Origin of the sequence: Roseovarius sp. BRH_c41 (assembly GCF_000961715.1) — a bacterium.
Taxonomy (GTDB): Bacteria; Pseudomonadota; Alphaproteobacteria; order Rhodobacterales; family Rhodobacteraceae; genus Roseovarius.
This window is the reverse complement of the sequence record NZ_LADY01000066.1, coordinates 1-55,212: the sequence shown is the minus strand read 5'-3', so window position 1 is coordinate 55,212 and position 55,212 is coordinate 1. Positions and strand designations below refer to the sequence as shown.

The 55,212-nt window shown below is 61.2% G+C and carries 59 protein-coding genes (1 of these 59 only partly in view); 14 read left to right on the top strand and 45 right to left on the bottom strand.

The window, feature by feature from the left end; genetic code table 11:
* Positions 1–1,389: the 5' portion of a type II secretion system secretin GspD gene (gspD, locus tag VR71_RS22890; protein ID WP_009816124.1), read on the bottom strand. The gene continues 558 nt to the left of window position 1, outside the view; only the first 1,389 of its 1,947 coding nucleotides appear in the window; it begins with the start codon at positions 1,387–1,389; its stop codon lies beyond the left edge, outside the window.
* Positions 1,390–1,644: 255 nt separating this feature from the next.
* Between gspD and VR71_RS25415 the strand changes: the two genes are divergently transcribed.
* Positions 1,645–2,169, top strand: coding sequence for a tetratricopeptide repeat protein (locus VR71_RS25415; RefSeq protein ID WP_157046521.1), 525 nt, complete (start codon positions 1,645–1,647; stop codon positions 2,167–2,169).
* On the opposite strand, the gene VR71_RS22880 is transcribed toward VR71_RS25415, so the two are convergent.
* The 8 genes from VR71_RS22880 to gspG are packed head-to-tail and all read right to left on the bottom strand — an operon-like array spanning position 2,166 to position 7,489.
* A complete protein-coding gene (locus VR71_RS22880) occupies positions 2,166–2,930 on the bottom strand; it encodes a hypothetical protein (protein WP_045686641.1) in 765 nt (254 codons plus the stop codon). The two genes, VR71_RS25415 and VR71_RS22880, sit on opposite strands and share 4 nt — an antisense overlap.
* Positions 2,927–3,442 (bottom strand): type II secretion system protein GspM, encoded by a 516-nt coding sequence (gene gspM / locus VR71_RS22875; RefSeq protein ID WP_045686640.1) that lies wholly within the window; start codon positions 3,440–3,442, stop codon positions 2,927–2,929. Before gspM ends, VR71_RS22880 begins: the two co-directional genes overlap by 4 nt.
* Positions 3,439–4,641, bottom strand: coding sequence for a type II secretion system protein GspL (gene gspL / locus VR71_RS22870; protein WP_045686639.1), 1,203 nt, complete (start codon positions 4,639–4,641; stop codon positions 3,439–3,441). The genes gspM and gspL overlap by 4 nt, the downstream gene beginning before the upstream one ends.
* Entirely contained in the window at positions 4,638–5,573 is a 936-nt protein-coding gene (gene gspK / locus VR71_RS22865; RefSeq protein ID WP_045686638.1) for a type II secretion system minor pseudopilin GspK, read from the bottom strand. Before gspK ends, gspL begins: the two co-directional genes overlap by 4 nt.
* Positions 5,570–6,187, bottom strand: a complete 618-nt coding sequence (locus VR71_RS22860) for a type II secretion system protein GspJ (protein WP_045686637.1) — start codon at positions 6,185–6,187, stop codon at positions 5,570–5,572. Before VR71_RS22860 ends, gspK begins: the two co-directional genes overlap by 4 nt.
* Entirely contained in the window at positions 6,184–6,558 is a 375-nt protein-coding gene (locus tag VR71_RS22855; protein ID WP_045686636.1) for a prepilin-type N-terminal cleavage/methylation domain-containing protein, read from the bottom strand. Before VR71_RS22855 ends, VR71_RS22860 begins: the two co-directional genes overlap by 4 nt.
* Positions 6,555–7,046: a GspH/FimT family pseudopilin gene (locus tag VR71_RS22850; RefSeq protein ID WP_045686635.1), complete on the bottom strand. Its 492-nt coding sequence runs from the start codon at positions 7,044–7,046 to the stop codon at positions 6,555–6,557. Before VR71_RS22850 ends, VR71_RS22855 begins: the two co-directional genes overlap by 4 nt.
* Entirely contained in the window at positions 7,034–7,489 is a 456-nt protein-coding gene (gene gspG, locus VR71_RS22845; RefSeq protein ID WP_045686634.1) for a type II secretion system major pseudopilin GspG, read from the bottom strand. The genes VR71_RS22850 and gspG overlap by 13 nt, the downstream gene beginning before the upstream one ends.
* Positions 7,490–7,604: 115 nt before the next feature.
* Between gspG and VR71_RS22840 the strand changes: the two genes are divergently transcribed.
* The gene (locus VR71_RS22840) at positions 7,605–8,357 is read left to right on the top strand and encodes an A24 family peptidase (protein WP_045686633.1); all 753 of its coding nucleotides are present in this window, start codon (positions 7,605–7,607) and stop codon (positions 8,355–8,357) included.
* 63 nt (positions 8,358–8,420) lie between these two features.
* On the opposite strand, the gene VR71_RS22835 is transcribed toward VR71_RS22840, so the two are convergent.
* The 7 genes from VR71_RS22835 to VR71_RS22805 all read right to left on the bottom strand — a co-directional run bounded on the left by VR71_RS22835 (position 8,421) and on the right by VR71_RS22805 (position 18,177).
* Positions 8,421–10,109, bottom strand: a complete 1,689-nt coding sequence (locus tag VR71_RS22835; protein WP_045686632.1) for a cytochrome c — start codon at positions 10,107–10,109, stop codon at positions 8,421–8,423.
* Positions 10,109–10,957 (bottom strand): SCO family protein, encoded by an 849-nt coding sequence (locus VR71_RS22830; RefSeq protein WP_296430787.1) that lies wholly within the window; start codon positions 10,955–10,957, stop codon positions 10,109–10,111. The genes VR71_RS22835 and VR71_RS22830 overlap by 1 nt, the downstream gene beginning before the upstream one ends.
* Before the next feature lie 89 nt (positions 10,958–11,046).
* Complete coding sequence (locus tag VR71_RS22825) at positions 11,047–12,966, bottom strand: hypothetical protein (RefSeq protein ID WP_296430785.1); 1,920 nt, start codon at positions 12,964–12,966, stop codon at positions 11,047–11,049.
* A 58-nt stretch (positions 12,967–13,024) separates the two neighbouring features.
* Positions 13,025–13,813: an SCO family protein gene (locus VR71_RS25410; protein WP_157046523.1), complete on the bottom strand. Its 789-nt coding sequence runs from the start codon at positions 13,811–13,813 to the stop codon at positions 13,025–13,027.
* A 45-nt stretch (positions 13,814–13,858) separates the two neighbouring features.
* Positions 13,859–15,754 carry a multicopper oxidase domain-containing protein gene (locus VR71_RS22815; protein WP_296430784.1) on the bottom strand — a complete coding sequence of 632 codons (1,896 nt, stop codon included), beginning with the start codon at positions 15,752–15,754 and terminating at the stop codon, positions 13,859–13,861.
* 558 nt (positions 15,755–16,312) lie between these two features.
* Positions 16,313–17,092 carry a hypothetical protein gene (locus tag VR71_RS22810; RefSeq protein WP_296430781.1) on the bottom strand — a complete coding sequence of 260 codons (780 nt, stop codon included), beginning with the start codon at positions 17,090–17,092 and terminating at the stop codon, positions 16,313–16,315.
* A gap of 185 nt (positions 17,093–17,277) precedes the next feature.
* Positions 17,278–18,177 (bottom strand): hypothetical protein, encoded by a 900-nt coding sequence (locus VR71_RS22805; protein ID WP_045686629.1) that lies wholly within the window; start codon positions 18,175–18,177, stop codon positions 17,278–17,280.
* A gap of 256 nt (positions 18,178–18,433) precedes the next feature.
* On the opposite strand from VR71_RS22805, the gene VR71_RS22800 reads away from it, so the two are divergent.
* Entirely contained in the window at positions 18,434–19,480 is a 1,047-nt protein-coding gene (locus VR71_RS22800) for a DMT family transporter (protein WP_045686628.1), read from the top strand.
* Positions 19,481–19,557: 77 nt separating this feature from the next.
* Here the strand turns inward: VR71_RS22800 and VR71_RS22795 are convergent, their stop codons facing one another.
* The 10 genes from VR71_RS22795 to glpD all read right to left on the bottom strand — a co-directional run bounded on the left by VR71_RS22795 (position 19,558) and on the right by glpD (position 30,345).
* Complete coding sequence (locus VR71_RS22795) at positions 19,558–20,787, bottom strand: glycosyltransferase (RefSeq protein ID WP_045686627.1); 1,230 nt, start codon at positions 20,785–20,787, stop codon at positions 19,558–19,560.
* Between the two features lie 139 nt (positions 20,788–20,926).
* Positions 20,927–22,414 (bottom strand): glycerol kinase GlpK, encoded by a 1,488-nt coding sequence (glpK, locus tag VR71_RS22790; RefSeq protein WP_045686626.1) that lies wholly within the window; start codon positions 22,412–22,414, stop codon positions 20,927–20,929.
* 132 nt (positions 22,415–22,546) lie between these two features.
* Positions 22,547–24,265 (bottom strand): ABC transporter substrate-binding protein, encoded by a 1,719-nt coding sequence (locus tag VR71_RS22785; RefSeq protein ID WP_296430779.1) that lies wholly within the window; start codon positions 24,263–24,265, stop codon positions 22,547–22,549.
* A 43-nt stretch (positions 24,266–24,308) separates the two neighbouring features.
* Entirely contained in the window at positions 24,309–24,581 is a 273-nt protein-coding gene (locus VR71_RS22780; protein ID WP_045686673.1) for a DUF2160 domain-containing protein, read from the bottom strand.
* A gap of 8 nt (positions 24,582–24,589) precedes the next feature.
* Positions 24,590–24,760 (bottom strand): hypothetical protein, encoded by a 171-nt coding sequence (locus VR71_RS25405; protein WP_296430777.1) that lies wholly within the window; start codon positions 24,758–24,760, stop codon positions 24,590–24,592.
* Positions 24,760–25,602, bottom strand: coding sequence for a carbohydrate ABC transporter permease (locus VR71_RS22775; protein WP_045686624.1), 843 nt, complete (start codon positions 25,600–25,602; stop codon positions 24,760–24,762). The genes VR71_RS25405 and VR71_RS22775 overlap by 1 nt, the downstream gene beginning before the upstream one ends.
* Positions 25,602–26,474 carry a carbohydrate ABC transporter permease gene (locus tag VR71_RS22770; RefSeq protein WP_045686623.1) on the bottom strand — a complete coding sequence of 291 codons (873 nt, stop codon included), beginning with the start codon at positions 26,472–26,474 and terminating at the stop codon, positions 25,602–25,604. Before VR71_RS22770 ends, VR71_RS22775 begins: the two co-directional genes overlap by 1 nt.
* Entirely contained in the window at positions 26,474–27,568 is a 1,095-nt protein-coding gene (locus VR71_RS22765) for an ABC transporter ATP-binding protein (protein ID WP_045686622.1), read from the bottom strand. Before VR71_RS22765 ends, VR71_RS22770 begins: the two co-directional genes overlap by 1 nt.
* Before the next feature lie 10 nt (positions 27,569–27,578).
* The gene (locus VR71_RS22760; protein ID WP_045686621.1) at positions 27,579–28,667 is read right to left on the bottom strand and encodes an ABC transporter ATP-binding protein; all 1,089 of its coding nucleotides are present in this window, start codon (positions 28,665–28,667) and stop codon (positions 27,579–27,581) included.
* A gap of 16 nt (positions 28,668–28,683) precedes the next feature.
* The gene (gene glpD / locus VR71_RS22755; RefSeq protein ID WP_296430774.1) at positions 28,684–30,345 is read right to left on the bottom strand and encodes a glycerol-3-phosphate dehydrogenase; all 1,662 of its coding nucleotides are present in this window, start codon (positions 30,343–30,345) and stop codon (positions 28,684–28,686) included.
* 238 nt (positions 30,346–30,583) lie between these two features.
* Between glpD and VR71_RS22750 the strand changes: the two genes are divergently transcribed.
* Entirely contained in the window at positions 30,584–31,369 is a 786-nt protein-coding gene (locus tag VR71_RS22750) for a DeoR/GlpR family DNA-binding transcription regulator (RefSeq protein WP_009816385.1), read from the top strand.
* Here VR71_RS22750 and VR71_RS22745 read toward each other — a convergent pair.
* Positions 31,357–31,611, bottom strand: coding sequence for a DUF167 domain-containing protein (locus VR71_RS22745; RefSeq protein ID WP_009816384.1), 255 nt, complete (start codon positions 31,609–31,611; stop codon positions 31,357–31,359). The genes VR71_RS22750 and VR71_RS22745 overlap by 13 nt on opposite strands.
* Before the next feature lie 113 nt (positions 31,612–31,724).
* Between VR71_RS22745 and VR71_RS22740 the strand changes: the two genes are divergently transcribed.
* Both VR71_RS22740 and VR71_RS22735 read left to right on the top strand, forming a co-directional pair.
* Positions 31,725–32,303, top strand: coding sequence for a nitroreductase family protein (locus tag VR71_RS22740; protein WP_045686619.1), 579 nt, complete (start codon positions 31,725–31,727; stop codon positions 32,301–32,303).
* Positions 32,300–33,004, top strand: a complete 705-nt coding sequence (locus tag VR71_RS22735; RefSeq protein WP_045686618.1) for an EI24 domain-containing protein — start codon at positions 32,300–32,302, stop codon at positions 33,002–33,004. Before VR71_RS22740 ends, VR71_RS22735 begins: the two co-directional genes overlap by 4 nt.
* On the opposite strand, the gene VR71_RS22730 is transcribed toward VR71_RS22735, so the two are convergent.
* Both VR71_RS22730 and mce read right to left on the bottom strand, forming a co-directional pair.
* A complete protein-coding gene (locus VR71_RS22730; RefSeq protein WP_009816381.1) occupies positions 32,973–33,254 on the bottom strand; it encodes a DUF1467 family protein in 282 nt (93 codons plus the stop codon). The genes VR71_RS22735 and VR71_RS22730 overlap by 32 nt on opposite strands.
* A complete protein-coding gene (gene mce / locus VR71_RS22725; RefSeq protein ID WP_045686617.1) occupies positions 33,254–33,658 on the bottom strand; it encodes a methylmalonyl-CoA epimerase in 405 nt (134 codons plus the stop codon). Before mce ends, VR71_RS22730 begins: the two co-directional genes overlap by 1 nt.
* Positions 33,659–33,808: 150 nt before the next feature.
* On the opposite strand from mce, the gene VR71_RS22720 reads away from it, so the two are divergent.
* The 3 genes from VR71_RS22720 to pdeM are packed head-to-tail and all read left to right on the top strand — an operon-like array spanning position 33,809 to position 37,727.
* On the top strand, positions 33,809–34,510 hold the full coding sequence (locus VR71_RS22720; RefSeq protein ID WP_045686672.1) for a response regulator: 702 nt from the start codon (positions 33,809–33,811) through the stop codon (positions 34,508–34,510).
* A gap of 51 nt (positions 34,511–34,561) precedes the next feature.
* Complete coding sequence (locus tag VR71_RS22715) at positions 34,562–36,988, top strand: ligase-associated DNA damage response DEXH box helicase (RefSeq protein WP_045686616.1); 2,427 nt, start codon at positions 34,562–34,564, stop codon at positions 36,986–36,988.
* A gap of 52 nt (positions 36,989–37,040) precedes the next feature.
* Positions 37,041–37,727, top strand: a complete 687-nt coding sequence (gene pdeM, locus VR71_RS22710) for a ligase-associated DNA damage response endonuclease PdeM (protein ID WP_045686615.1) — start codon at positions 37,041–37,043, stop codon at positions 37,725–37,727.
* Here pdeM and VR71_RS22705 read toward each other — a convergent pair.
* Entirely contained in the window at positions 37,715–38,530 is an 816-nt protein-coding gene (locus VR71_RS22705) for a LytTR family DNA-binding domain-containing protein (protein WP_254656371.1), read from the bottom strand. The two genes, pdeM and VR71_RS22705, sit on opposite strands and share 13 nt — an antisense overlap.
* Positions 38,531–38,665: 135 nt before the next feature.
* Here VR71_RS22705 and VR71_RS22700 point away from each other — a divergent pair, with 135 nt between their 5' ends.
* The gene (locus VR71_RS22700) at positions 38,666–39,079 is read left to right on the top strand and encodes a PaaI family thioesterase (RefSeq protein WP_009816375.1); all 414 of its coding nucleotides are present in this window, start codon (positions 38,666–38,668) and stop codon (positions 39,077–39,079) included.
* A gap of 27 nt (positions 39,080–39,106) precedes the next feature.
* Here VR71_RS22700 and VR71_RS22695 read toward each other — a convergent pair whose 3' ends face one another.
* A complete protein-coding gene (locus VR71_RS22695) occupies positions 39,107–39,793 on the bottom strand; it encodes a class I SAM-dependent methyltransferase (RefSeq protein ID WP_045686614.1) in 687 nt (228 codons plus the stop codon).
* A gap of 94 nt (positions 39,794–39,887) precedes the next feature.
* On the opposite strand from VR71_RS22695, the gene aat reads away from it, so the two are divergent.
* A complete protein-coding gene (gene aat, locus VR71_RS22690) occupies positions 39,888–40,529 on the top strand; it encodes a leucyl/phenylalanyl-tRNA--protein transferase (RefSeq protein WP_045686613.1) in 642 nt (213 codons plus the stop codon).
* Here aat and VR71_RS22685 read toward each other — a convergent pair.
* From VR71_RS22685 to VR71_RS22665, 5 genes are all read right to left on the bottom strand, one after another.
* Complete coding sequence (locus tag VR71_RS22685; protein ID WP_045686612.1) at positions 40,496–40,855, bottom strand: DUF2155 domain-containing protein; 360 nt, start codon at positions 40,853–40,855, stop codon at positions 40,496–40,498. The two genes, aat and VR71_RS22685, sit on opposite strands and share 34 nt — an antisense overlap.
* Positions 40,852–41,313, bottom strand: coding sequence for an outer membrane lipid asymmetry maintenance protein MlaD (gene mlaD / locus VR71_RS22680; RefSeq protein WP_045686611.1), 462 nt, complete (start codon positions 41,311–41,313; stop codon positions 40,852–40,854). Before mlaD ends, VR71_RS22685 begins: the two co-directional genes overlap by 4 nt.
* A 10-nt stretch (positions 41,314–41,323) precedes the next feature.
* Positions 41,324–41,707 (bottom strand): NADH:ubiquinone oxidoreductase subunit NDUFA12, encoded by a 384-nt coding sequence (locus VR71_RS22675; RefSeq protein ID WP_009816370.1) that lies wholly within the window; start codon positions 41,705–41,707, stop codon positions 41,324–41,326.
* Between the two features lie 169 nt (positions 41,708–41,876).
* A complete protein-coding gene (clpX, locus tag VR71_RS22670; protein WP_045686610.1) occupies positions 41,877–43,145 on the bottom strand; it encodes an ATP-dependent Clp protease ATP-binding subunit ClpX in 1,269 nt (422 codons plus the stop codon).
* A gap of 146 nt (positions 43,146–43,291) precedes the next feature.
* Positions 43,292–43,924, bottom strand: coding sequence for an ATP-dependent Clp protease proteolytic subunit (locus tag VR71_RS22665; RefSeq protein ID WP_009816368.1), 633 nt, complete (start codon positions 43,922–43,924; stop codon positions 43,292–43,294).
* Between the two features lie 263 nt (positions 43,925–44,187).
* Between VR71_RS22665 and VR71_RS22660 the strand changes: the two genes are divergently transcribed.
* Positions 44,188–44,526, top strand: a complete 339-nt coding sequence (locus VR71_RS22660) for a helix-turn-helix transcriptional regulator (RefSeq protein ID WP_009816367.1) — start codon at positions 44,188–44,190, stop codon at positions 44,524–44,526.
* A gap of 19 nt (positions 44,527–44,545) precedes the next feature.
* Here VR71_RS22660 and VR71_RS22655 read toward each other — a convergent pair whose 3' ends face one another.
* The 8 genes from VR71_RS22655 to VR71_RS22620 all read right to left on the bottom strand — a co-directional run bounded on the left by VR71_RS22655 (position 44,546) and on the right by VR71_RS22620 (position 52,353).
* Complete coding sequence (locus VR71_RS22655; protein ID WP_045686609.1) at positions 44,546–45,130, bottom strand: carboxymuconolactone decarboxylase family protein; 585 nt, start codon at positions 45,128–45,130, stop codon at positions 44,546–44,548.
* A 128-nt stretch (positions 45,131–45,258) separates the two neighbouring features.
* Positions 45,259–46,494 (bottom strand): acyl-CoA dehydrogenase family protein, encoded by a 1,236-nt coding sequence (locus tag VR71_RS22650; RefSeq protein WP_045686608.1) that lies wholly within the window; start codon positions 46,492–46,494, stop codon positions 45,259–45,261.
* Between the two features lie 71 nt (positions 46,495–46,565).
* Positions 46,566–47,594: a GlxA family transcriptional regulator gene (locus VR71_RS22645; RefSeq protein WP_009816364.1), complete on the bottom strand. Its 1,029-nt coding sequence runs from the start codon at positions 47,592–47,594 to the stop codon at positions 46,566–46,568.
* Positions 47,575–48,681, bottom strand: a complete 1,107-nt coding sequence (locus tag VR71_RS22640; protein WP_045686607.1) for an ABC transporter ATP-binding protein — start codon at positions 48,679–48,681, stop codon at positions 47,575–47,577. Before VR71_RS22640 ends, VR71_RS22645 begins: the two co-directional genes overlap by 20 nt.
* Positions 48,678–49,478, bottom strand: a complete 801-nt coding sequence (locus VR71_RS22635; RefSeq protein ID WP_009816362.1) for an ABC transporter permease — start codon at positions 49,476–49,478, stop codon at positions 48,678–48,680. Before VR71_RS22635 ends, VR71_RS22640 begins: the two co-directional genes overlap by 4 nt.
* A complete protein-coding gene (locus VR71_RS22630; protein WP_045686606.1) occupies positions 49,475–50,317 on the bottom strand; it encodes an ABC transporter permease in 843 nt (280 codons plus the stop codon). Before VR71_RS22630 ends, VR71_RS22635 begins: the two co-directional genes overlap by 4 nt.
* Positions 50,318–50,393: 76 nt before the next feature.
* Positions 50,394–51,506: a spermidine/putrescine ABC transporter substrate-binding protein gene (locus VR71_RS22625; RefSeq protein ID WP_296430772.1), complete on the bottom strand. Its 1,113-nt coding sequence runs from the start codon at positions 51,504–51,506 to the stop codon at positions 50,394–50,396.
* A gap of 46 nt (positions 51,507–51,552) precedes the next feature.
* Positions 51,553–52,353, bottom strand: a complete 801-nt coding sequence (locus tag VR71_RS22620) for a creatininase (protein ID WP_040651071.1) — start codon at positions 52,351–52,353, stop codon at positions 51,553–51,555.
* Positions 52,354–52,447: 94 nt separating this feature from the next.
* On the opposite strand from VR71_RS22620, the gene VR71_RS22615 reads away from it, so the two are divergent.
* On the top strand, positions 52,448–53,338 hold the full coding sequence (locus VR71_RS22615; RefSeq protein ID WP_009816358.1) for a LysR substrate-binding domain-containing protein: 891 nt from the start codon (positions 52,448–52,450) through the stop codon (positions 53,336–53,338).
* 102 nt (positions 53,339–53,440) lie between these two features.
* Complete coding sequence (locus tag VR71_RS22610) at positions 53,441–54,658, top strand: M24 family metallopeptidase (RefSeq protein ID WP_045686604.1); 1,218 nt, start codon at positions 53,441–53,443, stop codon at positions 54,656–54,658.
* 128 nt (positions 54,659–54,786) lie between these two features.
* On the opposite strand, the gene VR71_RS22605 is transcribed toward VR71_RS22610, so the two are convergent.
* On the bottom strand, positions 54,787–55,212 hold a 426-nt coding region (locus VR71_RS22605; RefSeq protein WP_045686603.1), incomplete at its 5' end, for a pyridoxal-phosphate dependent enzyme.

Below are 55,212 nucleotides of genomic sequence, written 5' to 3'. Positions count from 1 at the left end.
ATCCTGACGTTGGATGGTCTGAAAGGGTTGGTTGGGCACGGCGCTGTCGCCGACGGTGGAAAAGCTGCCGGTCACAAAGGGCACGTTCTGCGCCACGACGATCTCCGCCTCACGGTTGTTGAGGGTGAGGATCGAGGGAGTCGAAAGCAATTTGGTCGAGCTTTTGGAGGCGAGCGCCGCAAGAAACCCGCCGATGCCGCTTTTGTCGAAAGCCGCAATGGAGCCGCCCGTGCCGCCGCCGGTGGGCGCATTACCCGCCAAAACCGTGCTGACAAGGCTGGTGAGGGTGGGACGCCCCTGAAGCGCGAATTCGACACCGCCCACGGTCGCCCCATCAATCACGCCGCCGAATTGAAAGGAGAGATCGGAGAAACTCTCGACCGACAGTTCAAAGATCACCGCCTCGATCAGCACTTGGTCGGGGCGTTGGTCGAGACCGCGCACAGCCCCGGTGATAGAGGCAATCCGGTCAGTCGGCGCGGTGATGATAAGCGCGTTCTGCTGCTCTTCGGCAACGATGGTGATGCCGCCGGGGACAGCCGTGGGCGCGGCCCCCTCGGTCGACGCTTCGGGCGCACCAAAACTCTGGCGAATGACATCGGCAAGATCGGTGGCATTGGCGTAGTTGAGATGCACAACCTCGGTGGCAATGCTGCGTTGCGGTCTGTCAAGCTCGGACACCACGTCGCGGACGCGATCGCGAAATTCCGGCGTTCCGGACACGATGAGCGCATTTGAACGCGGATCGGCGGAGAGGCTGGAGCCTTGTGGCGTTATGGCAAGAGCCGTGATCACGCTCAGCATCTCGGCGGCTTTGCCGTTGCGGAGGGGGATCGTTTCGATGGAGTTGCGGCTGGGCGTGTCGAGCCGGTCGACAAGCTGCACGATGCGCTGGAAATTCTCGCGCCGGTCGGACAGGATCATCAGGCCGGATTCCGGGACGGTCGAAAGCACCGCCTCGGCGGGCAAAAGCGGGCGAATGACCTCTGCGATCTCATCGACCGAGCTGTTGCGGACGGGAAAGACGCGGGTTTCAAAATCGCCCCCCAGACGCGCGCGGGCGTCACCCGGCGCCAGTTCGCGCGCGAGATCAATGGGAACGATGCGGTCGGTCTCAGCGCCTTCGACGATGGTCAGACGATTGAGTTCAAGGACGTTGAGGAAAATTTCATAGATGGCTGAGGGGGACACCTGATTGGGGGCGACCACGGTCACGCTGCCCTGAACGCGCTCGTCCAGGATGAAATTGCGCCCGGTCGATTGCGCCACGATCTGGACGAAATCCCGCAGGCTTGCGTCGCGCAGATCAAGCGAGACCTGTGCAGCCAGAAGGCCGGGCCATGCCAACCAGAGCATCACCAGAAGGGCAAGACGTTTATGAAAATGCATGTGTATAATTCAGGAACATCATTTGGTGATATCTCCTGCCTCTTCAGGACTGCCTCGGGCCACGCGCTGCTCTGACTGGCGGCTTGGACCTACCCTTAAATACTACCCGATATGATGCGGCGATTCCATTGGAAAGACGGGTTGACGCAGGAATGTCCCAAAGCGTGTTTTTTTAGGCAATTTGTGGAATTTTCATGGTTCGGTCATGGCTGGGCATGGTAGGTTCCCTTCAAAGGGGCAGGAGCATATAACAACATGCCGAATTTAATTAAACCATTGCTTTCTATAATAGTTATCACGGCACTTGCTGCCTGTGAGCCGGGTACGATCAGCAGTGGTGCGGATTTTCAACGCAATTACAGCTCAGCGCGCAAGGCGCTAGAGCAGGGTAACTACGACAGTGCCATTCGCAGCTATGCGGTTCTCATTCAAAACGCCGGACCGTTGGAGCCGCGACTGCGGCTGGAATACGCGCATGCGTTATTGCGGGCGGGACGCTATGACGAGGCGGCGCAGATTGCCAACGGTCTAGCGGCGAGCACCAAGGGCAGGGACCGCGCGGCGGCCCTTGCCGTGAGTGGCACGGCGCAGCATGAAAGCGCGCTGGCGGATATCAGCGCGGGACGCGGTGGGGCGGGCGCGATTGCCAAACTGCGCTCTGCCGATGCCGCGCTCAAAGAGATGCTGGCGCTTGATGATGGCCTTGATCCGCTGGGCGCGATGGCGAGCCGTCGTGCCGATATTGCCCGTGATTTGAAGCGTTTGGGCGCGGGGGGTTAAAACAGCGGCCAGCCTGCGGCAAGGTCAATGTCGCGGGAAATCTGCCAGCCTTCATCTGTCGGCACTGCGGTCTGATCCAAGGCGCGCTGCCACGCCTCGGGCACCTCGCCCACAGGGTCGATGCGTAGGTCAAGCTGCGCCAAGGGATCGCCGAACCGCCCTGAGAGCGTGCCGGTGGCACGGATCACATCGCCGGTGAGTGCGAAGGGCGCGCGCCATGTGCCCGCATCCGAGGTCAGGACCGCCTCGGCATGGCCGATGTCCACGCCTGCGAGCCGCGCACCGGACCAGTCGAGCGCGGCATCGACGCTCTGAACGGCACGTCCCGGCAGGGTCAGATCGGCGCTGAGACTCTGGGCCATCACCAACCCACCGAGCGGCCAGCCGTCGATCAACGCGGGCCAATCCCCCACCAGAATTTCCAGACGGGCCGCGCGCAGGTCGGCGCGGTCGCGCGCCAATGGAAGGCCCAGAGTGCCCTGCCCCGACAGCCCCGGACCTGAGAGGGTGACAGACCAGCGCGCACCGGGGCCGTCAATCTGGTCAAAGCGCCATGTTAGATCGGCGGGGACCGGCAACAGGGTCGGTTGCAGCCCGCGCATCTGGCCGCGCCAGAGCGAGGATTGATCCTCGGCTCCGGTCAGCCAACCCGGCACGAGGCCGGGTGCCAGCGCGCGCAGGTGGGCAAGACGCCCCTCGCTCATGACCGCCAAAGTCAGTCCCATCAAAAGGCCAACAAGGATCAGGGCTGCGCGCCTCATTGCACCGCCACCAGACGCAGGTCGGCGGCCACAACATCGGTGCGCGCGCCGCGTTCAAAGGTGAAGCCCGCCAAATCATAGCCCCAGATGTCATTCTGGGCTGTCAGCCATTCGGCCAGTTGGGTGAAGCGCACGGCGTCAAAGCGCAGGGTGATGCCGCCGTCGGCGGCATTCGCCAATTCGCTAGCCGCCTCGCGCAAACCTGCTTCGCGCAAGCTCGCCTCGATGCCGCTGATGCCGATGGGGGTGGTCGCGCGCGCCACCTTGGGGCCATTTCCCGCGTCACGGGCCAAGGTGGCGAATTGCACAGCCTGATCGGCCACCCAAAGCTCGGTTGCGCGAGCCTCGGCCACGGCGGCGCGGGCGGTTTCACGGGAGTCCGCCAGTGGAAGGGCGATGCCGTAGACCGCCGCAAGCGGCAGGGCAATGAGGCCCAGAAGTGCCACGAGCCAGCGCTCGCGACGGCTGAGCCCCAGGAGAAAGCCGGTCAAACGGTCCATAAGCGCGCTCATCGATCGGCTCCGTTTTCGGTCACGGCCATGGCCAGCACCGCGTCGACGCCGGTATTCTCGCGGGTGATGGATTGGGCGACGCGGGCCTCTGTGCCCGCCATGCGCAGATCAGCCACGAGCGCGTCGAGCGCTGCGAAATCGGTGATTTGCAAGTCGATGACCAGTCCCGCGCCGGGTTGATAGCTGACGCGGGTGATGGTGGTTTCGTGATTGCCCAGCACCGCCCCGGCGCGGCGCAGGACATCGAGCGGTCGCGCCTCGTTTTCAACCTCGGATCTGGCGGTGCGGGCGCGATCCATGGTTTGCGCAACCTGGCTGCGGATATCGAGAATGGGGCCGGTTGGGATCATCACCTGACGCAAGATGCGTTCGGCATTCTGGCGATAGGCGAGCCCCTGAGCGGTGAGCGTGCCGGTTTCGATCATTGCTGCGGCAATCCAGCCGGCGAGGCCAAGCACCGCAAGGGCAAAAGGCAGACCCAAGCGGCTGAGGATGCCGCGCATCTCGGCCCGCTCGGCGCCGGGGTCTCGGGCGAGATCGAGCGAAAGCTCGTTATAGGCAAAGCGGGCGGGCGCAGTCACGCCATGCGTGGTCAAATCGGCCGGATCGCTACAGATCGGCAGGTTTTGCGCCGTGAGAAAGGTGTCGATTTCCGCCCGCGCGGGTCCATTGCGCAGGATGGCGCGCGGCATGCCGGTGCGCGCGGCCTCTTGCAGAAGGGCAAGCGCCAGATCCGGCTCGGCGGCAAAGCCATCCTCGGGGCCAAGGCGGGCGATGACGCCGGTGGCGGTGGTCTCGATCACCCAGAGGTCCGGGGCGGCTGGCAGACAGAGGAAATCAGGCAGCACGGCGCGGCACTGCGGGGCAAAGACCCCAAGCGCGCGCAACCAGTCCCGCCGGTCGCCCGCATCTGTGATGAGGAGGCGCGTCCAGAGATCAGGAGCTGAGCCAAGACGCGCGGGACGAATATCCAGCCCCGCCTCGGTGCCGCCGTAGGCATCGCGCAACTGGCGCCGGGCGACCCGGTCGCGGGCCTGTCCCATGAGCGCGGCCGGCAGATTGAGCGGCACCAACGGGGCCGCTGCCCCCGGCACTGAGGCGACAAAGGGGGCGCGCGGCGGCGGCGCATCGCCGGTCAGATCATGGACCGGCAAGGGTGCTGATTGGCCGCGCGATTTTCGGGTGAGAGTCAGGCTCATGGGGTGACAGTCCGGCGATGTCTGATGGTGACGGCCCCGGTAAGGGTGGAGCGTTCCACGGTGAGGATGCGGCTTTGGATGCGACCGTCCAGCGTTACGTCAAACCGCGCCTCGAACCAATCCGTTGCGGTGACAAAGCCGCCTTCGGGGGCGAGGGCCTGCGTGATGACGCGCGGATGCAGCAGAGCTTCGGCGCGCGTGGTGAAATCATCGGCGTCCGCAAAGGGATTGCGGCCCCGGTCGGCGATCAGCTGCGCCACGCCCGCCGGGTTGGTGGCGGGCAGCATCGCGCCCAGAACTTCGGGCGAGGCCGTGTTGACATTGAGGCCGCCACCGGGCGGCAGCGCCGCCACAAAGGGCAGCAGGCGGGCATAGGTCTCGGCGGTCATGCCGTTGACGAGGCGTAAGTCCTCGATCCGGTCGAGCGGCGCGCCAGCGGGGAACAGAGGCAACGGACGGTTGGCATAATCGGAGGTTTGAGCAGGACCGCGCGCCTGCACAAAGCCAGCAATGTCGCGGCCAAGGGTCAAAGGCAGGCCAAGGGTCGCGAGCAGCCGGTCAAAGGACTGCACCGCATTGAGGTCGGCGGAATCGCTGAGGGCGTTGACGTTGTAACGGCCTTGCAAGTCGGTGATGGTGCCGGTCATCTGGGCCCGGTCGATATCGGCCTGAAACCCGGCCAGAGACCAGCCTTCAAGCAGATGGTCGAGACTCTGATCCCGTTCCCAATCGGCGCGCAGCACCGGGTCGATCAGCCATTCAGCGGCATCGAGATGCAACGCCGCCTGCTGGCTGATTTGCAGGTGTTCAACGCGACTGCGGCTGGTTTCGGCGCGCAGCATGAGGCCGGTGGCAATGGCGGAAATCGCCGCCACCATGATGAGCGCGTTCAAAAGGGCGATGCCGCGATCGGGGTGCAGAGCCTGAGTCATGGATAGGCCACCACAACGCGGAGGGGGCCATAAGCGATTGATTCAATTTCCACTTCTATCGCTTTGGGCAGAGCCGGGCGGGGAATGAGATCGGGCACGCCCCAATCGGTAACCCAGCCTTCTTCGGTCCCGGCATAGGCGCGCAGGCGCAGGCCCGCAACACGCTCGAACACGGTGGTTTCCGGGGCAAGGGCGAGATCAGAGGCAGGGCGCAGCACGGGCCACATCTGGCGCGTCAGGCGGTCGGCCTCGCGATCGTGCCGCCAGATGACGCGCGCCTGCCCCGCTGCCTGCACCTCGGGAAGGACGGCGCGCCCGGCGGTGGAAAGGGCAAACCAGCCCGCAGGCCCGGTCAGATCGAGAAAGGCAGGTTCCGGGTCCAGGGCGTTGGGCGGCCAGAATGGCAGGACCGCGGCGGATTTGAGATCCTCACGCAACAGGGTAAGACCGCGTGCGAGGGCAGCGGCCTGTTCATCGGCATCCGTCAGCCGGTCACGGGCGCGCATCATGCCACTCAGCGCTTGCAGCCCCATGACCGCCACAAGGGCAAAGATCGAGAGAACCACCACCAATTCGAGCAGCGTCAGGCCTCGGTCTGTGGCGGTGCGCGTCATTGCACGACCTCGGTTTGCGCGATGACGACGAGGCGCGCGCCGGGCTGTTCCGGGGCTCGGGTGAGGATCGTCGCCTCGGTGAAACCGGCGCGGGTGACAGCCTCGGTGATCTCGAGCTGCCATTGATAGGGTCCGAAGGTGACGCTGCGCGGCAAAGTTTTGGCCTGCCGTGCGCCCAAGAGGCGATATTCCTCGGCCCGGTTCAAGGCCACCTGAAGTGCCATGACGCGCGCCGCCTCGCCGCCCAAGGCGCGCCCGGCTTGATCGGCGCTGCGCAGGGCAGCGATCGTGCCGATGGAGAGCACGAAAACCGCAATCACCAGTTCCAAAAGGGTCACGCCCCGGCTGCCGTGATCGTCCCGACGGGTCATGCCCCCTCACAATCGAGACCTAGGACGCCCGCGGAGCGGCAGCGACTGAGGCTCTCATTGCCGATGAAGGTCACCTCGAAGGGGCTGACCTGACCGTCGGGGAGAAAGGTGATATCGGGCTTTGGCGCGCGCGGCACTTCGCGCGGCAGAATCGCGCCATTCGGCCCCTCAAACCGGGCTTCGCCGCGAAATTTCTGCGCTCTGCCCACAGGTTGCCAGCCGTCTTCGGGGGCATTCGGGGCTGGTGGGCGCAGGACTTGCCAGCCGTCAGGAACGAGGATCAAGCCCTGTGGAGCCGCCCCCAAGATGGCCGCATCGCGAAGGCGGTCATAGGCTGCGGCAAAGCGGATCACGTCGCCTTCGCCACGGCTGCGGTCGGTGATGGAAAACGTCGCCGTAACCGAAAGCACGGCAATCACCGCCACGACCACAACCATTTCCAGAAGGGTGAATCCGTCATCGCCAGAGGAGGTCGTTATTCGCCCCATGACCCGATATCCGCATCGACACCCGCGCCGCCAGCGACGCCATCGGCCCCGAGGGTGAAGATGTCAAACTCGTCATGCACACCCGGTTGGAGATACTGGTATTCATTGCCCCAAGGGTCCAGCGGCAGTCGGTCGATATAACCATTGGCGGCGTAATTCTGCGGCGCAGGGGTGGCTGTCGGGGCCTCGACCAATGCGCGCAAGCCTTGTTCGGTGGACGGGTAGCGGAAATTATCGAGCTTGTAGAGCTTGACCGCACCCGCCAGAACGGCGAGATCGGATTGCACACGCGCGGCACGGGCCTGATCCGGTCGGTCGATGATACGCGGCATCACAACGAGCGCCAGAATGGACATGATGACCACCACGACCATCAGTTCAAGCAGCGAAAAGCCGGCATCGGCGGACGCACGGGGCGAGCGGCGTGACATATTGATTTGCATGGTAAAATCTGTCCGTAAATGCGTATAGATTACCGGGTGAATCATAGAGTACGCGCAGCCATCTGACAATCGCTGCCGTGGCCCCGGCCCCGTTTTTCCCGCATCGGAGATGCCTATGTCTGGAACCGCCTCATTGGCCTTTTTCCTGATCGCGACCGGGGCGGCTGTGGGATCATTTCTGGCAGCTTGGGCGGATCGCTTGCCGCGTGGCGAGAGCATTGTCGGACCGAGATCGCGGTGCCAGTCCTGTGCGGGTCAAATTGGCTGGCGCGACATGGTCCCGGTGCTGTCCTGGCTCTGGTTGGGCGGAAAATGTCGGAGCTGCGGCGCGGCAATTCCGAAGCGGTTGTTTTACGCTGAATTGGGGGGCATGGCGCTGGCGGTGCTGGCGGTTTGGGTCGCAGAATCGCCCCTGCATATGGTGCTGGGGGCGGGTTGGCTCTGGGTTTTGATGGGGTTGGTTCTGTGTGATCTGGCCGCATTCCGGCTGCCGGATGGGTTGACCGGCCCGCTCTTTCTGATCGGGATACTGCTCGCGTGGGAAGACCCCAGCCGCGATCTCTCGGGGGCGTTGATCGGCGCGACCATCGGTGCGGGGACGTTTCTCGCGCTGCGTATTGCGTATCAGACCCTGCGCGGGCGCGAAGGGTTAGGATGGGGTGATGTCAAGCTGATGGCGGGGATCGGAGCGGGTTTGGGGGTGATGGCCCTTCCGGTGGTCACCCTGGTCGCAGCGGTGTTGGCAATGGCCGTGGCAGGGATCGCGGCGCTCCGGCGCGGAGCGCGGCCGGACGGCGATCTTGCGATTGCCTTTGGCGCCTATCTGGCAGGTGCGGCGGGACTTGTCTGGATCTGGTCGCTGATCTGAAAAGACACGGGCGACAGGGTACCCTGCCGCCCGCTACGTACCGTAAGGCCCATTACTCAAAACCTAGGGTACGATCCAATCACTGACAACGCGGTAGCCAACGCGCTCTTCTGGGACTAATGCTGCGATGAAGGCACCCTTGGAGGCAAAGCGCTGTCCCGGTCCCAATCCCAGTTCGGGATGGGTGCCGGGGTTCAGTTCATTCTCTGCCTCATGCTCGATGATTTCCAGCACATAATCGCGATAGAAATCATCAATCGCATGCATCAGGCCAAACTGAATCATGGTCAGTGCATAGTATGTTTGCAGTTGGATGCGGGGGTGACTGACCTTAAGTCGCCGCGTGTGCATCCATCCGCGAATGCGGTATTTGTTCGGATGGTAAGACTCGGGCTTGTCATAGGGCCAGACAAGACGCGCCTGTTCGACCAGCGCCGGGGAGAATGCCGCAAGCGCCGGTTCCTTGGCCGCAGACGGAAGGAAGAATCGCGGCGTGGCGGGCGGATTGGCGGCCAGAACGGCCACCGCCTCGTCCACATCCTGTGGCCAGATCACAAGGGGTGTGTCAGGGTCCGCTGCGGCAAGTGCCGTGCGCAGGCCCTCGGCCCCGTCATACGGCAGGGTCTCAACCTTCGTGTCGGGCAACACCATGGCCATCGTCTTGGTGAAGGCCTCTGCCGGACGGGTGCCTTGGGGTCCGGCTCCGTGGAGTTGCAGGACGCGGGTCGGGGACGTGTCTTGATCGCCTAGGTAAAGCGCCAGCGCCTCGGCCTCGAGCGGCAAGCCACGGTTGAAGAACATCGAATAGCCATAGCGCCCCTCGCCGGGGGTGGGCAATTCGGTGTTGGGAAAGATGCACGGCAAGCGTTTGGCGTCGCAGAAGGCCCCGATTTCATCCCAAGGCCCTTCGACCAATCCGCTGACGGTGGCGAAAACCGGCTGCTCGGCATATTTCGCCTCGAGCTGGGCGCGCCATGTTTCAGGCGCTCCTTCGAGCCGCCAGACATGCAGGTTCCAGTAGCGATAGGCGGAGATGAAATTGGAGCGGTAATTGGGTGAAAAGGTCGGGTTGCGGGTGTCACCCTCAGTGTCCTTGTTCATCCACTCGAAAAACAGTTCGAGCGTGCGGATCATGGCATCCGCCGCCGCCGGATCAGCGCCGGGGTCGATGATGGTTGCGAAATGGATGTCACGCTCGGTCACGCCGGGGTCAATCTCGACCGAGAGCGTCTTGATAAAGGCGGACAGGTTGGCCACGTCCTGCGCTGTGAGATCATAGCGCGGCATGATCGGGTCAAACACATGCCCGCCCGCATCCACGCCATCCTTGAGCGCGCGCGTCAGCGATTCATCATCATAGGCCGGGCGCATGCGGGGCGCGCGCACCCGTGCCCAGAAACCGGCGGGCTGCACCTCTTGGTAGAGGTCTTTGAACATACGATTGCGGTTGGGGGTCTTTTTGTCAAAGAGCACCGAGCCGATGATCGGGGGGACGTAATTACCGCCTTCGGAGGTGCCAAACCCACTGGGGCGGTGGCAGTTCACGCAGGAGAATTGCGCGCCAGAGATTTTCACATCGCCCTGGGTCACGCCGGTGATCGGCTGGCCATCAGCGCCGATCCCCTCCCAATAGAGTTTGCGCCCGAGGTCTGCATCGCCCGCCTGCCCGGCGGCGGCCCAAAGCGGCACGGCAACAAGGGCAAACGCGAGGCCAAGGCGGCGCAGAGTGGAGACAAGCAGATGCAAGCCCATCAGTTCACCTCGGGGTGAAGCAGTTTGTTGTATTCCTCAGCCAGTTCCTCGGAGCCGAGGAGACCCTCGAGCCGGAGCCAGCGCGCATCCTTGCTGGCGCGCAGAAAGGTGAGAGGGCGATGATACATCTTGTTGTCGCCTTTGTAGATCGCATCAAAGGCGCGCACGATGGTAAAGACATCGTCGAACTGGCCAGTCAGCATGATCCAGTTATCACGGGCTGCGTGCAATTCGGCATAGTCGCGCAGGCGCGTGGGCGTATCGTATTCCGGGTCGATCGAGATCGAGACCATGAGGTAATTCTCGTCGATGGCGACGAGATCCTCTTGGGTCTGACCAAAGGTTGCGCTCATCACCGGGCAGATCGTGGCGCAGCTGGTGAAGATGAAGTTGAGCAGGACAGGGCCGTCAAACGCCATTAGCTCTGCAAAATTCACCTTTTGGGCGTTTTGATTGCGCAGGGTGATGGCGGGCATCTGATAGTCTTGCAGACTGCGCTTGTACTGGAACCCATCCATGCTCATCGCCATGCCGATGCTGTTCTGAGTGTCCATGCCAAGATGGTCGGGCATGCGGTGCGCTTCTGCGGCATGGTCGTGGTCGCCATGGCCTGCCATCGCGTCGTGGCCGGCTGTCATGTCGTGACCGGCTGTCGCGTCGTGGCCCGCGCTGTGATCGTCGTGGCCTGCCGAATGGTCTTCGGTTTTGACCGCGCTGTGATCGTGGGTTTGGTCTTGGGCCTTGTCGTGACCGGAATGATCGGCTGCGGCAGGGACCGCGAACGCCAAAAGCGCCAGACTGAGAGCACAGGCGGGCACGGTGCGAAGGGCTTTTCTGATCTCTGCCATTTCAAGTCTCCGTCGAGAAAGTAATGTTTTAGGTCAAATGTGGGTCCAGCGGCTTGGACGCCGCTGGACCCTTATTTAAAATCAACCGCTTAGTGGACAGACCACACGGCAGTATCGTGGTGCAGCGCATCGAACTGATACATGCGCAACCGGCGAGACGGCTCGTAGCTGAACTCCACTTCGAGGTGGTGTTCACCGATACCATCGACGTTCACGTAGTCGTTCATCTCTTGCTGCATGCCACCCCAAGCGAATTCGAAATTGCTCGGGACAACACCGTTGCCATTGGCGACCTGCCATGACCGATCGTTGATCGGCGAGTTGGGCGCACCCTCCGGACGGGTTGCTGGCGGCACGGGGATCGGACCACCGCCTGCGACGTGGATCCAGAAGTAGTTGCGGCCGAAGGTAAAGAGCGGACCTGCGCCCCCGCTTGGCAGTGTGTTGTGGAAGGTATTTTCCCAGCCACGCAAACCACCGAAGTCGACCAGAACATAGGCGTGGACGTAATAGTCGCCATTCAGGAGTTGAATGTTGACCTTGTCGCCACGCTTGTCCCAGACGCCATCATCCATGATGACATTGGCATCGCCATCATGATCCTTGAGTTGACCATAAATGGTGTTGTTGAGGAACAGAACCGTCACGTCGGCATCCGGGGCCATTTCATAGCCGGTGGGAAGTCTGCCACGGTTTTTCCAGTCGTCAAAGGCCTGACGGATCAGGTGCATCTGCGCCTGAACGATCGAACCGTTGAGACCGCCGCCAAAGTGCTTGTTGGTCCGGTTGATCGTCATGCCGCCCATTTCACGGAACATCTGCCACATGCGCTTGGCCGGGGCGGTGTCACCGATCATGCCGATCGCGGCAAGTTTGGCCTCTTCGCTGGCGCGCGGATTCTCACCAAACACGCCACTCTCTGCCGTATTACGCAGCGCGCCATTGCGCAGCGGAACCCGCATGTTTTCCGTTACCTGAACCCGAGGCGGGTGCTGACGCCAGCCCCAATGGTAGCTGAGGTTCCAGAAGCGTGCCGGGGGCATCTTCATGTTGAGGGTGTACTCAAGCCCTTCCTGCATCGGGAAGAAGGTCTGGTCCATGCCGATATTGGGAACGCGCGGAAACGCGGTGCCGCCAGCGGTCAAATCCGGCCCGCCCAGATCGGTTAGATTCAACTCGGTCCAATCGTCAAAGAACATTGCATAGGGCGCAAAGTCTTCGTGACCGCGGTTGAGGATCTTGACCACATACTTGATGGTCCACTCCTCGTCTGTCACCGCGATCGGATCGATATAGGCGGTATCCGACTCGATATGGGTGTCATACCAAAGCTGATTGACCGTTACCGACTTGGTCTCGGGATCGACGACTTTGGTCTTGAGCCCGCCGAGATAGTGCAGGAGCGGGAAACCTTCGTATTCACGCTCGCTGAAACGACCCTGAAGCTCGTTGCCCTCAATGATATCGACGGCCCGCCGCGCCAGAGTACGCATTTCGCCCGGATTTACCCGGCGAGGATAGCTGTAGCAATGCTCTGTGCCGCGGAAGTTGCGGCAAATCTGTTGCGGTTCCGACATGGCCTCGATCCGATCCATGATCCAGTCAAGGTCATCGGTCGGTGAGGTTTTGTCGAGTTCCCGAATGACGGGATCGTCATGCAGGTTGTAGGGATTCTCCGGTGTCGAGGGCAGGGTGTTGGGGATCTCGTTTCCCCGACACGTCTTGGCGTTCTCGTAGATGGTCGGCAGCATGTTGGGCGGGTTGGTCCCAAAGCTGTCGCCCTCCGGGAAGACCGCGTCGCCATCCGCTGTAAGCAAGGTGGTGGCGTTCCCTACAGTCGTTCTGGTCTCGAACGGAACACGCCGTTGCTGACCGCCGTTGGCATGTCCCGATACGTTGCAGAACATGTTGAGGTCGAAGGGTGTCTGGGCCCAAGCGGGCGCCCCCCCAACCATGGCCGAGGCGGGCAATGCCATCACCGCAGCCAGTCTTATGGATTTACGAAACATTTTCATTGTCTCCGATTCAAAATACTGTTCTGGCGCCCCGGTTGCCCGGGGCCCGGGATCAGACTTCGCGGTTGTGGTTGCGCGTGTCTTTCATATCGAACACACGCGGACCGGCCCGGCGCAGCTTTTCGCCGACTTGCGGCGTCGGCTGCGGCATGACCCAAGCGACACGGCTGGCGGCATCGTCGGCCCGGATGTCCCAGGGGAACGATCCCCAAAGGCCGGCGCTGCCATTGCCGTAGAACACCACATCCACCTTGCGCGTGCCGGGCAAGGTCGAGTGACTCATGCGATACATCCGGAAGGCGAGATCGGCGCAATGCTGCGGCGTACCCGTGAGGAAATGCCAGCCCTTGGGCGCACCGAGTTCCTGGGCATAGGCCTGCATGCGTGCAGGTGTGTCATGCTCGGGATCGCGGCTGATCGAGTACACGAAAACATCGCGCCCGACCTTGTCGCCCAATTCTGCCACCACATCGGCCATGCGACGGGTGATCGGGAAATGCTCTTCATCCTTGAGGCTCATGAAGTGCATCATGACGACCTTGTTTTCGATGAAGCCCTCGTAAAAGGACATCCCGAGGCCGTCTTGGTTGACCATCATCACATTGGGGAACGAGTCGTTCACCGCAGAGTTGATGACCCCACCGCTGTTGATGGGATTACAGAGAACCGGCATCTCGTTGGGATGCAGGGTTGCTTTGGCTTCGCGCAGCTTGGAGATTGCAGCTTTGCGGGCCTCATCAGCGCGCTCCTTGGAGTTTCCCGGCGTGGTGTAGAACCCGGCGGTAATCCCAGCAGCCGCCGCGACCGGAAGACCGGCCATGAATTGACGTCTGTTTGTCATGTCTTTTCCTCTCTTTTTTCAGAGAATTCCTAGAAGGATTTCCGCTTAGTCGCCTTGACCCGGCTCAACGATATCCCAACGGATCATCATTGCGTGGTCTTCGTGAACGACGTTGTGGCAGTGCATCACGTGCTTGCCAAAGAAGTCGCGCCAGCGGCTGAAGAAGGTTACCTCGTCACCCGGCCCGAGTGAGACCACGTCCTTGCGGGCACGCTCTACCGCACTTGGCGGACGACCGTTGACCTCAAGAATCTGGAACTCTTCGAAGTGGGTATGAACAGGGTGCGCCCATGCGTTGCCCTCGTTGCGGAAGGTCCAGATCTCGGCAGAACCCTGCTCGATCTTGACGTCCACGCGGTTGGGATCCATCAGGCGGCCGTTCACCGTCCACAGGCCGTTGTCGTAGTCGAACACGAACAAACGCTTGCGACGGACTTCGGACATGCGGATTTCCGGAAGTTTGCGCATGGTGGCAGGAACGCGCGACGGATCGGGCTTCTTGCGACCTGTGCACCGGAATTCCAGAACGGGCATCATGTTCTCGCCTTCCAGCGTATAGCCGGTCGGACCTGCACCATCGCCACGGATTTCCAGATCGTTCCAGACCTGAACCTTGTCGCCATCCTTGTACTTTGAGAAGTCGATGATGACGTCAAAGCGGTTGGCGATCCAGAGGTCGATCTTGGGTTCGACCAGCGGCGCCTCAAGCAGGTTGCCGTCGTTGGACAGGATGATGAAGTCGTCGAAATAGGGCTCGCCACGGCCAGCCTTGGGGACAACCTTGAGCACCAGACGATAGAGACGCGACGGGCCACCGTTGAGGAAACGGAAGCGATATTTCCGGCGCTTCACATCAAGATAGGGTTGGATGATCCGGTTGACCGTGATCTTGTCGCCCGTCATGCCCTGCGTGGTGTATTGCAGGCGGTTGGAGTCGAACGTATCCGGCGTGCCTTGCGAGTTGCCGACCTCGACCGGCTCGGGGCGCGCTTCGGGATGCGGGGACGCGCCATCGGGCGTGAAGAAGTCCCAGATCACCTGACCGTTTGGTTGGAACATGACATCGTGAAGGATCAGCGGAATGTCATAATCGCCGGAAGGCAGGCGGAACGCATTGGGGTTTTTGTCCCGTTCGTTGTTGGAATCCCGCTCATCAAAGATCAGGTAGAAGCCCGAGAAGCCCGCGTAAACGTTGGTCGCGGTAAAATCGAGCCGGTGATCGTGATACCACAGGGTATTCATGATCTCGGGGTTGTCGAAATTCCAGTCGAACGGCGAACCAGCCGGGATGTTGGCGTAATGGTGATCCCAGAATTCGCCGGGATTGAAGAAGTCCTGCGGGATACCGTCCGATTCAGAGGCGGTATGGCCGTTGTGCAGGTGGATGGTCGGCGACGGAAGCGCGAATGTCACATTGCCAGCACCCACGGTGGGCAGCAGGTTGTTGCGGCGCAGGAAGACCGGCTCGCCGTAATTGGCATGATAGGTTTCGCCGGGCGTGATGCCGTTGAAGCCCCAGTGCCAAGACCCAACATCGGGATCGCCAGCGCGGCCCACAACATCGGGTGTGCCATCGCCATACGGGGGCTGCCAGTGGTATTTCCACCGGAATTCAGTCATCACTTCTTCGTAATGCTTCTGCGGCGGGAAATCATCAAAACGCTGATGGCGCTCGGGCTCGATCGGCGGATCGTAGGTGTTGGGATTGATTGGCTGTGCCACCGGCATGATGTTCAGCGGGGCTGTAAAAGGCTCCACCGCCGGGCTCGATTGTACGGTGATGCTTGGCTCGAACGTGTCCGGGAATACGAGACCTGTTTGAGGCAACCCGTCCGCGGCACTATCTGGCCACTGTTCAATCTCGACCGCTCCGACCTGCGATGCCACCGCTGTGGCGCCCGCAGCCCCTAGGCCGAGCTTTAGTGCGTCTCTTCGTTTCATGCTTTGTCCTCCAGCAGAAAAAGCTTGCGAAAATTACTGACGTCACGCTCCAGACATGACGCGATAAGCCCCGCGCCATGCATGCCGCGAGAAAGGAGGGCGAATAGCCCCATAGGCAGAACAACCGGTGCGGTTGCCGTATGTCAGTTTCGAGCGAACTCGATCAGCTAGGGATGACAGGCCGGAAGGGTGAGTAATGTTTGGCCCGCGCGGATCAGTGATCCGCAGATTTTGGTTTAATAGCTTAGAGCAATTGCTCCCTGATATGCGCACAAAGACGCGCAACATTTACATTGGTAGGTACGTCAAGAGCGCCAAAATGACGCGCCTGACAAGGCCACTTCAACACGAATGTTTGCATGGAACAATGATAACATTTTCGTGAGGATATCGTAATGTTACTTCGCGAGACCAAATATCGAAGCCATATTCGTTAATATATTGATTTATAAAGGATATTTTATTTTGTATCCGCGGTCAAAACTGAAACAAATAGCCAGTTAAAGGTTAGATATATAGTCATCTTAAGAATTAAAGAGCTGGTCGAAAAGAAACTGCTCAGCCACGCCCCGTAATGCGTACGGAAATGGTCCGGCGCTGCCCCCCGCGCATGATCTCGACGGCGAATTCATCGCTCTCTGAAAGGATCTGTCCTGCGTTGGCGAGTGTTTCCGGATCGGAAACAGAATAGCCGTTCACCCGCAAAACCAGATCGCCGCGGCGCAACCCGATCAGGTCATAAACCTGCCCTTCGCGCACCCAGAGGATTTCCGGAAATATCTCTCCGGTTGCACCATTGGCCGACACCATCCGCACACTGCCCGCCCGACCAAGAATGCGGTGCATATCACTTCCGGCAAAGGTGCTGGCCGGGATCTCGGCCTCATCGGCCTGAACCGAGCCATTGCTCATGATGCGGGCCATCATTTCGTCAGGTGTTTCCTCAAAGGCAACCAGAACACGCTCTGTCTCGCGCTCGATCCAGACACCGTCAGAGGCGATCTCGAGCACCGTTTCGCCACCGATAAGCCGGTCACCGCTCCGGATCAGGCGGTCGCCATCTGAGGCCGTGAGAATGGCCCAGCCATTCTCTCCGCCCGCAACCAGCCCGACCAGCCGATACGTCTCGAGCTTCTTGGTCATGGCTGCCGCTTTGGGCGGGTCAGGCACATAGGGATCAAAGACCGTCGGCCAGTCCTCGGGCAGAGGAGCCTCTGACGCATTTTCGACCGCCGCGAGAGCAGCGGTGATCTGAACAGGTTCGGGGCGCTCGGCCCTCTGCCCCAACAGGGTCAGGCCGATCTGCCCCGCGCCAAAGCCACATGCAATGGACGCCATCACTGTGAGGAGTCCCAGCCCACGCATCTGATCAGCCCTGATGATACAGAATGCGTGCACAGGTCGTGACAGGGGCAGCGCAGCGGGACATGGCAATTCCATCCTGACAAAGTTTGGGGCGGATCATGAAAAACCTATGGTTCAACAGCGCGATGATAGCCGCAGCGACAAGACGCGACAACGGTTTATGCGCGGTCATCCTCGTACATGGGCGCCACAGTCAAAGGCATCGACCAGGTTGCAGGGTCAGTACACTCCGACGCAGGGCGCGCAAGGAGGATTTGGGCATGGAAGTGCCCCGTTGTCTCGACCCCCTCTGTGTCATGTCCGACGGCCTGCGCATTGGCGATGGCGCGGGCCTGTTCTGCTGGCCCCTCAAAGCGGCGATGGACGAAGGGGGGGATCGGCAGGCTCTGGACCACAAGACCGTGGGCATGCATGACCTCTGTCGCTTCAGGGCGTTCATTGCCCCGAATGGGCGAGGTCATCACCCAAGGCTTGACCGGGCCACAGGCAGCCAGCATCCGGTCCAACGCGCGCGGCATGAGCTGCGCCACGGACCCACATTCAACGATCATATCGCAGCGCTCCAACTCTGCCGCAAGCACGTCCGAGGGGTCATCACGCTCCAGATCCTCGACACATCCGGTCTGAAAGAGACCGACAGCGCGCCCGTAGGCGACCGCATTCGGCATGACGTCTATGCCGGTGACATGGAGTGGCGGACCGGGGCGGCGCAGCGCCGCCAGCCAGTCACGATCCCAGGCAATAACCTCGGCGGGGCTTGCGGTCTCGAACTCGGGCTGGCGGTAGCGGGCAAAGACCTCTGCCAGGCTCAGCTCATGCGCCATGAGCGCCGTGACGATTCCGTAACTGCTGGCAAAATCAACGACTCTGGCCTGCCCAAGGCCGCGCAACCGCATCACCTCGGCCAGCCCCGCCCGAAAGGCCGCGACGGCATGATGCTGGTTGCGATAGCCAAGCCGGTCCATCATGCGGAAATAGGCGCGGCAATCGGCTTGATCGTAGGTCTCGTCAAAGATGGTGACGAAACCGGGTCCGGACGTGTCGGAAGGGGCGGTCATGGGTGGATCACTCTATCGTCTGGGGTCAGGCTGCGGCCCGCGTTGCGCGCAACTTTGCCTTGCGGACCACCCATTACAATCAAAATCACACAAAATTTAAAAGGTTCCCACGCAAGCGTGACGCAAAACGCGCGATTGAAACAATGTTTCGCGGCACTCCAGGGATCGTGACCGAGCGTGCACAAGCGTTGGTTGCAAGACGCGCATATCGGGCGCAATTTACTCTCAACACCAGTCGTTGGTTTAGGAATTCCCCATGAGCCATGTCAGCACGCAGACCATTCCCGACGCCTCAAAAGTGATGCTCGGGGCGACGCTCGCCTGGGTGGCGGTGCTGATCTATGCCTCGTCAAACTCTCTGGTGTCGCTTCTGGCAGACATTGGTGCGCAGAACCGGGTGATGGGGCGAAATGTCATCACCTATTGCAACCTGCTGTTTGTCGGATCGCTGATGTCTATGGTGCCGATGCTCCTGATGTTCTGGCGGGATTGGACATGGGACAACCTGCGCGCCTTGGGACGCAAACATTGGGTCATCCTGACCCTCTCGGCGTTCTTCTCCTCGGCGCTGACGCCGGGGCTGTTCTTTTACGCGCTGGAGCATACCACGGTGACCAATGTGGTGCTGATGGGCAGGATCGAACCGCCACTGTTTCTACTCGCGGCCTGGCTTATCCTGCGGGAAGAGTTCGAGCCGTGGTCCTTTGTTGCAGGGCTGGTGGCGCTCGCCGGAGCGGTGGTGATGATCCTGATGAACAATCAGGGCACGGCGTTCATGCTGGGCAAGGGTGAGATTGGCGCGCTCTTGGCCACGCTGTCCTATATCGCCTCGACATTGATCGCACGCACGGGCCTGCGCGGCATTCCGATGGGGATTTTCGCGATTTATCGCACGGCGGTGGGCACGACGTTCTATTTCTTCCTTGCCCTCTATCTGTTTGGCCCCGACCATTTCGAGGATGTGTTTCACCCGGTCGTCTGGCAATGGGTCTGGATCTATGCGGTGATCGTGGTGATCGGGGGGCAATTCGCCTGGGCGCTCGGACTGAAATACGCCCGCTCGGGCGATGTATCGCTGGCCACGTCCTTTTCACCGCTGGCGGCGATCCTGATTGCCATGCTGATGTTGGGAGAAGACCCGGGTCCGGGCCTGATCCCCGGCGGAGCGATTATTCTGGTCGCCGTCGGGATCGGGCAATATGGCCGTCTGCGTCGCCGTCACCGGGAGGACGGCGTGATGCGCCAAGAGGCGCAGGATCGCGCGCTGGAACATGAGGGCGAGGTTAATTTCAAAGGGGCCTGAGTCCATTGCCCAAAAAAAACCGCCCCTCGGTGTCTTGGGGCGGGTTGGCATTCGGTCAGGGCGGGACAACGTCTGTCTTAGAAATTGCCGACCGACGGGTGCCGCTGAGGGATGATCGGCCCGATTGTCGGGCGCAAGGCATCCGGCAGTGACGCGTAGCTCTGGAAGAATTCACGCGACGGGTTGGGCAGCGCGAGGGACGCACCGGTCAGAAGCTCGAGCGCCTCATGCTTGTGGGCCAAGCCGTCGCTGACGTCTGGCACCATGTCAGGCTGAAAGCCGGTGATCATGCGCCCGGACTCGTGAACCGGCATCAACCACAAATCACCCGGAAGATATTCGAGCGCCGCCTCATAAAGGCTGACCGCCTCAGCCAGCGCGTTGCCGCCGCCAGCGCGCGGATAGGGGGCCAGCATGCAAAGCCCTGTCGCATTGGCATGGGGTGTAAAATCGCAAGCTGTCTCAAGCGGGCAGACGGAGACCGTGGGATAAGCAGAAAGCGAGTCCTGGAGCAGCCGGGAATCCGCGCTCGTGATATCCTCAAGGTAGATCGTGGCGCGCACCCCAGCCGACAGCCGGTGCACCATGGCGGCGAGCGCATGGTGGATCACCTGCCCGCCGTTCTGCGCCAGAACGACCATTTCACGCGTGAGGAGCCTGCTTTGCCGACTGAGAAAAAAGGCGAATATCTCTTCGGCCATGCCGTTGTAATGTACGACATCGCGGGTATCGTGGACGATGCGGCCAATATCCACCTCGGCCACGTCATATCCCGCCGCGTGCACCCGCAGCATCACGTCGATATCAGCGGCGTAGTTCCCGATCAGATTCTGATGCGCGATGCGTGATCGGTCAAAGGCATAGATCCCCGAATTGGGAGCACGCAGGCACGAGAGGCCCGGAAACATCTGCCGCAGGGCGGGCATCACCAGAAGGCGGGTCATGGGCATGTTATCGGCAGGGTCGTGCCAGACGCCTTTGACCAATCCCACGCCGGGCGCGCGTGCGGCAGGCATGCGGGCGAACAGATCAGTATCGAATTTATCCAGGTCCGCGTCGACCTTCATGACCCAATCATGGCGCGCGGCGGCGACACCGGCACGAACCGCGTGACCCATTCCTGTGCGCGGCTCGGAAATCACGGTCGCGCCGGATGTCCGGGCCACCTCGGCGGTTGCATCGGTCGAGCCGTTGTCGATCACCACAACCTCACCCACATCCGGCATGCCAGCCAACACAGACACGACGCGCGCAATGGTTTGCGCCTCGTTTCGAGCTGGGACAATGACGCTGACCGGGCTGGTCATTTTGACTCCTATGGCGAGAGGGAACCACTCAGATCTTGGACAAATCTAGTATGTCGCCGATCGGTTAACAACACATGACGGTTTCACGAGAGTAAAATCTCTCGTGAAGGTGTGTAACCCGAACTTGTCCCGCGCACATCTAAAAAGAGAGCGTGGCCTCTATTGCCCGTGCCCAGCCTGCGACTTTTGTCTCGCGCAGATCCGCTGACATCGTCGGCAGGAACTGCCGCTCCAAGGCCCAGGTCGCTGCGAACTCCGCCTGATCAGGGTAAAGACCGATGCGCATACCCGCCAGCCAAGCCGCGCCAAGGGCCGTGGTTTCCAGCACCTCTGGGCGGTCCACCGGCGCGTCGATAATGTCTGAAAGAAACTGCATCGCCCAATCCGACGCACTCATGCCACCATCGACCCGGAGCACCGCATCCGCTCCCTGCCCCGCCCAATCGTCGCGCATGGCCTGAAGCAGATCGCGGGTCTGAAAGCCAACGCTCTCAAGGGCCGCGCGGGCAAGCTCGGCGGGGCCGGTGCTGCGCGTCAGACCAAAGATCGCACCCCGGCAATCGGGCCGCCAGTAGGGCGCGCCCAGCCCGGTAAAGGCGGGCACCAGAACGACGGTCTGATTGGGATCAGCCTGTTCAGCGAGAGGTTGTGTTTCGCTCGCGTGGCGGATCATCTTGAGACCGTCACGCAGCCATTGCACCACGGCCCCTGCAACAAAGATCGAGCCTTCGAGCGCATAGGTGGGTTTGCCATCCAGTTGGTAGGCAATGGTGGTGAGCAGCCGGTTTTGCGAGACAACCGGCGTGTCGCCGGTGTTCAGCAGGGCAAAACAGCCGGTGCCATAGGTGGATTTGAGCATCCCCGGTTTAAAGCACGCCTGCCCGACGGTGGCCGCCTGCTGATCGCCCGCAACACCGCGAATGGGGATTTCGCAGCCAAAGAGATCCGCGCGGGTTTGGCCATAGTCATCGGCGCTGTCGCGCACCTCTGGCAACATCTGCATCGGGATGCCCAAGAGGTCGCAGATCGTCTTGCTCCAGCGTCCCTTGCGGATGTCGTAGAGCAGGGTGCGTGCCGCATTGGTCGCGTCGGTGGCATGCACGCGGCCGCCCGTGAGCTTCCAGATAAGATAGCTGTCGACGGTGCCAAAGAGCAGATCGCCCGCTTGGGCGCGGTCGCGCGCACCCGCGACATGATCGAGAATCCAGCGCAGTTTCGTGCCGGAAAAATAGGGATCGAGCAAAAGACCGGTGCGCGCGGCCACCATCGGCTCGTGCCCTGCGGCGCGCAACTCGGCGCAATACTCCGCCGTGCGCCGGTCCTGCCAGACAATAGCGCGGTGGATGGCCTGCCCGGTGTGGCGGTCCCAGACCACGGTTGTTTCGCGTTGATTGGTGATGCCGATGGCGGCGATATCCGCGCCGGTCAGCCCGGCTTTTTCGATCACCGCGCGGCAGGTGCCCGCCGTGGTCGACCACAGGTCATTCGCGTCATGCTCGACCCAGCCCGATTGCGGGAAATGCTGGGCGAATTCCTCTTGGGCCGTGGCCGTGATCCGCATCTGCGCATCGAACAGGATCGCGCGGCTTGACGTGGTGCCCTGGTCGATGGCGAGGATATGGGTCATGGGGTGGGTCCGTTTCAGAAGGAGGTCATCCTCGGGCTTGACCCGAGGATCTCTGGTCGAAGAGGTCCTCGGGTCAAGCCCGAGGATGACCGAAGGGTCCGGGGCGCGCGGCACGCGCCCCGATGAGTGTCGTCACTGCCAAGACTTGATCAGCTCGTCATAGGCAATCGTGACCGGCTCTTCGTCCTCGTTCTCGAGTTTGGCCTTGGGCGCGCCGGGCTGGCTCAGCCAATGCTCGGGGTCCATTTCCTCGTTGAGTTTCGGGCCGATGTCGCCTTGGATGCCGGCGCGCTCCAGACGCTCCAACACGCGCTCCTGATCGGCGCAGAGGCTATCGAGCGCCTCTTGCGGCGACTTGGCACCGGACATGGCGTCCCCGATGTTCTGCCACCAGAGCTGGGCCAGCTTCGGATAATCGGGCACGTTGGTGCCGGTGGGCGACCACTGAACGCGCGCGGGCGAGCGGTAGAATTCCACCAAACCGCCCAGTTTCGGCGCGCGCTCGGTAAAGCTGTCGTGCTGGATCGTCGACTCGCGGATGAAGGTCAGACCCGTGTGGGCCTTCTTCACATCCACGGTTTTCGAGGTCACGAACTGCGCATAGAGCCAGGCCGCCTTGGCGCGGTCAACCGGGGTCGATTGCATCAGCGTCCAGGACCCTGCATCCTGATAGCCCACTTTCATGCCCTCTTCCCAATAGACGCCATGCGGGCTGGGGGCCATGCGCCACTTGGGCGTGCCGTCCTCGTTCATCACCGGCAGGTCGGGTTTCACCGACGCGGCGGTAAAGGCGGTGTACCAGAACATTTGCTGCGCGACATTACCCTGCGCCGGGATCGGGCCAGCCTCAGAGAAGGTCATGCCAGCCGCCGAGGGGGGCGAGTATTTTTGCAGCCACTCGATCGCCTTGGTCACAGCATAGACAGCTGCGGGGCCATTGGTTGCGCCGCCACGGGCCACGCAAGAGCCGGTGGGCTGGCTCTGTTCATTGACGCGGATGCCCCATTCATCGACCGGTAGACCGTTGGGTTCACCCTTGTCGCCCATCCCGGCCATGGACATCCATGCGTCGGTATAGCGCCAGCCAAGGCTCGGGTCTTTCTTGCCATAGTCCATGTTGCCAAAGACTTCGCCGTCGACACCCATATGGCTCAGATCGCGCCCGGTGAAGAATTCGGCGATGTCCTCGTAGGCCGACCAGTTGACCGGAACGCCCAGATCATAGCCGTATTTCTCTTTGAAATCGGCCTTGTTCTTGTCATCGTTGAACCAGTCGTAGCGGAACCAGTAGAGGTTGGCGAATTGCTGCGTTGGCAATTGATAGACTTTGCCATCGGGGCCGGTGGTAAACGACAGGCCGACGAAATCGTCGATATCAAGCGTCGGACTGGTCACATCCGCGCCCTCACCCGCCATCCAGTCGGTCAGGTTGCGGACCTGCTGATAGCGCCAATGGGTGCCGATGAGGTCGCTGTCGTTGACATAGCCGTCATAGATATTCTCGCCCGACTGCATCTGTGTTTGCAGCTTTTCGACCACGTCCCCCTCACCGATCAGGTCATGCGTGACCTTGATGCCGGTGATGGCGGTAAAGGCCGGGGCCAGCACCTTGGATTCGTAGCTATGGGTGTCAATGGTTTCCGAGACAACCTTGATGTCCATCCCGGCAAAGGGCTGAGCGGCATCTACGAACCACTGCATTTCCGCCTCTTGCTCGGCGCGGGTGAGCGTCGAGAGATCGCCGATCTCGGCGTCGAGGAAGGCGGTGGCGGCCTCCATATCCGCGAAGGCGGGCGAGGCCATCAGGCCCAGCGACACCAGCGCGGTGGTTGTTTTCATTCGCAAGTTCATGGTTTCCCTCCCTATGAGAACTTTGTTGGTGATTGGTCCCGGTCTAGACCCAGCGAAACACCGCCGCGGCATAGATCAGGCAGAGGATCAGCGCATAAGGCTGGTTTGCGCCGACAAACCCGAGCCAGGCCAGATTGAGAAAAGCCGAGCCCAGAAGCGTGATGAAAAGCCGATCCCCGCGCGTCGTCTCGATCCTGAGAATACCGACACGCGCGGTTTCGGGGAATTTGATCGCCAGCACCGTGAAGGTGATGAGCAACGCCGCAATGACCCCGAAGAAGATCGCGGTGGGGAGTGTCCAAGCCATCCAGGACAGATCCATCATCAGTATTCTCCCATTCCCTCGATCCGCTCGATCACCAGCAGCAGCGTCAGGGCAACCGCGAATACCGCGACCGCCACGTAAAGCGTTTTTCCCACCATTCCTGCGGCCCATAGCGACCCGCGCGCGAAAACGAGGATGCCAAGCAAAACCAGTCCGAGCAGAACAACCATCACACCCTCCCTAGGGCAAAGCCCTTGGCGATGTAATTGCGCACGAAATAGATCACGAGTGCCCCCGGCACGATGGTCAGCACCCCCGCCGCCGCCAGCACGCCCCAGTCGAGACCGCTTGCTGACACGGTGCGGGTCATGGTGGCCGCAATCGGTTTGGCATCCACACTTGTCAGCGTGCGCGACAAGAGCAGTTCCACCCATGAGAACATGAAGCAGAAGAACGCGGCCACGCCCACGCCCGATGCGATCAGCGGCATGAAGATCTTGATGAAAAACCGCCCGAAGGAATAGCCGTCGATATAGGCGGTCTCGTCGATCTCCTTGGGCACGCCGCGCATGAACCCCTCCAGAATCCACACCGCCAAGGGCACGTTGAAGAGGCAATGCGCCAGCGCCACGGCGATATGCGTATCGAATAGCCCCACACTTGAATAAAGCTGAAAGAACGGCAGGGCAAAGACCGCAGGCGGCGCCATGCGGTTGGTCAAGAGCCAGAAGAAGAGATGCTTGTCGCCCAGAAAACTATAGCGCGAGAACGCATAGGCGGCAGGCAGGGCCACGGCGATCGACAGAACCGTATTCATCACCACATAGATCAGCGAATTGACATAGCCCATGTACCAACTCGCGTCGGTCAGGATCGTGGCATAGTTGGCAAAGGTCAGGTCCTGCGGCCAGAGCGAGAAGGTGCCGAGGATTTCGTCATTGGTCTTGAAGCTCATGTTGATAAGCCAATAGATCGGCAAGAGCAGGAACAGCAGGTAAAGCACCATCACCACGTTGACGCGTGGCAGGCTGAGGCCGCGTGTGGCGCTGCGGGTGGCGGTCAGATCGGCCATCACTTGCCCTCCCGTTTGTCGAGGTTGACCATGACGGTGTAGAACACCCACGAAATCAGCAGGATCACGAGGAAATACATGATCGAAAACGCGGCGGCGGGACCAAGATCAAACTGACCCAACGCCATTTTGACCAGATCAATCGACAGGAACGTCGTGGAATTGCCCGGCCCGCCGCCCGTCACGACAAACGGCTCTGTGTAGATCATGAAACTGTCCATGAAGCGCAAGAGAATGGCGATCATCAGCACGCCCGCCATCTTGGGCAATTCGATATAGCGGAACACGGCCCAGCGGCTGGCCTGATCAATCTTGGCGGCCTGATAATAGGCGTCGGGAATGGATTGCAGCCCGGCATAGGCCAAGAGGGCCACGAGCGAGGTCCAGTGCCAGACATCCATCACGATCACTGTGATCCACGCTGCAGTCGTGTCCTGCGTGTAGTTATAGGAAATACCCAGCGCGTCGAGCGTATGGCCCAGAAGGCCAATATCAACCCGGCCAAAGATCTGCCAGATGGTGCCCACCACATTCCACGGGATCAGCAGCGGCAGCGACATCAGAACGAGGCAAAGGGACGCCCAAAAGCCGCTCTTGGGCATATTGAGCGCCACAAAGATGCCCAAGGGGATTTCGATGGCTAGGATGATCGCCGAGAACACCGCCTGACGCGCCAGCGCGTCCCACATCCGCTCGGAGCTGAGCATTTCCTCGAACCATTCAAGGCCTGCCCAGAAGAATTGATTGTTGCCGAATGTGTCCTGCACCGAATAGTTGACCACGGTCATCAGCGGGATCACAGCGGAAAACGCCACGAGGATCAGCACGGGCAGGACCAGAAACCATGCCTTTTGGTTGACGGTCTTGTCCATCACGCGGCCTCCTGCGCTTGGGATTTCGGCGTGACGCGCCAATCATCGACATAGACATTGATCGCCGCCGGATCAAAAGTGAGACGGGTCATATCGGGCGAGATCATGGCCCCCTCAGCGGCAATGGCATTGACCGCAACGCCGGCCACATCGCAGCGGATGATCTTGTGGCGACCAACATCCTCGATCCGCGTGACGGTCACTGGCAAACCGTCGTCGCCAGCCGAGAGCCGCACGAATTCAGGCCGCACACCGATCTGCACCCGACCCGTAGGGCGGCCATAGTCGGCCCCAAGCGGGATCTCGACGCCCTGCACAATGGCCTTGGCGCCCGCCACCTGCGCATCGAGCAGGTTCATGCCCGGCGAGCCGATGAAATAGCCGACAAATGTATGCTCTGGCCGCTCAAAGAGTTCCTGTGGCGTGCCCATCTGCACAACGCGGCCATCGTGCATCACAACCACCTTGTCGGCGAATGTCAGGGCCTCGGTCTGGTCGTGGGTCACGTAAATCATCGTATGGCCAAACTGGTGATGCAGCGCCTTGAGCTGCGTCCTGAGTTCCCATTTCATATGCGGGTCGATCACCGTCAGCGGCTCATCGAACAAGAGCGCGTTGACATCCTCGCGCACCATGCCGCGCCCAAGGCTGATTTTCTGCTTGGCATCCGCCGTCAGACCGCGCGCCTTGCGCCCCAGCTCTGCCTCCATCCCGATCATGTGAGCGATGGTCTGAACCCGCTCGGCGATATAGGACGCCTCTGCCCCGCGATTGCGCAGCGGAAAGGCCAGATTGTCGCGCACGGTCATGGTGTCATAGACCACCGGAAACTGGAACACCTGCGCGATGTTGCGCGCCGCGGTGGCCTGATTGGTGACATCGTGATCGTTAAAGAGAATACGCCCCTGCGACGGGTGCAAGAGGCCAGAGATGATATTGAGCAGCGTGGATTTACCACAGCCAGAGGCACCAAGCAGCGCATAAGCCTCACCATCGCCCCAGACGTGGTTCAGCTCCTTGAGCGCAAAATCGGCCTCAGAGGCCGGGCGCGGCAGGTAACTATGTGCCAGATTATCAAGCGTGATCTTTGCCATTGCGTTTCCCTTAAGCCGCCTGCGCATAGGGCGCGGGGGCGACCAGCGCACCGTCCGCCCCAAACACATAGACATGCGCCGGATCGAGATAGACCCGAAGCGCCGCCCCCAGTTTCAGATCGCGCACGCCGTGGATGAGACCCACCCACCGCTCGCCGTGATGATCGAGATGCACAAAGGTCTCTGAGCCGGTGATCTCGGTCACGTTGAGGCGTGCGTCAAAGGTCAACGCATCGGCGGTCTGCTGTTCGAGTTCGAGGTGGTTGGGGCGAAACCCTGCCGTATAGGTGCCATCCGCCAGATCCGCCATGCTGCCCAGCGCCGCCGCGGATTGGTCCGCACCAAAGAGGATACGGTCACCGGATTTGGTAACGGTCAGGAAATTCATCGGCGGATCGCTGAACACGCGCGCGGTGGTGGCATCGCGTGGCTGACGGTAAACCTGCGGCGTCAGGCCGAATTGGGTGACGCGCCCCTCCCAGAGGGTTGCGGTATTGCCACCAAGGAGCAGCGCCTCTTCGGGCTCGGTCGTGGCGTAGACAAAGATGCTGCCTGCCGCCTCGAAAATCTTGGGAATTTCCGCGCGCAATTCCTCGCGCAACTTGTAATCGAGGTTCGCCAGCGGCTCATCCAGCAGCACCAACCCCGCCTCCTTGACCAGCGCGCGGGCCAAGGCACAGCGCTGTTGCTGGCCACCCGACAGCTCCAGCGGCTTGCGCGAGAGCATCCGGGACAATTGCATCAGATCGGCAGTTTTCTTAACCGCCGCATCAATCTCAGCGCTGGATTTACCCATCAGGCGCAGCGGCGAGGCGATGTTGTCATAGACCGTCATCGAGGGGTAGTTGATGAACTGCTGATAGACCATCGCCACGCGGCGATCCTGCACGCGCATGCCGGTGACATCCTGCCCGTTCCACAGAATGCGGCCCGTGGCGGGAACATCGAGCCCCGCCATCAACCGCATGAGCGAGGTCTTGCCCGAGAGGGTCGGCCCCAGAAGCACGTTCATCGTGCCGGCCTCGAGCCTGAGGTCGGTCGGGTGAATATGCACCTGCCCGTTCACGCGTTTCGATACCCCCTCCAGTGTCAGCGCCATGCGGTCGTTTCCTCCATTATCCCTTGGCAGCCACGGGGGCGGCCCCATTCAGCCCCCGTTCGTGCTGCATCCAGTCGTCGAGCGCCGCAATCTGCGCCTCTGTCATCTTGAGACCCAGACGGGTGCGCCGCCAGACCACATCCGCCGCCGCGCGGGCGTATTCATGGTCCATCTGCCAACGCACCTCGGCCCCAGTCAGGGTCGCCCCGAAATCGGGGCCAAGATCGGCGGCCTCCCGCGCCTCGCCCAGAACATCCAGCGCCTCGGTGCCATAGGCGCGCACCAGTCGCCGCGCCCAGGCCGCCGTCAGAAACGGATAGGCCCGATGCAGACTCTCTGTCAGCCGGTCAAACCCGTCAACGGGGAAATCGCCCCCCGGCAGGGCGACGCCTGCGGTCCAATCCGCCCCGGCCTGTGGAAAGAACGGGCGCAGCTTGGCCAGCGCCGCCTCGGCCAGTTTGCGATAGGTGGTGATCTTGCCGCCAAAGATGTTGAGGAGCGGCGCGCCCGGTCCTTCGGCCAGCGTCAGCACATAGTCGCGGGTGGCGGCGGTGGCCGATTTGGCCCCGTCGTCATAGAGCGGGCGCACGCCGGAATAGGTCCAGACGATGTCGGCCTTGGTCACGGGCGTCTTGAAATACGCGCTCGCAAAGCGACAGAGATACTCGGCCTCTTCCGGCGTGCATTCCGGGCGCGTGTCGGCCTGCCCATGTTCGGCATCGGTGGTGCCGATCAGGGTAAAATCCCCCTCATAGGGAATGGCAAAGATGATCCGCCCATCGGTGCCTTGAAAGAAGTAGCATTTGTCATGGTCAAACAGGCGGCGCGTCACGATATGGCTGCCACGCACCAGCCGCACACCCTCGGCCGAGTTGAGGCGCAGTGTGCCCGAGATCACATCCTTGACCCACGGCCCGGCGGCATTGACCAGCGCGCGCGCCTGCACCACCTCACTCGTGCCGGTTTCCTGATCCTTCAGCGTCACCTGCCACAGATCGCCCACCCGCTCTGCTGATTGCACGCGGGTGCGGGTACGAATGCGCGCGCCGCGCGCCGCGGCGTCGCGGGCGTTGAGCACGACAAGTCGGCTATCCTCGATCCAGCAGTCGGAATATTCATAGGCGCGGGTGAACTTGTCCTTGAGCGGCGCACCCTCAGACGCGTTGCGCAGATCGAGCGTTGCGGTCGCAGGCAGGATTTTCCGCCCTCCGAGGTGATCGTAGAGGAACAGCCCCAGACGGATCAGCCAGGCAGGCCGACGCCCCTTCATCCACGGCATCACCAGATTGAGAATGCGCGACGTGGGCGTTTCGCCCTCAAAACGCATGTCGCGGTGATAGGGCAGCACAAACCGCATCGGCCAGCTAATATGCGGCATCGCGCGCAGTAATGTTTCCCGCTCGATCAGCGCCTCGCGCACCAGCCGGATTTCGAAATATTCGAGATAGCGCAGACCGCCGTGAAACAGCTTGGTCGAGGCGCTCGACGTGGCCCAGGCCAGATCGTTCATCTCGGCCAGTTCCACCCGCAGCCCCCGGCCCGCCGCATCGCGGGCGATGCCACAGCCATTGATGCCGCCGCCGATGACGAACAGGTCGATCACTGTGCCCTCGCGGTCCTGCGACACGCGCCCCTCCCACCGTAAGATGAGCGCAAACGAACCACTTTTTGACCACATGGGTCAAGAATGAATGTTCGTTTTGTTTCTTTTATTAATGCACCCTTTGATTTCATTCATCAATTTTCAGGATCAAGTGTGATCCAGGGCGTGACCGAACGCATTTTCGTCCCTGACGTCGGGTGAACCGACCTCTCTCGCCCGCGATTCGCCCGCCTCGCCGCAGCGCAGCGGAGGCTTTGCTTGCAGAGCGCGACAAAACGAACATAATCGAACCTGCAACCAATCAAGGCCGCCCATGTCCCAGAGCTTTCGCCAACCCGACATTCTGGAAATCGCCCGCGCCGAGGGCAAGGTCACGGTCGAGGGGCTGGCCGAGCGCTTTGACGTCACCGTCCAGACCATCCGCCGCGACCTCACGGAACTTGCCAACGCGGGCAAGCTGGAGCGCGTGCATGGTGGTGCGATCCTGCCCTCGGGCGTCTCGAATATCCTCTACGAGGAACGCCGCCGCCTGAATGAGCCCGCCAAGGCCGCCATTGGCCGCGCCTGTGCGGCGGCCATTCCGCATGATGCCTCGGTCTTTCTCGACATCGGCACCACGACCGAGGCGGTGGCGCGCGAATTGATGGATCACCGCAACCTGATGGTCGTCACCAACAACATGAACGTGGCGCAAATCCTGCTGGCCAACAAGGATTGCGAGATTGTCGTCGCCGGCGGCGCGCTCCGGCGCTCGGACAATGGGCTGGTGGGCAATCTGACCGCGCGCACCATCGAGAATTTCAAATTCGATTACGCCATTCTGGGCTGTTCTGCGCTGGATGAGGATGGCGACATGCTCGATTTCGACATTCAGGAGGTGGTGGTGGGCCAGACTCTCTTGAACCGCTCGCGCGAGGTTTTTCTCGTCGCAGATCATTCCAAGTTCCAGCGCAGCGCGCCGGTGCGGCTTGGGTCAATCCGCGATGTCGATCAGGTCTTCACCGACCGCCCCCTGCCCGCGCCGCTGATAGAACACTGCATCGGCTGGGGCACACGGGTGCATGTGGCGGGCAGCCACGCCAAACGTCAGTCGACCTGAAACACCTTGTCCCGGCTGGTGTGACCGCGCAGCAGGCTCAGGCGCGATTTAGGCACGCCCAGCGCCTTGGCCAAGAGTTTCTGAACAGCGGCATTGGCCTTGCCATCCTCGGGCACCGTGGTGACATAGACCCGCAGCGCGCCGTCTTCCGCGACAATCCGGTTGCGCGCGGCCTTGGGCGTCACGCGCAGGGCAATCGTGGTGCCGGGCCGTGCCAGCGCGCTGAGGTCGGGGATATCCATGCGCCCGGCATACCGGCTGCGCGGCAGCGCTCCAAGAGGAATTGCAGCATCAGGGCTTGACCCCGGACGCCTGCTTGCCGACATGTGGGGTGCTTTGCATGAGAAAGAGACCAATGCCCCAGCCCAATTCCGCCGCGTCAGAGTTCCTCCAGACCCGCCGCTCGCGCCCGGCCAAGACGCTGGTGCTGCCGGTGCCAAACAGGGCGGCGCTGCGCCCGCTCTTGGCCGCCGCAACCCGCGTGCCCGATCATGGTAAGCTGGAACCCTGGCGCCTGATCGTGCTGGAGCGCGCGGCGCTGGTGCGGCTTGCGGGGCTGGTGGCCGAGGCGGGCGCGCGGCTGGGCAAATCGCCCGAGGATATCGCCAAAGCCGAGACGCAATTCGCCGATGCGCATCTGGCCGTGGCAGTGATCGAGAGCCCGAAACCTTCGGAAAAAATTCCAGCCATCGAACAGACCTATTCGGCGGCCTGTGTCTGCCTCAGCCTCTTGAATGCTGCCCTTGCCGCCGGTTGGGGCGCCAATTGGCTGAGCGGCTGGCCCAGCCATGACCAAGGGTTCGCGCAGACCGCCCTTGGGCTGACCGAACACGAGCGCATCGCCGGGTTCCTCCATATCGGCACCGAAGGCGCCGTCCCACCCGAGCGACCGCGTCCCGAGATCGACAGCATCACCACCTGGGTTTCAGAATGATTTTTACCAGTTTCTTCAAGGCCGTGGGCCAGATCGGCGATCCACGGTTCCGCAAGGTGCTGCTGTTGGGCGTGGGCCTGACGCTCGCCCTTCTGATCGCGACCTATGCCGGAGTGCTCTGGCTCATTCAGGCGGCGGTGGGCGACAGCACCACCCTGCCGCTATTGGGCGAGGTGACGTGGCTGGGCGATCTCTTGAGCGGCGCGTCGTTCCTCTTGATGATCGTGCTGTCGGTCTTTCTGATGGTGCCCGTCGCCTCTGCCATAACCTCGATGTTTCTCGATGAGGTGGCGCAGGCGGTCGAGGACCGGCATTATCCGCATCTGCCCCCGGCCAGTATCGTGCCCTTTGGCGAGGCGCTGCGCGACACGATCAACTTTCTTGGCGTGATCATCGGCGCGAATATCGTGGCGCTGATCCTCTATGCGATCTTTACACCCTTCGCGCTCTTCATCTTTTGGGCGCTCAATGGCTATTTGCTGGGAATGGAATATTTCCAACTGGTGGCCATGCGCCGCGTCGGGCGGGAGGGGGCCAAGTCACTCCGCCGCAAGCATCGCATGACGATCTGGGCGGCGGGTGTGTTGATGGCGATGCCGCTCTCGGTGCCGCTGGTGAACCTGTTGATCCCGATCCTTGGGGCCGCCACCTTCACCCATATCTTTCACGCTACGCAGGTGCGGCGCCACTCATCCGGTTGAATATATCGAGATCGCGCACGCTGATCACACCCGAAATGATCGTGCCACCAATGATGATCCAGAGCACGACGGCGATGGCGGTTGTGATCCAGGCCTTTTTCTTGAGGTGATGATGTTCGGGCGATCCGGCATGGGTGCCGGGCACGATCTTACCGACATCCCCTTGGGTCTGAATACGAATGGGCAGCACGACGAAAAACGTCATGAACCAGATCACAGCAAAGAGCACGATGGCCGAGGTGATGCCCATCAGACCTGCTCCAGTTCCACGAGGCAGCCGTTGAAATCCTTGGGATGCAGAAAGAGCACCGGCTTGCCATGTGCGCCGATCTTGGGCTCTCCGCTGCCCAGCACCCGCGCGCCGGTGGATTTCAGATGGTCGCGTGCGGCGATGATATCCTCGACCTCATAGCAGATATGGTGGATCCCGCCCGAGGGGTTCTTGTCCAGAAAGCTCTGGATCGGGCTGTTCTCACCCAAGGGATAGAGCAGTTCAATCTTGGTATTGGGCAACTCGATGAAAATCACCGTGACGCCATGATCCGGCTCGTCCTGCGGCGCGCCCACTTTTGCGCCCAGCGCATGGCGATATTGGTCAGCGGCGGCATTCAGGTCCGGCACGGCGATGGCAACGTGATTGAGGCGTCCGATCATGGGGCGATCCTTTTGTATGATTTGAGCCTGTTATGGGGATGATCTTGGGGCCTGACAAGCGACAGGGGGACGCAATCCGCGCATTAACCTCGCGTTCACCATAAGCGGGCCATGCTGTGGCTCGTATCGTCACAGAAGGATCAGCCCGATATGACCGGTCTTGACAGCCTCGCGCCCCAGCGCGCGCCAAACGCCCAACGCCCGCTCTTGGGTATGACTGTGCTCGCGGTCGAGGATAGCCGCTATGCCTCTGAGGCGCTGCGCCTGATGTGCCTGCGCAGTGGCGCGCGGATTCGGCGCGCGGATTGTCTGGCCTCCGCGCGGCGGCATCTGCAGGTGTACCGGCCTTCGGCGGTGATCGTCGATCTGGGCCTGCCGGATGGGCGCGGCGAAGAGCTGATTGCCGAACTTGACCGCGCAACTCCCCGTGTCGGCGTCATCCTTGCCACGAGCGGCGATGCCGGGGCAGAGGCGCGCGCGCGGAGCGCGGGGGCTGATGGGCTCTTGCTCAAACCGGTGGCCAGCCTTGGCATCTTTCAGCAAGAGGTGCTGCGGCACGTTCCCGCCGACCGGCGACCCCTTGGCCCCTACGTGGTCCAAGATGACAGAATCAACCCCGATCCCTTGGCCTATCGCGACGATCTGGAGCATGTACAGAGCCTGCTGTGCCATGACCGATCGCCCGACATCCTGATCTATGCCGCGCAATTTCTGGCCAGCGTGGCCCGCGCGGCCAACGATGCGGTTCTGGCCGACGCGGCATCGGGTCTGGCAGGGCATTGTCCCGAGGCAGGCATCGCGCGGGTCAACGGGCTGATCGCGACGCGGCTGACGCAACAAGAGGCGATGTAGGGGGCGGCCTCCGACTTTGCTTTGCTGCGGCCCGCCGCTAGATAGAGCGTCATGTGCGCCCTGACCGCCCCTCTTGCAACGTGGTTTTCTGCCCGCGACTGGCAGCTTCACCCGCATCAGGCGGAGATGCTGGCGCGGGCGGACGACCCCGCAACGCTGCTCATCGCCCCCACCGGCGGAGGCAAGACGCTGGCGGGGTTTCTGCCGACGCTGGCCGATCTCGCCACGGGCGATCACACCGGGCTGCATACGCTCTATATCTCACCGCTCAAGGCGCTCGCGGCCGATATCCGGCGCAACCTGACCACGCCGGTCACGGACATGGGCCTGCCCATCCGGATCGAGGACCGCACCGGCGACACCTCCTCGCACACCAAGCGCCGCCAACGCGCCGACCCGCCCCATATCCTCTTGACCACGCCCGAAAGTCTGGCGCTGCTCACCTCTTACGAGGACGCGCCGCGCATTTTCGCAGGCCTGAAACGCGTCGTGATCGACGAGGTGCATGCCCTGGCCGAGAGCAAGCGCGGCGATCAACTCATGCTGGCGCTGACCCGGCTTCAGGCGCTCTGCCCCGAGATGCGGCGCGTGGGCTTATCGGCCACGGTCGAAGACCCGTCCGCCCTTGCGCGTTACATGGCCCATGGCAGCAGCCCTTGCGCAATCCTCATGGCCGATCCGGGACCAGAGCCCGACATCGCCATGTTGGAGACCACAGAGTCGCCCCCTTGGGCCGGGGGTGGGGCCGCCTATGCGATCCCCGCCGTGCTGGATGCGGTGCGACAGCACAAGACGACGCTGATTTTCCACAACACCCGCGCGCAGGCCGAGATTTTCTTTCACAACCTCTGGCTTGCCAATGACGAGGCGCTGCCCATCGGCATCCATCACGGCAGCCTTGACCGGGTGCAGCGCGAACGGGTCGAGGCGGCGATGGTGCGCGGCGATCTGCGCGCCGTCGTCTGCACCGGCAGTCTCGATCTCGGGCTGGATTGGGGCGATGTCGATCTGGTTATTCAGGTGGGCGCGCCCAAGAACGTCAAACGCCTTGTGCAGCGGATCGGGCGCGCCAATCACCGCTACAACGCGCCGTCCAAGGCGCTCCTCGTGCCCGCCAACCGGTTCGAGGTGGTGGAATGCCGCGCAGCCCTTGAGGCCGTGCGCGCGCGCGATCTGGATGGCGAGACGCGCGGGCCGGGGCCGCGTGACGTGCTCTGCCAGCATATCCTGATCCGTGCCTGTGCCGGGACGTTCCACGCCGATGCCCTCTTTGCCGAGGTGACGGGTGCCGGGGCCTATGCCACCCTCACCCGTGCCGAATTCGACGCCTGCCTCGATTTTTGCGCCACGGGGGGCTATGCGCTGCGGGCCTATGACCAATGGCAGCGCCTGCAACAGCGCCCCGACGGGGGCTGGCAATTGCGCGATCCGCGCTCTGCCCGCCTCATCCGCATGAACATCGGCACCATTCAGGATACCGACACGCTCAAGGTCCGGATGCGGCGCACGCGCGGCGGCAAGCCCTTGGGCGAGATCGAAGAAGGCTTTGCCGCCACCCTCACCCCCGGCGATACGTTTCTCATCGGCGGACAGATCGTGCGCTTTGAATCCCTGCGCGAGATGGTGGTGGAGGTCAGCCGCGATCCCGGTCGCAAGCCCAAGATTGCCACCTATATGGGCACCAAATTCGCCACCTCGACCCAGTTATCAGAACGCATCCTGCAGATGCTTGGTGCCCCCGACTGGCCTGATCTGCCGGACCCTGTGCGCGACTGGCTGCACCTGCAACGGCAGGTGTCGCAAATGCCGGAACCCGACAGCCTGCTGATCGAGAGTTTTGCCCATGAGGCGCGCGAGCACCTTTGCATCTATGGCTTTGCCGGGCGCAACGCGATGCAGACGCTGGGCCTCTTGGTGACAAAACGGATGGAAGAGACGGGCTTGGCACCGCTGGGCTTTGTTGCCACCGATTACGCCACGCTGATCTGGGGGCTGGAGCCTGTGACGGATGCGGCGCCCCTTCTGGCCCCCGATGCCCTGCGCGCGGGACTTGAAAGCTGGCTCATGTCCAACGCCGTGATGAAACGCACCTTTCGCGCCTCGGCCACCATTGCCGGGCTGATCCAGCGCAACACCCCCGGCGCGCGCAAGAATGGGCGGCAGGCGACGCTGTCGTCGGACATTCTCTATGACACGTTGGTGAAATACGATCCCGGTCACCTGCTCCTTGACATCACCCGGCAAGAGGCGATGCGCGGCCTCGTGGATTTTGGCCGGATCGAGGACATGCTGGCGCGCATCGCGGGGCGCGTCACCCTGCGGCGGCTGGCGCGAGTGAGTCCCTTGGCAGCACCGCTCTTTCTTGAGGCGGGGCGGATGCCGGTAGAGGGCGCAGCCCAAGAGCGGCTCTTGGCCGAGGAAAGCGCGCGGCTTCTGGCGGCGGCGGGCCTCGCGCCAATGCGCGAAATCACGCGCTAGCGCGACTGCGCATGCCCTTGCCATTCCGAACGCCAAAGGTCACCACTGCGACATGGACGGATACGGATTCACCCTCGCCGGCGCGGCGCTCACGGCCCTTCCCTCGGGCGCGCTCTATTGGGAGGCGCGCAACCTCCTATGCGTGTCTGATCTCCACTTAGGCAAGGCGCTGCGCCGTGCCCGGTTGGGCGAGCCGCCCCTGCCCCCCTACGAGACCCGCGACACACTCACCCGGCTCGAAAGTGATCTGCGCCGCACCGGGGCGGTGACCATCATCTGCCTTGGTGACAGTTTCGACGACAGCGCCGCCGCGGCCCACCTCCCCGATGCGGAAAAGCTCTGGATCGCCAAATTGCAGGCGGGGCGGCGTTGGGTCTGGATTGAGGGCAATCACGATCCGGGTCCGGTTGACCTTGGTGGCGCGCATATGGCCGAACTGCCGGTGCCACCGCTCTGCTTTCGCCATATCGCCCACGCCGGTCAAAGCGGTGAAATCTCAGGGCATTACCACCCCAAGATGCGGCTGGCGCTCAAAGGGTGCGGCCTGAGCCGCCCCGCCTTTCTGATAGACAGCGACCGGGTGATTCTGCCCGCTTTTGGCACCTATACGGGCGGCTTGTGGTCAGATGATCCGGTCCTCACCGGATTGATGCGCCCCGAAGCCATCGCCGTGCTCACAGGGGCCATGGTGCATGCGGTGCCGATGCCGCGCGCAGAGCGGTCCCGTCAACGACCCTGAGCGGAAACGTCGGGTGGCTCCAACAGACCCGCCGCCTCGAGATTCGGCCGGTACTTGCGGCTGACCGGCACCCGATCACCATTCTTGAGAAGCACAAAGACCTTGCCCCCGCTGTGGCGCTCCATCCTCGAGATGGCGTCGATGGCGACCCAGTGCGATCTGTGGGTGCAAAATCCGGCCACCGGCTCCATCTCTTCGATGGCATCCACCAGACGCAAACGCAGGGTCTCTATGCCGACGCTGGTCGCCACCTCGACATAATGATTATTGGCAGTCAGCCGATGAATCTCTGCCATGGGCGGACAGGACAGCCGCCGGTGAAGCCGGGTTTGGGGGGAAATGTAGGGGTCTGTCTGGGGCCAATAGCTGGACGGGAACTCGGCGCCGATCTGTCGACGCACAACGAAAATGCCGCTCGCTATAAAAAAGGTGTTCAGAGTGATCTTGATGAGTGTCAGATCCTCATAGCCCAACACCGGGTCCAGCCAACCGCGCAATACCCAGATCAGAGGCCCGAGGAATATCCCGACAAGAAAACTTGCCCCGAGGTCGAACAGGGCCGGATGCCGGTGCTGCAAAAGCGCGCGCATGACCGCGCGTGCGGCGAATCCGATCACAAATCCAGCGGTGACAACCAACGACCAATAGACCATGCGGATCGGCATGCTCATTGTGTCATAGCTGCCGAACGGCCCGGCGAGCACCACAATACCCAGTGCCGCCGCCCAAACATAGAATGTGACAGACGAAAACAGGATCGAAAACGTTTCCACGAAATGCAGTCGAAGGTCAGTCCAGTTCAACGTACCACCCTTGCCCGTTCCCTTTCGATATGCATTTATCAGCCTGTGCGTTCTAGTCCAATCTAACGACAGCAACTCGGATCACTTTACTGTCAACTCAATACGACAATGTAATCAATGGGAAAGTCGGCACGAATGTCCCCTGACATCGAACAGACAATTCGGCAGAGCTTTGCCGCTCAGTCCATGATGACCACGCTTGGGGCACGCTTGGTCGCGGTTTCCGCCGGTCAGATCGAGATCGAAGCCCCCATTCTGCCCGGAAGCCGCCAACAACACGGTTTTGGCCATGCCGGGTTGACCTTTGCCATTGGCGACAGCGCCGCAGGCTACGCGGCGCTCAGCATGATGCCCGAGGGGGCAGAGGTTCTGACAACCGAGATGAAGATCAATCTACTCGCTCCGGCGCAGGGCGAGCGCCTGATCGCCCGTGGGCGGGTGATCAAGCCGGGGCGCCGTCTGGTGATTGTTCAGGCGGACGTGTATGCGCTCAGGGATGGGGCTGAAGCCCATATCGCGCTGCTCACGGGAACAATGATTCCCGTGTGACCTCTTCAAGCGCTTTGCCGCATCCCATCAGGCGGTTTGCTCCGGTGTCAGAGTGAAACTGGCGCGCCGTTTGGGTCCGGTGGCATAGTAATCCTCAAGACCCTGCCGCACGTCGGGATCGAGCACGGTCCAGTCAATCCAGTCGAGATCAAAGCCGCTGTCAAAGGCGACCATTGCAACGGCCCCTTGGCTCGGCACCCGTGTCGGTCGCGCGCGCCCCGCCAGCGCTTCGCGCGAGCGTTCGATCCAGAGAATCGGATCCTCAGAGGCGACAAACCAGCCATCCACCACCACGAGACGCGGCTCCAACTCACGGATCAGACCGAAGAGATCATGCAGATCCGCACCCTGGTCAAGCAGATCAAAAAGGATGATCACATCATATTGCCGCCCGGCGCGCACCTCGGATCGGATTTCCTCGATCGGATCGGCACAGCGCAGATCAATACGTTCGCGCAATCCGACATCCGGCAATCTGCCAAACCGCTCGACCAGACCCGCATCGGTTTCAATCCCAACCACCTGCAACCCGCCCGCCGCCGCAAGCGCATAACACCATGCGCCATCCCCGGCCCCGACCAGCATCACCGACGAATCGGCAATGGCGTGGCGAAAGGCATCGATCAGCATGGCATGCCGCGCCTGCGCACGGTTGATCCCGCCCGTCCGGACATCGCCCGTTGCTTTGGCAAACCCATACCCGAGGATCGTCATCACACACCTATCACCCAGTATCGCCTTTGACCTTGTAACATGACAAAAGATACTGAACCCTTAAGCACCGACCGTTTTCAGCGCCGCAGGCCCCATGACCACACCCCTGACCCCCGCCCTTTTGCTTCAGGCCTATGCCTCTGGCGTGTTTCCCATGTCAGAGCATCGTGACGATCCAGACGTGTTCTGGGTCGATCCGCATCACCGTGGCATTCTTCCGCTCGACGGCTTTCACATTTCGCGCTCTCTGGCACGCCGGATGCGTCAGGGTCACTATGAGGCGACACTCAACCATGATTTCGAGGCGGTGGTGCAGGGCTGTGCAGACCGTGCCGATACATGGATCAGCCCACCGATCCATCGCGCCTATCTCGCGCTCCATCAGCAGGGGCACGGGCATTCTCTGGAAATCTGGCAGGAGGGGCAGCTTGTCGGCGGGGTATACGGCGTGGCCCTTGGGGCCGCGTTCTTTGGCGAAAGCATGTTCTCACGCCGGACTGATGCCTCGAAACTGGCATTGGCCCATTTGACGGACCACCTTGCCCGCTGCGGGTTCAGCCTCTTTGACACGCAGTTCATCACCCCACATCTCGGGCGTCTTGGCGGACGTGAAATTCCGCGTGTTCAGTACCGCGCGCTCTTGCAAGAGGCGATGGAAACCGAGGCAGACATCACCAACCCGCCATTTGATCCCGATCCGAGTCAGATCTTGCAGCGCAAGACCCAGATGTCGTAGCGCGCATGTTCCAGCGCATTCAGCGCCGGAGACGAGGCCAACATCCAGCCTGAGAAAACCACAGCCCCACCATTCTGCTCGCGAATCGTCAGATAGGCATAGGAATCCCCGGCCGGGTTGCCTTCGGGATAGCGGCATTCGCCAAGCTCGACGTCAAGCGTGCCGAAGGCACCCATCTCACCATTCGCCAGGTCCAGATCACTGGCCTGACCATTGATCTTGTCGAGACCGCGCAGGATGGCGCCTTGTGCAACCGTCGCCACCTCTTGCGCCACACCCGCACCAGCCGCGAGACAGAGGCCGAGGGTCAGCCAGAGCGCTCTCATTGCGTGGCCCCATCCTCGCTTCCCGATACGAATTTCATCAGCAAGGAGACAAGGCTCACAGACCCTTGGGTGAATTCAATCTCGGACCCCGGTTCGACGTAGAACGGCGATCCACCGGGCATGATCTCGACGTAATTGCCGCCAAGAAGCCCCTCAGAGGAAATCGCAACGGCGCTGTCATCGGGCACGTTGATGCCGTCTTGCACGGTAAAGGTGGTTTTGGCGCGATAGGTCTCAGGGTCGAGCGCGATTTGCGTGACCCGTCCAACCTTGACGCCAGCCAGGCGCACATCAGTGCCCACACTCACCCCATCGGCGCTGCGGAAACTGGCGCTGAGCGGATATTCACCCGCACCGCCGCTGGTCATGCCGGTGGTCTTGCCCGCATAGACCAGGAACCCGATTGCCACGGCTAGAACGACGCCGCCAACCAGAACCTCGGTTTTACTCTCTGACATATCCTGACCCTTATTCCGGCGACCACGCCTCGTAGTCGCGCCGCTCTGCCGGTGCCGCGCGCCGGATTGACCCTGCAGGCGCATAGGCCAGTGGCGTTCCGGTCAAGTTCTCACTATGTGGCTTTTCCCACGACTTGTGCGCGAGCGGTTTGTCGGTCGGCGGCTCTTTATAGGTGTGATGCAACCAGCCGTGCCAATCAGGGTCAACCCGACTTGCCTCGGCTTCGCCGTTAAAGATCACCCAGCGGCGTTTATCGTCGCCGGTGCGGTAGAACGCATTGCCCTGCGCATCTTCACCCACCCGGACGCCCCTGCGCCACGTATAAAACTGGGTGTTGAGCGTCTGCCCGTTCCACCAGGTAACCGAGCGCAGCAAGGTGTTGAGAATGCCCATTCGACCCTCCGACATAATTCCCATCCGATATGGCGGATTTGACGGCGAAGGTCCAGTGCCCGTGGCGCCGCATCGCATCGCTCCGCCTGATGCGCGGCCCACCGCAATCGCGCCAAAGCAAAAGCCCGCAACGCGCGTTGCGGGCTCTGCGACCTGTAGTGCTTCAGGCTCAACCGGCGCTGGCGCCCTCTTTCTTGCCCTTGCTCTCGGCGTAAATGATCAACGGCGCGGCGTCTGAATTGACCGCTTCTTCGTTGACCAAAACCTCTTCGACATGCTCCATGCTGGGCAGGTCGAACATGGTATCGAGCAGGATGTCTTCGAGAATCGAGCGTAGCCCGCGCGCGCCCGTCTTGCGCGCGATGGCACGCTTTGAGATGGCCTTGAGCGCGTCATCGGTAAAGCTGAGTTGCGCACCTTCCAATTCAAACAGCCGTTGGTATTGCTTCACAAGGGCGTTCTTTGGCTGGGTCAGAATGGTAACGAGCGCGTCTTCATCCAGATCCTCAAGCGTCGCAATCACGGGCAGACGTCCGACAAATTCCGGGATCAGACCGAATTTCAGCAAATCCTCGGGCTCCAGATCGGTAAATATCTCGCCAATTCCGCGCGCATCATTGTCACGCACATCGGCACCAAAGCCCATGGCGCTCCCCTTGCCGCGCTGCGCGATGATCTTGTCGAGACCGGCAAAGGCCCCGCCGCAGATGAAGAGGATATTCGTGGTGTCCACTTGCAGGAACTCCTGCTGCGGATGCTTGCGCCCGCCCTGTGGCGGCACGGCGGCAACCGTGCCTTCCATCAGCTTGAGCAGCGCCTGCTGCACGCCCTCACCCGACACGTCGCGGGTGATCGAAGGATTCTCGGACTTGCGCGTGATCTTGTCGACCTCGTCGATATAGACGATGCCACGCTGCGCGCGCTCGACATTATATTCAGACGATTGCAGCAGCTTGAGGATGATATTCTCCACATCCTCGCCCACATAGCCCGCCTCGGTCAGCGTTGTGGCATCGGCCATGGTAAAGGGCACGTCGAGAATCCGCGCCAGCGTCTGCGCCAGCAAGGTCTTGCCACAGCCCGTTGGCCCGATCAGCAGGATATTCGATTTGCTGAGTTCAATGTCGCTCTTGCCGGAATTGTTCAGACGCTTGTAGTGGTTGTGAACCGCCACCGACAAAACCTTTTTGGCGCGCGCCTGACCGATGACATAATCGTCAAGCACCTTGCAGATGTCGCGCGGCGCAGGGATACCTTCGCTCGATTTGATACCGGCGGTCTTGGTTTCTTCGCGAATGATATCCATGCAGAGTTCGACGCATTCATCGCAGATGAACACGGTCGGACCAGCGATCAGTTTGCGCACCTCATGCTGGCTCTTGCCGCAAAAGCTGCAATAGAGCGTGTTCTTGCTGTCGCCGCCTGAGTTATTCGCCATTCCGTACCTTTCGGGCCCTGCGCCGTCTGCCGTCCGCGCGCCCCGCGCGGGGCCTCGTCTGTGATCTGTGCTACCCGTCAGCTTAAGTCAGGCCGTATGGCACCACAATCCGAAAATATCCGGCCCGCCCTCGGGCCGGATCACGTTTATTTCTTCGCCTCGTCGACTTTGTCACGGTTGGCCACGATCTCGTCGATCAATCCCCAGGCCTTGGCCTCGTCCGGCGACATGAAATTGTCCCGCTCGAGCGCCTCTTCGACCTTTTTCAGCGTCTGTCCGGTGTGCCGGACATAGATTTCGTTCAACCGATCCTTGAGCTTTTGCGTCTCACGCGCGTGGATCATGATATCGGTCGCCTGACCCTGATAGCCACCCGAAGGCTGGTGAACCATGACCCGGCTATTGGGCAGCGAGAACCGCATCCCCGGCTCGCCCGCCGTGAGCAAGAGACTGCCCATGCTCGCGGCCTGACCCACGACCAGCGTGCTGACCTTGGGCTTGATGTATTGCATCGTATCATAGATCGACAGACCCGAGGTCACGACCCCGCCGGGGCTGTTGATATACATACTGATTTCCTTGGACGGATTCTCCGCCTCAAGATGCAAGAGCTGTGCCACAATGAGGCTCGACATGCCGTCATGCACCGGACCGCTCAGAAAAATGATCCGCTCCTTGAGCAGACGCGAGAAAATATCATAGGCCCGCTCGCCCCGGCTGGTCTGTTCAACCACCATCGGAACGAGGGTGTTCATATAGATGTCCATAGGGTCTTTCATCACAGCCCGCCTGTCCTGCGCCCAACCGATGCTGTCGGGCTTATTAAATCATTCCAACCGTAACCGGCCAGTTCCTAAAGGAGTCTTAGTGTTGCGCCCAAGGGGCTGCAAGGGCATCGCTCGAATTTGTGGCAGCGCCCCGGGCGGGATGGCGCTTTGCGCGCCACATCTGGTCACTTTTTCACAGGATTGCCCCGCCAGCTTTTGCAAATCCGACAAAAACGCCCTAAGTAAACGAGGACCACGCTCAGGAATCTCGGAAAATGCCCCTTCCCATTCTCGATGACACACTTGATCCGGCAGAAATGGATCGCATGGTCGATAATGCGACCAATGCCGCAAACTTCCTCAAGGCCATCAGCCATGAGGGAAGGTTGATGATTCTCTGCCATCTGGTGTCGGGCGAGCGATCGGTGACAGAACTTGAAACCTTGCTCTCGGCGCGTCAGGCGGCGGTGTCGCAGCAATTGTCCCGCCTGCGGCTCGAAGGGCTGGTGACGGCGCGGCGCGACGGCAAGACGATATACTACAGCCTTGCGGATGATCGGCCCCGCAAGGTGCTCGAAGTGGTGTACGAGTTGTTCTGCGCCCCCAACACCTGAGGGCGCAGACATCCGGAACTCAGGCCGGTTCGACCGTCTTGTCGACGGTAAAGGGCGCAAAGACCTCATCCACATCCGTGTGATTGACGTGATTGGCATAGTTGCTGATCGTCTTGACCGCCAAGGCCAAAATGATCTCCAGCACATGCACATCGCCGTATCCTGCGGCCTTGAACGCCTCGGCGTCGGCCTTGGTCGGCAGACCGCGTGTCTCCCACATCTGATAGGTGAATTTGCGCAGCGCCTCCAGCTTGGCATCGCTCAGCGGCTTGCCGTCGCGCAGCGCCTGCGTATGCGCCTCGCCCAGCTTGGACATCTTGATCGCCAGCATCGAATGCGCGGCGGTGCAATAGTCACAGCCATTGGCCAGCGAGATGGTCAGAAACACAACCTCTTGCTCGGGCGGGGTGAAATTGCCCGACTCGCGATAGAGCGCGTAGCCATGCAGATAGGTGGACAAGAGGCCGGGATTGACGGCCATGCCGCGATACATATTGGGCACGAACCCCAGCTTGGCGCGCGCGCCCTCTAACAAGTCCTTGGCCTTACCAGCGGCCTGATCGTCACTCACGGGGGGTGTCTCCACTCGAAACTCAGCAGTCATGGACCTCTCCTTTGCGTGTGATGTGGTCACCGTGCAGCTAATCAGAGGCGCAAGTTTTTGAAACCGCTTGACCGTTCACCAAAGCGTGAGATGCGTTCCCTGCCGCAGAACCCCTTGTGCGAAAACGCTCAGACCTTTGCTTGTGTATATTGACGCAACTCGGCGCGCGCCACTTGCCTGCGATGCACCGCGTCCGGGCCATCTGCCAGACGCAGCGTGCGCACATGCGTCCACATCGCCGCCAGCGGCACATCCTGCGAAATGCCCTGCGCGCCGAACATCTGCACCGCCTCGTCGATCACCTTGAGCGCCACACGGGGCGCCACCACCTTGATCTGACTGATCCACGGGGCCGCCGCGCGCGCATCGCCCTGATCCATCATCCACGCGGCCTTGAGACACAGCAAACGCGCCTGTTCAATCTCCATGCGGCATTCCGCGATGACGTCGTAATTCGCCCCCAATTGCGCCAGCGGCTTGCCGAACGCCTCGCGCGCCAGAGAGCGTTTGCACATCATCTCAAGCGCCGCCTCGGCCTGCCCTATGGCGCGCATACAATGGTGAATACGCCCCGGCCCAAGCCGCCCTTGGGCAATCTCGAACCCGCGCCCCTCACCCAAGAGCAGGTTCTCCGCTGGCACGCGCACAGTCTCGAACTTGAAATGCATATGCCCATGCGGCGCATCGTCATGGCCGTAGACCTGCATCGGGCGCAGTTTCTCGATACCGGGCGTATCAGCAGGCACAACAATCATCGAATGACGCTGATGCTTGGGCAGGTCATCGCCGCCGGTTTTCACCATCACGATATAGACCTTGCAGCGTGGATCACCCGCGCCCGTCGCCCACCATTTCTGGCCGTTCAGCACATAATGATCGCCATCCCGCACACAGGACATCGCGATATTGGTGGCATCCGAACTGGCAACATCCGGCTCTGTCATCAGATAGGCGCTGCGAATATCCCCCTCCAAGAGCGGTGCCAGCCACTGCGCCTTCATCGCCTCGGTGCCATAGCGCTCGAACACCTCCATATTGCCGGTGTCGGGCGCGTTGCAGTTGAACACCTCGGCCCCCATCGGGGTCTTGCCCATGGCCTCGGCGAAATAGGCGTATTCCACCGTGCTCAGGCCAAAGCCCCGCGCGCTGTCGGTCAGCCAGAAATTCCACAGCCCCTCCGCCTTGGCACGCGCCTTGAGCCCCTCCAGAATCTCGGCCTGTCGCGGCGTGTATCCCCACCGCTCCCCCTTGCCGATTTCCGCGTAATACTCAGCCTCCAGCGGCATGATCTCGTCGCGCACCATTGCTGCCACCCGCGCCAAAAGCGCACGCATCTCGGGGCGCATTCCCAAATTCATGTCCATATCACCGGCCCTTTGCTGTCAGTTGCCCCCAATTGACAACATCACCTGCGCGGCGACAAGCGCTGTCGCACTCAGCCCGCCCGCCGATATTGCCCCGGCGAATGACCAAAGCGGCTGCGGAAGGTCTTGATGAACACCATGGGCGAGGCAAAGCCAGAGGCCATGGCAATCTCGGTCACACTCAAATCCGTTTCCCGCAAGAGGCTCCGGCCATGATCCAGCCGCAGATCGCGGAAAAAACGATAGGGCGTCTTGCGCAGGTATTTCACAAAGAGCCGCTCCATCTGACGACGCGAACAGCCTGCCGCATCGGCCAGATCATCCATGCTGATCGGCGTCTCGATATTGGTCTGCATCACCTTAATCGCCCGCACCAACAGCGGATTGCGGCTATCCAGCGCATTGCTGATCGAGGCGCGCTGCGGGCCGCGCTCGGCCCGTCGCTGGCTATAGAGGCACATATCGGCCACCACATCCGCGAAAGAGCGACCATAATCGGACTCGATCATTTCCAACATCATATCGGTGGCCCCGACCCCGCCGCCGCAGGTGAAAATCCCGCCATCCACCTCATAGGTGTTGCCCGTCACCTCGACCTCGGGGAATTTCTCACGAAAGGCGGGTTGGTTTTCCCAATGCAGCGTTGCACGCCGCCCCTCCAGCAGCCCCGCCTGCGCCAGTGAAATCGCCCCGGTGCAGATACCGCCCACGCGCCCACCAAAGCGCGCATGCTGGCGCAGCAGCGACAGCAAATTCTTGCTGCCCGCGCCGGTGCGCACTGTGCCGCCGCACACCACAAGATCGGTCTCACGCGGAAAGCTCCCGAGCCCTTGATCGACATTTACGGACATGGCGCAAGAGCTGACCGCCGGCTCCCCATCCTGAGAGGTGACCGTCCAGCGATAGAGCGGGCGCTGCGCCAGTTGATTGGCGATGCGCAGTGGATCAAGCGCCGCGCTGAATGCCAGCAGCGTGAAATCCGGCAAGAGGTGAAAGGCGAAATGCCGGGCGGGTTTGGTGGTCTCGATCGCAAAGAATGCCGCCCCCTGCGGCACAATCGCCTTGCGCGTCACATGAGCGTCATTCTCCGGGTAGGACATGACAGGCTTCTGGCTCCCAATGCAGATTCAGGGGGCTTCCTGAATGCAGATCAATAGAGGCCAGTTCACCATGACTTTTCTGCACCTTCAACTCCTCACCTGCGTCCGTCTCAAGAAAGACGATGGCCGAGGCACCGACAAACTCCTCGCCCACCACCCGCGCGCGAAGACCCGGAACGCCCGTATCTGCGGCGCTGATCTGCATCTTTTCGGCGCTGACGATAAAGGACACCGTATCGCCGACCGATTTCACCGGCGTCGGACCAGCCTTGACCGCAAAGCGGCCATGCGCCGTCTCGACCTGCCACAGATCGCCGGATTTCTCGACCAGCATGCCGGTAAAGATATTGGCCGAGCCAAGGAATTCCGCCACGAAACGATTGCGCGGCGCATGATAGATTTCCTGCGGCGTGCCGATCTGCTCAATCTTGCCCCGGCTCATGATCACCACCCGGTCGGCCATCGAAAACGCCTCGGACATGGAATGGGTGACATAAACGAACGTGATGCCCAGATCCTTTTGCAGATTGGATAGAACCGCCTGCATCCGCACCTTGAGATGCGCATCGAGCGCCGAAAGCGGCTCATCCAGCAACAGGATTTTCGGCTCTGTCACCAGCGCGCGGGCCAGTGCCACACGCTGCCGCTGACCACCCGACAATTGCGAGACATTGCGATCCGCGAATTCGAGGATCTGCATTTTATCCAGCCATTTGCGCGCCCGCTCTATGCGTTCAGCCGTGCTGACGCCGCGCATCTTGAGGCTGAATTCAACGTTTTCCTGCACCGTGAGAAACGGAAACAGCGCCAAACTCTGCCAGACCATCGGCGTGTCACGGTCCCATGTCGCCTTGCCGTTCACCCGCGCCCCGTCGAGATAGATATTGCCTTCGCTCGGGTCCTCCAACCCCGCCAGCATGCGCAACGTCGTGGTCTTGCCACAGCCCGACGAGCCCATGATCGCCAGAAACTCGCCGCGCCCGATCTCGAAATCCGCGCGTTCCACGGCGGTGAACTCACCAAACCTCTTGACCACACCTTCCAGCCTGACAATGGCCTCGGATTTTACGGGGGTTTGCATGTTCATGACTTTTCCTTTGTCGAATTGCGCAAGAGCATCTGCGCAAGGATGATCAGCGTGATGGAACTCAGAAAGGCGAGCGAGCCGATGGCGTTGATCCGCGGGCTGACCTGCCCCTGAAGAAACCCGAGGATTTTCACCGGCAGCGTTTCATTCAGGCCCGAAACGAACCACGCCACTGCAAATTCGTCGAACGACACCGCCATGGTGATGAACAGCGCGGCGAATATCGCGGGCTTGGTAAAGGGGATGATGACATGGCGCAGCGTCGCCCATTCATTGCCCCCCAGATTCCACGATGCCGCCTCCAGGTCCGGGTCCATCTGCGACAGGCGCAGGCGGATGATGGCCATGGCAAAGGGGCTGCACATCACGCCATGCGCGATGATGATGGAAATCGCACTCCCCGACAGGTTCACCCGCGACAGGAACGCCAGCATCGCCAACCCCATGATCACCACCGGAATGGTCGGCGGCAACAGCGCCAGCGCGAGATAGACGTTCTTGCCAAAAAAGTTGTAGCGAAAATCGGTATAGGCCCCGCCAAACCCCAGCACCGTCGCAATCACCGCCACAATCAGCCCCACGAGCACGGTATTCAGGAACCCGGCCCAGACGAACGGGTCTTCCCAGATCAGCCGATACCACTCGGTCGAGAAATGCCCCAAGGGCAGCGACGGGAACCGGTCTGAATTGAGCGAAAAGACAAAACTTCCAAGGATCGGCGCAAAGATAAAGACTACGCAGACCGCGATATGCAGTTTCAGGGCGCCATTGATCAGGCGATTGTCATTGCCGGTCATTTGCCGCGCTCCTTATAGGCATAGGTGATGGCGGCAAAGGCCACGGTCAGCAGCGTGCCGATCATCATCAATGCGACCACAGCGGCGCGGGGCCATTGCTGGCCAGATTTGGTGATATCGGTGATCAGGATCGAGAGCGTCGGCGGATTGCCCCCGCCCAGATACAGCGGGCTGACGAAATCACCGAACGACAGGATAAAGGCAAAGAGCGCCGCAATCACCAGACCCACCCGCGCCGACGGCACGATCACCGAAAACACCGTGCGCAGCCGCCCGCAGCGCAGATTATGCGCCGCCTCGACCAGATCGCGATTTACGAAATTGAGGCTGAACACCTGCAACAGGATCACCAGCGGCAGGCAGAGCGTGACCATGCCCACCAGTGTCCCAAACGTGGTGTTGAGCATCCCGAACGGCCCAATCCCCAGCATCCCCAGCGCTGCGTTGATGATCCCCCCATCCGACAGGAACACTTGCAGCGCATAGATACGCACAAGGTAGCTGGTAAAAAACGGGATGATCAGCACGAAAATCACCCATTGCTTGACCCGCTCCGACAGTTTGAACGAAATCGCATAGGCCGCCGGAAAGGCGATGACGCTGGTCAGAACCGCACTTGCCGTGGCCAAAACAGCGGTGCGCACATAGGCATCCCAAAAGATGCCGCGCGTCAGAATACGCTCCCAGTTGGCGAAATTCAGATCCGGCATCATCTGGAAATTGCGCACGGTCCAGAAACTGATGGCAATCAGGAAAAGCAGCGGCACGGCAAAGAACGCCAACTGCCAGATCAAGAGCGGCAGCGCCAAAGTGAGCGAGAATAGGCTGGGTCGGGTCATGGAATGCGGCTTTCTCAGAGGCAAGAGGGCAGTGCCGGGGTCTGGGGAGAAAGAGACCCCGGCCAAGCGCCTTGCGTCAGGCGCCCTTGTAGTCGGACCAGAAGTCGTTCCAGTCCTCTAGGCTCTGTTGTACGGGCAATTGGCGATACTGGATACGCCCCTCGCGGATCATGTCCATCGCGTTATGCTGGCCCAGCAGCATATTCTGCCGCTTGGCCTCGGCGGGATTGGTCGCGTTGAGCACCTCCCATCCCTTCTTGTTGGGGATGAGCGCGGGATAGGCTGCCATATCAGCGGATTTCGCCTGACCCTCGGCAGAGGTGATCCACTGGATCCACTTGCGCGCCATGTCGTAGTTTTGCGTGCCCTTGCCAATCGAAAAGGACTCGGTCCACTGCAACCCGCCCTCGTCGGGGATGGTGGTGCGGACCTTGGCACCGTTCTTTTCCAGAACACCGGTGATCCAGTCGCCGATCCCGGCAAAGGCCAGCATCTGCCCGTCATTGAGAGATGAGAACGTGCCGCCATAGTCAAAGAACCCGCCGACCTGACCGCGCAGCGCCATCGTGGCCTCTTGCACCTTGTCCCAGCCCGCCGCGTCGATGTCATAAGCAGACCCATTGCCCGCCGAGAGACTCATTTGCCCGAGGTTCGGCAGATGCCAGTCGAAATGCCCCAGCTTGCCCGTGACACGTTCGTCAGAGAACACCGAATAGCTCGCCGCATCCTTTTCGCTCAGCACATCGGTGTTATGCGCCACGCCCAGAAAGCCAAAGCGCGTGATCACCGAATAGAGCGTATCGCCCTGCCAATGACCGGGGAATTTCTGGAACTCCGGGTAGAAATCGTCAAAGGCGTAATCGGCGGCATCGAGCGCCTCGATATAACCCGCCGCATTCAACTGCTGCACATATTCGGCATCCGACAGGATCACGTCATAGGTGCCCGCCGGAGATTGCGCGATCAGGCCCAGCATATTGTCACCGCCGGTATAGTATTTCGGCGTGAACTTGACGTTGTTTTCCTCTTCGAAAGCCCCAACGATATCGGGCTCCGCATGGCCGTACCAGGCCAGCATCGACAGATTGACGGTCTGTGCCGACGCCCGGATCGACAGAAACGGCGTGGCGAGTGCGGCCCCTGCGGTCATTTTCAAGAGATGTCGGCGGGTCGGGGTTCTCAGGGTCATTGTGTTCTCCTTGTTGGCATGCATTTATTCTTTGTTTTCAATCTCGTCACTCAGCCGCCACGCGGTCGCGCGTCGCAAACTCGGTGCGCAGCGCGGCCACGATGCCGCGCGTGCAGACATCAATCAGGATATCGCCCTTTTCAGCGCTGGCATTTTTGGGTGAGGACAGCGTGCCGCTGGCGGGCGTCCACTCGGGATGCGGCGGATAGACATCATAGGGCGGAAAGCTGGCAGGCGCATGATCGACCGCCCGCTCCAGCGACACAAGGTCCGGATAGAGCCGCAGCATCAGCGAGGTTTCCAGCACACCGCCATGCTCGATATCCCAGCCCAGAAATCCCTCGGGATAGAGCTTTGCAATCGCCGCCTGATCGACAAAATCCCAGTAGGACAGCACCACGACCTTAGTGTCATGGATGCCCGACCAGCCCAATTCGCGCAGCGCAAGGTCGATCCCCTCGGCAATGAACCATGAATTCTCGAAATGACCATTCACGATGCAGATCTGACGATTGCCGTGGCGCGCAAACTCGCGGATCACATCCTTGAGCGCATTCACAAGGCTGGCACCATCAAGGCTGGTCGTGCCCGGAAAGAAATTGCCACCACCGGATTTCTGCTGCGACTTGTACCCATAGGTAAAGGGCGGTGCCACCAGCCCGCCCACCTCAACCGCAGCGCGGCGCGCAAATTCGGTGGGCAAGAGCACATCGACATGCATCGGCATATGGTGACCATGCTGCTCCATAGAGCCCAGCGGGATGAGAATCGGCACAGCCCCCCGCGCAACCCGTCGCTGATACTCAGGCCAAGCTAATTCTGCTGCAAAAACGGTATCTTGGGCCATTTCGTTGCCTTTCTTTTCGGATTGGCTGATCCTAGAACAGCTTGCCTCATGCGCAAAATTCATAGTAGCAATGAGTGAATAAGGATTCTTAATCATGCGCCATTTCGTAAACCTGCAAACCGACCTGATCCGCACCTTTGTCACCGTCGTGGACCTTGGTAACTACACTGAAACCGGTCACGTTCTGGGTCGCACGCAACCTGCAATTTCTCTCCAAATCAAGCGGTTGGAGGATCTGGTGGGCGCCAAGCTCCTGCATCACAAGGGCAAGGTTCTGGATCTGACACCGCAGGGTCACGCCCTTATCGGCTATGCCCGCGAGATGCTGCGCCTGAATGATCGCGCCGTTGCCAACCTGCACGAGGCTCAATTCATGGGCACGCTGCGGGTGGGTTTGCCCACCGATTACGCGATTGGATATTTTCAGCGCATCATCGCCGATTTCGCCCGCACCAATCCTGACGTTACCTTTGACATCCGCTGCGACTGGAGCCGCAACATCCTAAGCCAATTGCATGTCGATGACTTGGACCTTGCCATCGCCATCACCGATACGATGCCCGCGCCCTATGTCTCGCTCTACTGGTCCGAACGCCCCTTTTGGGTCTGCGGGCGTGACTATCAATTCTCGCTCGACAAGCCGGTCCAAATCATCGCCCACCCCAAGGGCTGCTTTTACCGCAAGCGGATGATTGACGCCCTGAACACCGAGGGGCGCGAGTGGCGCATCTGCTTCGAGAGCCCCGGCATCACGGCGGTGCAAAACGCCGTTCTGGATGGGATGGGCGTGACGGCCCTCACCAAAAAGACGTTGCTGCCCGGCATGCGCGTCCTCTCACCCAAAGAGGGATTTCCACCCCTCGCCAATCTGCATGTCGGGCTCTTTTACAAACATATCAAAGCCTCTGACGCGGCGCTGAAACTGATCGAACAGATCACCGAAGGCGTCAGCGCGTTCCGCAAACCAACCCATGCGCGCAGCTAGATTGTATTTCTTTTCCTTATCCTCAGATCAAACCTATTAATTTTGTTTAGAGCATCATTGCTGCTAGCGGATAAACATCCAAGCCAGTGAGGAGTGACCCAAATGCTTGACGACATGCTGCACGTGACCGAATGGCACAACGGAGAAAAGGAATTTTCGCCCTTTTCCGACAATGAAATGGCCCGCCGCCAGAACGAATTGCGCGCCTGGATGGCCGACAACAATGTCGATGCGGCGCTCTTCACCTCCTATCACTGCATCAATTATTACTCAGGCTGGCTCTACTGCTATTTCGGTCGCAAATATGGCATGGTCATTGACCAAAAGAACGCCACGACGATTTCGGCGGGCATCGACGGCGGTCAGCCGTGGCGCCGGACATTCGGCAGCAACGTCACCTATACAGACTGGCGGCGCGACAATTTCTACCGCGCGGTGCAGGGCCTGACCAAAGGCGCCCGCCGCGTCGGCATCGAGTTTGACCATGTCTCGCTCGATTATCGCCAGCTTTTGCAGGATGCCCTGCCCGGCGTCGAGTTGGTGGACGTGAGCCAACCCTCGATGTGGATGCGCACCATCAAATCCGCCGAGGAAATCAAGCTCATCACCGAAGGCGCGCGCATCTGTGACGTGGGGGGCTATGCCGTGGCGAGCGCTGTCAAGGCAGGCGTGCCCGAACACGAGGTGGCCATTGCGGGCACAAATGCCATGATCCGTGAGATTGCCAAATCCTTCCCCTTTGTCGAATTGATGGACACCTGGACATGGTTCCAGTCGGGCATCAACACCGATGGCGCGCATAACCCCGTGACCAACCGTGTGGTGCAATCGGGCGACATCCTCAGCCTCAACACCTTTCCGATGATCTTTGGCTATTACACCGCGCTCGAACGCACGCTTTTCTGCGATCACGTCGATGACGCCAGCCTCGACATATGGGAGAAAAACGTCGCCGTGCATCGCCGCGGGCTGGAACTGATGAAGCCCGGCGCGCGCTGCATGGATATCGCGATCGAACTCAACGAGATGTATCGCGACTGGGACCTGCTGAAATACCGCTCCTTCGGCTATGGCCACAGCTTTGGCGTGCTCAGCCACTACTATGGCCGCGAGGCGGGGGTTGAACTACGCGAGGATATCGACACCGTGCTGAAACCCGGCATGGTGGTGTCGATGGAACCGATGGTGATGATCCCCGAGGGTCAGCCCGGTGCCGGTGGCTACCGCGAACATGACATTCTGGTCATCGGCGAGGATGGGGCCGAGAATATCACCGGCTTTCCGTTCGGCCCCGAACATAACATCGTCGGCAAAGGCTAAACGACCTTGCGCGGCATCTGCGAAATCGTGATTGCAGCGGCCAGTGTCCTGATGACGCTGGCCGCCGTGGCACTTGCTGACCGGCCCGCCATGGCGCTCGTGTCCGGCGCGCGCGTGGTGCTCGTGCCCTATGCCAGCGGATCAGGCGCGATATTGCCGCCGCAGATCAGAACCGCCACCCGTTCCCCCACCGCAGGACGGTAAACCCCCGACAAGAGCGCCGCCAGCGCCGTGGCCCCCGCCGGTTCCACCAATTGCCGCAACTCCCGCCACAAGAGCGCCTGCGCCGCGAGAATAGCCGCATCGCTGACCAGCACGCTTGCCACGCCCTGCGCCTCTGCCAGATCAAAGCAAATGCCGCCAATCCGTCGCGCGCCCAGCGCATTGGCCGCCACGCCAGATACTTCAACATCCACGGGCGCGCCCGCCAGCAGCGCCGCATTGAGCGCGCAGGATGTCTCGGGCTCGACCGCGACCACCTGCCGCCGCGCCCCCAGCCAGCCCAGCGCCCCGGCAATCAGCCCGCCGCCGCCCACTGCAATCAACACAGTGTC

What these genes read in the sequence shown, in the direction of transcription:
- gspK (WP_045686638.1), bottom strand. Translation starts at nt 5,573, where the DNA reads ATGACTCAGGCTCTGCACCCCGATCGCGGCATCGCCCTTTTGAACGCG.
- VR71_RS22665 (WP_009816368.1), bottom strand. Translation starts at nt 43,924, where the DNA reads ATGAAAGACCCTATGGACATCTATATGAACACCCTCGTTCCGATGGTG.
- VR71_RS22825 (WP_296430785.1), bottom strand. Translation starts at nt 12,966, where the DNA reads ATGTTTCGTAAATCCATAAGACTGGCTGCGGTGATGGCATTGCCCGCC.
- VR71_RS22625 (WP_296430772.1), bottom strand. Translation starts at nt 51,506, where the DNA reads ATGACCCTGAGAACCCCGACCCGCCGACATCTCTTGAAAATGACCGCA.
- VR71_RS22735 (WP_045686618.1), top strand. Translation starts at nt 32,300, where the DNA reads ATGATTTTTACCAGTTTCTTCAAGGCCGTGGGCCAGATCGGCGATCCA.
- VR71_RS22765 (WP_045686622.1), bottom strand. Translation starts at nt 27,568, where the DNA reads ATGGCAAAGATCACGCTTGATAATCTGGCACATAGTTACCTGCCGCGC.
- VR71_RS22730 (WP_009816381.1), bottom strand. Translation starts at nt 33,254, where the DNA reads ATGGGCATCACCTCGGCCATCGTGCTCTTTGCTGTGATCTGGTTCATG.
- VR71_RS22760 (WP_045686621.1), bottom strand. Translation starts at nt 28,667, where the DNA reads ATGGCGCTGACACTGGAGGGGGTATCGAAACGCGTGAACGGGCAGGTG.
- VR71_RS22715 (WP_045686616.1), top strand. Translation starts at nt 34,562, where the DNA reads ATGTGCGCCCTGACCGCCCCTCTTGCAACGTGGTTTTCTGCCCGCGAC.
- VR71_RS22770 (WP_045686623.1), bottom strand. Translation starts at nt 26,474, where the DNA reads ATGGACAAGACCGTCAACCAAAAGGCATGGTTTCTGGTCCTGCCCGTG.
- VR71_RS22720 (WP_045686672.1), top strand. Translation starts at nt 33,809, where the DNA reads ATGACCGGTCTTGACAGCCTCGCGCCCCAGCGCGCGCCAAACGCCCAA.
- VR71_RS22805 (WP_045686629.1), bottom strand. Translation starts at nt 18,177, where the DNA reads ATGACCGCCCCTTCCGACACGTCCGGACCCGGTTTCGTCACCATCTTT.
- VR71_RS22830 (WP_296430787.1), bottom strand. Translation starts at nt 10,957, where the DNA reads ATGGCAGAGATCAGAAAAGCCCTTCGCACCGTGCCCGCCTGTGCTCTC.
- VR71_RS22695 (WP_045686614.1), bottom strand. Translation starts at nt 39,793, where the DNA reads ATGACGATCCTCGGGTATGGGTTTGCCAAAGCAACGGGCGATGTCCGG.
- VR71_RS22610 (WP_045686604.1), top strand. Translation starts at nt 53,441, where the DNA reads ATGCTTGACGACATGCTGCACGTGACCGAATGGCACAACGGAGAAAAG.
- VR71_RS22655 (WP_045686609.1), bottom strand. Translation starts at nt 45,130, where the DNA reads ATGACTGCTGAGTTTCGAGTGGAGACACCCCCCGTGAGTGACGATCAG.
- VR71_RS22615 (WP_009816358.1), top strand. Translation starts at nt 52,448, where the DNA reads ATGCGCCATTTCGTAAACCTGCAAACCGACCTGATCCGCACCTTTGTC.
- VR71_RS25415 (WP_157046521.1), top strand. Translation starts at nt 1,645, where the DNA reads ATGCCGAATTTAATTAAACCATTGCTTTCTATAATAGTTATCACGGCA.
- VR71_RS22860 (WP_045686637.1), bottom strand. Translation starts at nt 6,187, where the DNA reads ATGACGCGCACCGCCACAGACCGAGGCCTGACGCTGCTCGAATTGGTG.
- VR71_RS22645 (WP_009816364.1), bottom strand. Translation starts at nt 47,594, where the DNA reads ATGTCCTACCCGGAGAATGACGCTCATGTGACGCGCAAGGCGATTGTG.
- VR71_RS22685 (WP_045686612.1), bottom strand. Translation starts at nt 40,855, where the DNA reads ATGAGAGCGCTCTGGCTGACCCTCGGCCTCTGTCTCGCGGCTGGTGCG.
- VR71_RS22775 (WP_045686624.1), bottom strand. Translation starts at nt 25,602, where the DNA reads ATGGCCGATCTGACCGCCACCCGCAGCGCCACACGCGGCCTCAGCCTG.
- gspL (WP_045686639.1), bottom strand. Translation starts at nt 4,641, where the DNA reads ATGAGCCTGACTCTCACCCGAAAATCGCGCGGCCAATCAGCACCCTTG.
- VR71_RS22800 (WP_045686628.1), top strand. Translation starts at nt 18,434, where the DNA reads ATGAGCCATGTCAGCACGCAGACCATTCCCGACGCCTCAAAAGTGATG.
- VR71_RS22700 (WP_009816375.1), top strand. Translation starts at nt 38,666, where the DNA reads ATGTCCCCTGACATCGAACAGACAATTCGGCAGAGCTTTGCCGCTCAG.
- VR71_RS22785 (WP_296430779.1), bottom strand. Translation starts at nt 24,265, where the DNA reads ATGAACTTGCGAATGAAAACAACCACCGCGCTGGTGTCGCTGGGCCTG.
- aat (WP_045686613.1), top strand. Translation starts at nt 39,888, where the DNA reads ATGACCACACCCCTGACCCCCGCCCTTTTGCTTCAGGCCTATGCCTCT.
- VR71_RS25405 (WP_296430777.1), bottom strand. Translation starts at nt 24,760, where the DNA reads ATGGTTGTTCTGCTCGGACTGGTTTTGCTTGGCATCCTCGTTTTCGCG.
- gspG (WP_045686634.1), bottom strand. Translation starts at nt 7,489, where the DNA reads ATGCAAATCAATATGTCACGCCGCTCGCCCCGTGCGTCCGCCGATGCC.
- VR71_RS22630 (WP_045686606.1), bottom strand. Translation starts at nt 50,317, where the DNA reads ATGACCCGACCCAGCCTATTCTCGCTCACTTTGGCGCTGCCGCTCTTG.
- VR71_RS22880 (WP_045686641.1), bottom strand. Translation starts at nt 2,930, where the DNA reads ATGAGGCGCGCAGCCCTGATCCTTGTTGGCCTTTTGATGGGACTGACT.
- VR71_RS22635 (WP_009816362.1), bottom strand. Translation starts at nt 49,478, where the DNA reads ATGACCGGCAATGACAATCGCCTGATCAATGGCGCCCTGAAACTGCAT.
- VR71_RS22620 (WP_040651071.1), bottom strand. Translation starts at nt 52,353, where the DNA reads ATGGCCCAAGATACCGTTTTTGCAGCAGAATTAGCTTGGCCTGAGTAT.
- clpX (WP_045686610.1), bottom strand. Translation starts at nt 43,145, where the DNA reads ATGGCGAATAACTCAGGCGGCGACAGCAAGAACACGCTCTATTGCAGC.
- mce (WP_045686617.1), bottom strand. Translation starts at nt 33,658, where the DNA reads ATGATCGGACGCCTCAATCACGTTGCCATCGCCGTGCCGGACCTGAAT.
- VR71_RS22640 (WP_045686607.1), bottom strand. Translation starts at nt 48,681, where the DNA reads ATGAACATGCAAACCCCCGTAAAATCCGAGGCCATTGTCAGGCTGGAA.
- VR71_RS22815 (WP_296430784.1), bottom strand. Translation starts at nt 15,754, where the DNA reads ATGAAACGAAGAGACGCACTAAAGCTCGGCCTAGGGGCTGCGGGCGCC.
- gspM (WP_045686640.1), bottom strand. Translation starts at nt 3,442, where the DNA reads ATGAGCGCGCTTATGGACCGTTTGACCGGCTTTCTCCTGGGGCTCAGC.
- glpK (WP_045686626.1), bottom strand. Translation starts at nt 22,414, where the DNA reads ATGACCCATATCCTCGCCATCGACCAGGGCACCACGTCAAGCCGCGCG.
- VR71_RS22650 (WP_045686608.1), bottom strand. Translation starts at nt 46,494, where the DNA reads ATGGACATGAATTTGGGAATGCGCCCCGAGATGCGTGCGCTTTTGGCG.
- VR71_RS22750 (WP_009816385.1), top strand. Translation starts at nt 30,584, where the DNA reads ATGTCCCAGAGCTTTCGCCAACCCGACATTCTGGAAATCGCCCGCGCC.
- VR71_RS22675 (WP_009816370.1), bottom strand. Translation starts at nt 41,707, where the DNA reads ATGGGCATTCTCAACACCTTGCTGCGCTCGGTTACCTGGTGGAACGGG.
- VR71_RS22840 (WP_045686633.1), top strand. Translation starts at nt 7,605, where the DNA reads ATGTCTGGAACCGCCTCATTGGCCTTTTTCCTGATCGCGACCGGGGCG.
- pdeM (WP_045686615.1), top strand. Translation starts at nt 37,041, where the DNA reads ATGGACGGATACGGATTCACCCTCGCCGGCGCGGCGCTCACGGCCCTT.
- VR71_RS22795 (WP_045686627.1), bottom strand. Translation starts at nt 20,787, where the DNA reads ATGACCAGCCCGGTCAGCGTCATTGTCCCAGCTCGAAACGAGGCGCAA.
- mlaD (WP_045686611.1), bottom strand. Translation starts at nt 41,313, where the DNA reads ATGTCAGAGAGTAAAACCGAGGTTCTGGTTGGCGGCGTCGTTCTAGCC.
- VR71_RS22740 (WP_045686619.1), top strand. Translation starts at nt 31,725, where the DNA reads ATGCCCCAGCCCAATTCCGCCGCGTCAGAGTTCCTCCAGACCCGCCGC.
- VR71_RS22835 (WP_045686632.1), bottom strand. Translation starts at nt 10,109, where the DNA reads ATGGGCTTGCATCTGCTTGTCTCCACTCTGCGCCGCCTTGGCCTCGCG.
- VR71_RS22850 (WP_045686635.1), bottom strand. Translation starts at nt 7,046, where the DNA reads ATGGGGCGAATAACGACCTCCTCTGGCGATGACGGATTCACCCTTCTG.
- VR71_RS22810 (WP_296430781.1), bottom strand. Translation starts at nt 17,092, where the DNA reads ATGGCGTCCATTGCATGTGGCTTTGGCGCGGGGCAGATCGGCCTGACC.
- glpD (WP_296430774.1), bottom strand. Translation starts at nt 30,345, where the DNA reads ATGTGGTCAAAAAGTGGTTCGTTTGCGCTCATCTTACGGTGGGAGGGG.
- VR71_RS22855 (WP_045686636.1), bottom strand. Translation starts at nt 6,558, where the DNA reads ATGACCCGTCGGGACGATCACGGCAGCCGGGGCGTGACCCTTTTGGAA.
- VR71_RS25410 (WP_157046523.1), bottom strand. Translation starts at nt 13,813, where the DNA reads ATGACAAACAGACGTCAATTCATGGCCGGTCTTCCGGTCGCGGCGGCT.
- VR71_RS22660 (WP_009816367.1), top strand. Translation starts at nt 44,188, where the DNA reads ATGCCCCTTCCCATTCTCGATGACACACTTGATCCGGCAGAAATGGAT.
- VR71_RS22745 (WP_009816384.1), bottom strand. Translation starts at nt 31,611, where the DNA reads ATGGATATCCCCGACCTCAGCGCGCTGGCACGGCCCGGCACCACGATT.